At 69.2% G+C, this 57,547-nt stretch carries 57 protein-coding genes (1 of these 57 cut by a window edge); 16 read left to right on the forward strand and 41 right to left on the reverse strand.

What is annotated here, in order from left to right; translation table 11 throughout:
* Positions 1-164: 164 nt before the first annotated feature.
* Together ACT89H_RS27880 and ACT89H_RS27885 are read right to left on the reverse strand one after the other, a co-directional pair.
* On the reverse strand, positions 165-365 hold the full coding sequence (locus tag ACT89H_RS27880; protein ID WP_445111642.1) for a DUF6186 family protein: 201 nt from the start codon (positions 363-365) through the stop codon (positions 165-167).
* On the reverse strand, positions 362-775 hold the full coding sequence (locus ACT89H_RS27885) for a hypothetical protein (RefSeq protein WP_445111643.1): 414 nt from the start codon (positions 773-775) through the stop codon (positions 362-364). The genes ACT89H_RS27880 and ACT89H_RS27885 overlap by 4 nt, the downstream gene beginning before the upstream one ends.
* 336 nt (positions 776-1,111) lie before the next feature.
* On the opposite strand from ACT89H_RS27885, the gene ACT89H_RS27890 reads away from it, so the two are divergent.
* Together ACT89H_RS27890 and ACT89H_RS27895 are read left to right on the forward strand one after the other, a co-directional pair.
* The gene (locus ACT89H_RS27890) at positions 1,112-1,624 is read left to right on the forward strand and encodes a DUF3558 family protein (RefSeq protein WP_445111644.1); all 513 of its coding nucleotides are present in this window, start codon (positions 1,112-1,114) and stop codon (positions 1,622-1,624) included.
* Between the two features lie 5 nt (positions 1,625-1,629).
* Positions 1,630-2,148, forward strand: a complete 519-nt coding sequence (locus ACT89H_RS27895) for a DUF3558 family protein (protein ID WP_445111645.1) — start codon at positions 1,630-1,632, stop codon at positions 2,146-2,148.
* A gap of 97 nt (positions 2,149-2,245) precedes the next feature.
* Here ACT89H_RS27895 and era read toward each other — a convergent pair whose 3' ends face one another.
* From era to ACT89H_RS27945, 10 genes are all read right to left on the reverse strand, one after another.
* The gene (era, locus tag ACT89H_RS27900; RefSeq protein ID WP_445111646.1) at positions 2,246-3,163 is read right to left on the reverse strand and encodes a GTPase Era; all 918 of its coding nucleotides are present in this window, start codon (positions 3,161-3,163) and stop codon (positions 2,246-2,248) included.
* On the reverse strand, positions 3,156-3,542 hold the full coding sequence (locus tag ACT89H_RS27905; RefSeq protein WP_445111647.1) for a cytidine deaminase-like protein: 387 nt from the start codon (positions 3,540-3,542) through the stop codon (positions 3,156-3,158). Before ACT89H_RS27905 ends, era begins: the two co-directional genes overlap by 8 nt.
* Positions 3,539-4,903 carry a hemolysin family protein gene (locus ACT89H_RS27910; RefSeq protein WP_445111648.1) on the reverse strand — a complete coding sequence of 455 codons (1,365 nt, stop codon included), beginning with the start codon at positions 4,901-4,903 and terminating at the stop codon, positions 3,539-3,541. The genes ACT89H_RS27905 and ACT89H_RS27910 overlap by 4 nt, the downstream gene beginning before the upstream one ends.
* Positions 4,900-5,454 (reverse strand): rRNA maturation RNase YbeY, encoded by a 555-nt coding sequence (ybeY, locus tag ACT89H_RS27915; RefSeq protein ID WP_445111649.1) that lies wholly within the window; start codon positions 5,452-5,454, stop codon positions 4,900-4,902. Before ybeY ends, ACT89H_RS27910 begins: the two co-directional genes overlap by 4 nt.
* A 62-nt stretch (positions 5,455-5,516) precedes the next feature.
* Positions 5,517-6,578, reverse strand: a complete 1,062-nt coding sequence (locus ACT89H_RS27920; protein ID WP_445111701.1) for a PhoH family protein — start codon at positions 6,576-6,578, stop codon at positions 5,517-5,519.
* 334 nt (positions 6,579-6,912) lie between these two features.
* On the reverse strand, positions 6,913-7,653 hold the full coding sequence (locus tag ACT89H_RS27925) for a 16S rRNA (uracil(1498)-N(3))-methyltransferase (RefSeq protein ID WP_445111650.1): 741 nt from the start codon (positions 7,651-7,653) through the stop codon (positions 6,913-6,915).
* Positions 7,654-8,805 carry a molecular chaperone DnaJ gene (gene dnaJ, locus ACT89H_RS27930; protein WP_445111651.1) on the reverse strand — a complete coding sequence of 384 codons (1,152 nt, stop codon included), beginning with the start codon at positions 8,803-8,805 and terminating at the stop codon, positions 7,654-7,656.
* A gap of 138 nt (positions 8,806-8,943) precedes the next feature.
* Positions 8,944-9,975, reverse strand: a complete 1,032-nt coding sequence (hrcA, locus tag ACT89H_RS27935) for a heat-inducible transcriptional repressor HrcA (RefSeq protein WP_445111652.1) — start codon at positions 9,973-9,975, stop codon at positions 8,944-8,946.
* A gap of 173 nt (positions 9,976-10,148) precedes the next feature.
* The gene (locus ACT89H_RS27940) at positions 10,149-10,952 is read right to left on the reverse strand and encodes an alpha/beta fold hydrolase (RefSeq protein ID WP_445111653.1); all 804 of its coding nucleotides are present in this window, start codon (positions 10,950-10,952) and stop codon (positions 10,149-10,151) included.
* Between the two features lie 15 nt (positions 10,953-10,967).
* Positions 10,968-11,789 (reverse strand): alpha/beta fold hydrolase, encoded by an 822-nt coding sequence (locus tag ACT89H_RS27945; protein WP_445111654.1) that lies wholly within the window; start codon positions 11,787-11,789, stop codon positions 10,968-10,970.
* Positions 11,790-11,985: 196 nt separating this feature from the next.
* Here ACT89H_RS27945 and ACT89H_RS27950 point away from each other — a divergent pair, with 196 nt between their 5' ends.
* Complete coding sequence (locus ACT89H_RS27950; RefSeq protein WP_445111655.1) at positions 11,986-12,951, forward strand: helix-turn-helix domain-containing protein; 966 nt, start codon at positions 11,986-11,988, stop codon at positions 12,949-12,951.
* A 3-nt stretch (positions 12,952-12,954) separates the two neighbouring features.
* Here ACT89H_RS27950 and ACT89H_RS27955 read toward each other — a convergent pair whose 3' ends face one another.
* The 3 genes from ACT89H_RS27955 to ACT89H_RS27965 all read right to left on the reverse strand — a co-directional run bounded on the left by ACT89H_RS27955 (position 12,955) and on the right by ACT89H_RS27965 (position 14,938).
* A complete protein-coding gene (locus ACT89H_RS27955; RefSeq protein WP_445111656.1) occupies positions 12,955-13,170 on the reverse strand; it encodes a hypothetical protein in 216 nt (71 codons plus the stop codon).
* 104 nt (positions 13,171-13,274) lie between these two features.
* On the reverse strand, positions 13,275-14,483 hold the full coding sequence (gene hemW, locus ACT89H_RS27960) for a radical SAM family heme chaperone HemW (protein WP_445111657.1): 1,209 nt from the start codon (positions 14,481-14,483) through the stop codon (positions 13,275-13,277).
* Positions 14,480-14,938 carry an SgcJ/EcaC family oxidoreductase gene (locus ACT89H_RS27965; protein ID WP_445111658.1) on the reverse strand — a complete coding sequence of 153 codons (459 nt, stop codon included), beginning with the start codon at positions 14,936-14,938 and terminating at the stop codon, positions 14,480-14,482. Before ACT89H_RS27965 ends, hemW begins: the two co-directional genes overlap by 4 nt.
* A gap of 212 nt (positions 14,939-15,150) precedes the next feature.
* Here ACT89H_RS27965 and ACT89H_RS27970 point away from each other — a divergent pair, with 212 nt between their 5' ends.
* The 7 genes from ACT89H_RS27970 (at position 15,151) to ACT89H_RS28000 (ending at position 21,909) form a co-directional block, all read left to right on the forward strand.
* A complete protein-coding gene (locus tag ACT89H_RS27970) occupies positions 15,151-15,243 on the forward strand; it encodes an Ms4527A family Cys-rich leader peptide (RefSeq protein ID WP_350356343.1) in 93 nt (30 codons plus the stop codon).
* A gap of 125 nt (positions 15,244-15,368) precedes the next feature.
* Positions 15,369-17,183, forward strand: coding sequence for a nitrite/sulfite reductase (locus ACT89H_RS27975; RefSeq protein WP_445111659.1), 1,815 nt, complete (start codon positions 15,369-15,371; stop codon positions 17,181-17,183).
* A 20-nt stretch (positions 17,184-17,203) separates the two neighbouring features.
* A complete protein-coding gene (locus tag ACT89H_RS27980; RefSeq protein ID WP_445111660.1) occupies positions 17,204-17,920 on the forward strand; it encodes a phosphoadenylyl-sulfate reductase in 717 nt (238 codons plus the stop codon).
* Between the two features lie 151 nt (positions 17,921-18,071).
* On the forward strand, positions 18,072-19,004 hold the full coding sequence (gene cysD, locus ACT89H_RS27985; protein ID WP_445111661.1) for a sulfate adenylyltransferase subunit CysD: 933 nt from the start codon (positions 18,072-18,074) through the stop codon (positions 19,002-19,004).
* Position 19,005: 1 nt separating this feature from the next.
* Positions 19,006-20,301, forward strand: coding sequence for a sulfate adenylyltransferase subunit 1 (locus ACT89H_RS27990; RefSeq protein WP_445111662.1), 1,296 nt, complete (start codon positions 19,006-19,008; stop codon positions 20,299-20,301).
* A gap of 136 nt (positions 20,302-20,437) precedes the next feature.
* Positions 20,438-21,163, forward strand: coding sequence for a sirohydrochlorin chelatase (locus ACT89H_RS27995; protein ID WP_445111702.1), 726 nt, complete (start codon positions 20,438-20,440; stop codon positions 21,161-21,163).
* 59 nt (positions 21,164-21,222) lie between these two features.
* A complete protein-coding gene (locus ACT89H_RS28000; protein ID WP_445111663.1) occupies positions 21,223-21,909 on the forward strand; it encodes a hypothetical protein in 687 nt (228 codons plus the stop codon).
* 37 nt (positions 21,910-21,946) lie between these two features.
* On the opposite strand, the gene ACT89H_RS28005 is transcribed toward ACT89H_RS28000, so the two are convergent.
* The 10 genes from ACT89H_RS28005 to ACT89H_RS28050 all read right to left on the reverse strand — a co-directional run bounded on the left by ACT89H_RS28005 (position 21,947) and on the right by ACT89H_RS28050 (position 34,016).
* The gene (locus ACT89H_RS28005) at positions 21,947-22,741 is read right to left on the reverse strand and encodes an HAD family hydrolase (protein WP_445111664.1); all 795 of its coding nucleotides are present in this window, start codon (positions 22,739-22,741) and stop codon (positions 21,947-21,949) included.
* A gap of 98 nt (positions 22,742-22,839) precedes the next feature.
* A complete protein-coding gene (locus tag ACT89H_RS28010; RefSeq protein ID WP_445111665.1) occupies positions 22,840-24,948 on the reverse strand; it encodes an Hsp70 family protein in 2,109 nt (702 codons plus the stop codon).
* Between the two features lie 472 nt (positions 24,949-25,420).
* A complete protein-coding gene (locus ACT89H_RS28015; protein ID WP_445111666.1) occupies positions 25,421-27,007 on the reverse strand; it encodes an FAD-dependent oxidoreductase in 1,587 nt (528 codons plus the stop codon).
* A gap of 5 nt (positions 27,008-27,012) precedes the next feature.
* Positions 27,013-28,020, reverse strand: a complete 1,008-nt coding sequence (locus ACT89H_RS28020; RefSeq protein ID WP_445111703.1) for an AurF N-oxygenase family protein — start codon at positions 28,018-28,020, stop codon at positions 27,013-27,015.
* Positions 28,021-28,181: 161 nt separating this feature from the next.
* A complete protein-coding gene (locus tag ACT89H_RS28025; RefSeq protein WP_445111667.1) occupies positions 28,182-29,288 on the reverse strand; it encodes an Hsp70 family protein in 1,107 nt (368 codons plus the stop codon).
* A 590-nt stretch (positions 29,289-29,878) separates the two neighbouring features.
* Positions 29,879-30,874, reverse strand: coding sequence for a sulfate/molybdate ABC transporter ATP-binding protein (locus tag ACT89H_RS28030; protein ID WP_445111668.1), 996 nt, complete (start codon positions 30,872-30,874; stop codon positions 29,879-29,881).
* Positions 30,871-31,677, reverse strand: a complete 807-nt coding sequence (cysW, locus tag ACT89H_RS28035) for a sulfate ABC transporter permease subunit CysW (RefSeq protein ID WP_445111669.1) — start codon at positions 31,675-31,677, stop codon at positions 30,871-30,873. Before cysW ends, ACT89H_RS28030 begins: the two co-directional genes overlap by 4 nt.
* A gap of 67 nt (positions 31,678-31,744) precedes the next feature.
* Positions 31,745-32,545 (reverse strand): sulfate ABC transporter permease subunit CysT, encoded by an 801-nt coding sequence (gene cysT / locus ACT89H_RS28040; RefSeq protein WP_445111704.1) that lies wholly within the window; start codon positions 32,543-32,545, stop codon positions 31,745-31,747.
* A gap of 128 nt (positions 32,546-32,673) precedes the next feature.
* Complete coding sequence (locus ACT89H_RS28045; protein ID WP_445111670.1) at positions 32,674-33,720, reverse strand: sulfate ABC transporter substrate-binding protein; 1,047 nt, start codon at positions 33,718-33,720, stop codon at positions 32,674-32,676.
* 206 nt (positions 33,721-33,926) lie between these two features.
* On the reverse strand, positions 33,927-34,016 hold the full coding sequence (locus ACT89H_RS28050) for an Ms4533A family Cys-rich leader peptide (RefSeq protein WP_321210233.1): 90 nt from the start codon (positions 34,014-34,016) through the stop codon (positions 33,927-33,929).
* Positions 34,017-34,085: 69 nt separating this feature from the next.
* On the opposite strand from ACT89H_RS28050, the gene ACT89H_RS28055 reads away from it, so the two are divergent.
* Positions 34,086-35,141: a M48 family metallopeptidase gene (locus tag ACT89H_RS28055; protein WP_445111671.1), complete on the forward strand. Its 1,056-nt coding sequence runs from the start codon at positions 34,086-34,088 to the stop codon at positions 35,139-35,141.
* Positions 35,142-35,221: 80 nt separating this feature from the next.
* Here ACT89H_RS28055 and ACT89H_RS28060 read toward each other — a convergent pair whose 3' ends face one another.
* Positions 35,222-35,500 carry a hypothetical protein gene (locus ACT89H_RS28060; RefSeq protein ID WP_445111672.1) on the reverse strand — a complete coding sequence of 93 codons (279 nt, stop codon included), beginning with the start codon at positions 35,498-35,500 and terminating at the stop codon, positions 35,222-35,224.
* A gap of 136 nt (positions 35,501-35,636) precedes the next feature.
* Between ACT89H_RS28060 and ACT89H_RS28065 the strand changes: the two genes are divergently transcribed.
* Positions 35,637-37,619 (forward strand): glycoside hydrolase family 15 protein, encoded by a 1,983-nt coding sequence (locus ACT89H_RS28065; protein WP_445111673.1) that lies wholly within the window; start codon positions 35,637-35,639, stop codon positions 37,617-37,619.
* Positions 37,620-37,688: 69 nt separating this feature from the next.
* On the opposite strand, the gene ACT89H_RS28070 is transcribed toward ACT89H_RS28065, so the two are convergent.
* The 3 genes from ACT89H_RS28070 to lepA form a co-directional block, all read right to left on the reverse strand.
* The gene (locus tag ACT89H_RS28070) at positions 37,689-39,494 is read right to left on the reverse strand and encodes a dynamin family protein (protein ID WP_445111674.1); all 1,806 of its coding nucleotides are present in this window, start codon (positions 39,492-39,494) and stop codon (positions 37,689-37,691) included.
* Between the two features lie 80 nt (positions 39,495-39,574).
* Positions 39,575-41,767 carry a hypothetical protein gene (locus ACT89H_RS28075; RefSeq protein ID WP_445111675.1) on the reverse strand — a complete coding sequence of 731 codons (2,193 nt, stop codon included), beginning with the start codon at positions 41,765-41,767 and terminating at the stop codon, positions 39,575-39,577.
* Positions 41,768-42,037: 270 nt separating this feature from the next.
* A complete protein-coding gene (lepA, locus tag ACT89H_RS28080) occupies positions 42,038-43,915 on the reverse strand; it encodes a translation elongation factor 4 (protein WP_445111676.1) in 1,878 nt (625 codons plus the stop codon).
* An 868-nt stretch (positions 43,916-44,783) separates the two neighbouring features.
* Between lepA and ACT89H_RS28085 the strand changes: the two genes are divergently transcribed.
* Positions 44,784-45,338, forward strand: a complete 555-nt coding sequence (locus ACT89H_RS28085) for a type II toxin-antitoxin system PemK/MazF family toxin (protein ID WP_445111677.1) — start codon at positions 44,784-44,786, stop codon at positions 45,336-45,338.
* A gap of 117 nt (positions 45,339-45,455) precedes the next feature.
* Here ACT89H_RS28085 and ACT89H_RS28090 read toward each other — a convergent pair whose 3' ends face one another.
* Both ACT89H_RS28090 and ACT89H_RS28095 read right to left on the reverse strand, forming a co-directional pair.
* Positions 45,456-46,244 (reverse strand): aquaporin, encoded by a 789-nt coding sequence (locus tag ACT89H_RS28090; protein WP_445111678.1) that lies wholly within the window; start codon positions 46,242-46,244, stop codon positions 45,456-45,458.
* A 96-nt stretch (positions 46,245-46,340) separates the two neighbouring features.
* A complete protein-coding gene (locus ACT89H_RS28095; RefSeq protein ID WP_445111679.1) occupies positions 46,341-46,490 on the reverse strand; it encodes a hypothetical protein in 150 nt (49 codons plus the stop codon).
* A gap of 404 nt (positions 46,491-46,894) precedes the next feature.
* Between ACT89H_RS28095 and rpsT the strand changes: the two genes are divergently transcribed.
* Together rpsT and ACT89H_RS28105 are read left to right on the forward strand one after the other, a co-directional pair.
* Positions 46,895-47,155: a 30S ribosomal protein S20 gene (gene rpsT / locus ACT89H_RS28100; protein WP_445111680.1), complete on the forward strand. Its 261-nt coding sequence runs from the start codon at positions 46,895-46,897 to the stop codon at positions 47,153-47,155.
* 174 nt (positions 47,156-47,329) lie between these two features.
* Complete coding sequence (locus ACT89H_RS28105; protein ID WP_445111681.1) at positions 47,330-47,575, forward strand: hypothetical protein; 246 nt, start codon at positions 47,330-47,332, stop codon at positions 47,573-47,575.
* Between the two features lie 7 nt (positions 47,576-47,582).
* On the opposite strand, the gene ACT89H_RS28110 is transcribed toward ACT89H_RS28105, so the two are convergent.
* A complete protein-coding gene (locus ACT89H_RS28110; protein WP_445111682.1) occupies positions 47,583-47,765 on the reverse strand; it encodes an MmyB family transcriptional regulator in 183 nt (60 codons plus the stop codon).
* 3 nt (positions 47,766-47,768) lie between these two features.
* On the opposite strand from ACT89H_RS28110, the gene ACT89H_RS28115 reads away from it, so the two are divergent.
* Complete coding sequence (locus ACT89H_RS28115; RefSeq protein ID WP_445111683.1) at positions 47,769-48,269, forward strand: aldo/keto reductase; 501 nt, start codon at positions 47,769-47,771, stop codon at positions 48,267-48,269.
* 254 nt (positions 48,270-48,523) lie between these two features.
* On the opposite strand, the gene holA is transcribed toward ACT89H_RS28115, so the two are convergent.
* The 9 genes from holA to nadD form a co-directional block, all read right to left on the reverse strand.
* A complete protein-coding gene (gene holA / locus ACT89H_RS28120) occupies positions 48,524-49,495 on the reverse strand; it encodes a DNA polymerase III subunit delta (protein ID WP_445111684.1) in 972 nt (323 codons plus the stop codon).
* A 229-nt stretch (positions 49,496-49,724) separates the two neighbouring features.
* Positions 49,725-52,481 carry a ComEC/Rec2 family competence protein gene (locus ACT89H_RS28125; RefSeq protein ID WP_445111685.1) on the reverse strand — a complete coding sequence of 919 codons (2,757 nt, stop codon included), beginning with the start codon at positions 52,479-52,481 and terminating at the stop codon, positions 49,725-49,727.
* The gene (locus tag ACT89H_RS28130) at positions 52,478-53,596 is read right to left on the reverse strand and encodes a ComEA family DNA-binding protein (RefSeq protein ID WP_445111686.1); all 1,119 of its coding nucleotides are present in this window, start codon (positions 53,594-53,596) and stop codon (positions 52,478-52,480) included. Before ACT89H_RS28130 ends, ACT89H_RS28125 begins: the two co-directional genes overlap by 4 nt.
* A 159-nt stretch (positions 53,597-53,755) precedes the next feature.
* Positions 53,756-54,241 (reverse strand): GNAT family N-acetyltransferase, encoded by a 486-nt coding sequence (locus ACT89H_RS28135; RefSeq protein ID WP_445111687.1) that lies wholly within the window; start codon positions 54,239-54,241, stop codon positions 53,756-53,758.
* An 82-nt stretch (positions 54,242-54,323) separates the two neighbouring features.
* Positions 54,324-55,166 carry a DegV family protein gene (locus ACT89H_RS28140; RefSeq protein ID WP_445111688.1) on the reverse strand — a complete coding sequence of 281 codons (843 nt, stop codon included), beginning with the start codon at positions 55,164-55,166 and terminating at the stop codon, positions 54,324-54,326.
* 3 nt (positions 55,167-55,169) lie between these two features.
* Positions 55,170-55,883: a diglucosylglycerate octanoyltransferase gene (gene octT, locus ACT89H_RS28145; protein ID WP_445111705.1), complete on the reverse strand. Its 714-nt coding sequence runs from the start codon at positions 55,881-55,883 to the stop codon at positions 55,170-55,172.
* 361 nt (positions 55,884-56,244) lie between these two features.
* Positions 56,245-56,904 carry a histidine phosphatase family protein gene (locus tag ACT89H_RS28150; RefSeq protein ID WP_445111689.1) on the reverse strand — a complete coding sequence of 220 codons (660 nt, stop codon included), beginning with the start codon at positions 56,902-56,904 and terminating at the stop codon, positions 56,245-56,247.
* Entirely contained in the window at positions 56,901-57,314 is a 414-nt protein-coding gene (gene rsfS / locus ACT89H_RS28155) for a ribosome silencing factor (protein ID WP_445111690.1), read from the reverse strand. The genes ACT89H_RS28150 and rsfS overlap by 4 nt, the downstream gene beginning before the upstream one ends.
* Before the next feature lie 94 nt (positions 57,315-57,408).
* Positions 57,409-57,547, reverse strand: partial view of a nicotinate-nucleotide adenylyltransferase gene (nadD, locus tag ACT89H_RS28160; protein ID WP_063821026.1) — the 3' end only. Its footprint extends 503 nt past the window's final position; the window shows 139 of its 642 coding nt (coding positions 504-642); its start codon lies off the right edge, out of view — the gene reads right to left on this strand; its stop codon occupies positions 57,409-57,411.

The following is a 57,547-nucleotide window of genomic DNA, read 5'->3' on the forward strand; positions in this document are numbered from 1 at the left end:
AAGCTCACGGCCCGATGCACGCGGGTCATAGTGGCCGGCTGGCGGCTCGACCTGGCCGGCGGCCGGCTGCGGGTGCTCCTTCGTCGGCGTATGCGGCGGCCGCGTACTACACGTGAGCCGGGCCGATGTGGTCACGCATGAACGATTCGGCGCAGGCCCGCGCGTCACCGGGCCAGGAAGTGCCAGCCGAGCCACGCCCACACCAGCACGGCGGTGATTCTCATCGCCCGGGTGCCGGTCAGGTACCCGATCGTCTCGCCCAACGACGCGACCGGGTCCCGGCGCAGCCGCGTGACCGCTACCGCGACGAGCGCGGCCGCCAGGAGCAGGCCGAAGCCGAGCAGGATGACAGCTCGATCGCTCATCGGGACACCAGCAACCATCCGGCGGCCAGCCACACCAGCCATCCGGCGAACCGCAGCGGCCATTGTTCGAGCGCCGGGTCCAGCAGTGTGGACAGTGTCGGGTGTTCGTAACTCGGCCGGTTCAGGGCGGGCTGCCGCAGAAGTGCGTAGACCTCCCATAGCGACGCCGCGACCAGCAGCGCCGACCACACGGCCAGGCCGCGCGTGAGCCGGGCGGTGCGCGGGGGCCGCTCGATTCGTACCCGGAACGCCAGCACCGTCGCCGCAACAGCCGCTACCACGACCATCGCGGTCGCCTGCCAGGTGAACGGCCGGGTCGCGGCACCGCCCAGCGCCAGCAGGAGCCCCACGATCAGCGGCGCCACCCGCCGCCGGAGTCGATGTGCCGAGCGCGCCGGTTGCTTCGTCACATGCGCAGGATAAGACCCGAACGGGCCGAATCGGGGCAGGCAGCGTCGAACTCCGGTCGCGGGCCGTCAGGAGATGCCGACAGCTCTCGATCGCGTCGTACTCGCGGCGGTGTCGACGAGTTGCGGCGTAGGTGAAGGGGTGAGGTGCACGGCCTTGGAACACCTCGACCACACCGTTGACCTGGTGCTGCACGGAGCCGGAGCCGACGCATAAGTCCGGGCGGACGCCGTGGCGTCGACCTCGAGCAGGGTGTCACGGGCGAAAGGCAATCGACACCCGCACCACCGAATCCGCAACCCGGCCAATCGAGCCGCCGACCGTTACCATCGGCATCCGTGCGTATTCAGTCGTGGATCGGGATCGGGATGACCGTACTGGCCGCGACGACACTGCCCGGCTGTAGCCGTGCCGGTTCCGTCACCGCGGCCCCCGCCTCGACCGCGCAGACACAATCGGAGCCGATGTTCGTCGGGCAATGCGGCTCGGCCGGCGACGCCGAGATCACGGATATCTCGGGGTTGGGTCGGATGCGGCTGATGTCCACTGATCCGCTGTTGTGCCGGTGGGAGGCGGACTCAGCGGGATCGAGTATCACGTTCAAATGGTTCCGGGGCAGCCCGATCAACGAATATCGCACCGACAACCAGGGCGGAAACGCCACCCGTACCACGATCGACGTCGATGGACACGCCGGATTCGCCTGGCTCGGCGCGCGTTCGTGTGAGGTCGCGGTGTCCTCCGGTGCCGGTGACTTCATCGCCTGGACCGTCGAATCCACCGCCCGACCGGCCGCCGACGAGTGCACCGCCGCCACGAAGCTGGCCACGACATCGCTGACGAAGAGGTAACGCACATGGTGAGCAGGCGAATCCGGGCGCGAGTAGCGGCGCTGATCGCGCTCGGGCTGCTGGCCGGCTGCTCCAGCGGTGAAAAGGCCCAGACACCATACGAATCCGCCGAGGCCAGCGAGCTCGCCGGGTGCGGGCCGCTGTCGATCGCGACGATCGAGCACACCGCGGCAGTGACCGCGCTGCAGCCGGTGGATTCGCCGACGATCTGTTCCTGGGTCGGTATCTCCGCCTCCGCAGGCGGCGGAATCGTCGACATCAGTTACGCGTGGTTCCAGAAGAACTCACTGATGTTCGACCGGCAGACGGCAGCGTCTCTCGGTTACCAGACCGAGAACCTGGTGACCGAAAGTTTCGGCGGCTTCTACTGGCACGACCCCCGCGACCCGGGCTCGTGCGGGGCATCGGCCGCCGATTCGGGCACCGTCACCTGGTGGATCCGCGACCGCGACCAGCACACCCCACCCGATCCCTGCGCGGCCGCGTGGAAACTGATCCAGGAAACCGTGAAACTCGACGGCTGACACCGCCCCGCACCTACAGCTACGGTCCAGCCCTCGGTAGCCACACGAACCGACGCTTCCGGAGATCGATCGAGCAGGCCGCCGACGACCGAACCGGTCAGAAACCGAGCTTGCCCAGCTGTTTCGGGTCGCGCTGCCAGTCCTTGGCCACCTTCACATGCAGGTTCAGGTAGATCCGGGTGCCGAGAATATGTTCGATCTGCTTACGGGCATTGGTGCCGACCTCTTTCAGCCGGGAACCGCCCTTGCCGATGACGATCGCCTTCTGGCTGGGTCGCTCGACATAGAGCAAGGCGTGCACGTCGAGCATGTCCTCGCGGTCCTCATAGGGCAGGACTTCTTCGATGACGACGGCCAGCGAGTGCGGCAACTCGTCGCGCACACCTTCCAGCGCGGCCTCGCGGATGAGCTCGGCCATCAGTGTTTCCTCCGGCTCGTCGGTGAGCTCGCCGTCGGGGTAGAAAGCCGGGCCCTCCGGCATCTTCGACGCGATCACGTCGACGAGCACCTCGACCTGCTCGCCCTCGACCGCCGACACCGGCACCACATCGGCCTCGGGGCCGAGCAGTTGGGAGATGGCGAGCAATTGTCCGGCGATCTGCTCCCGGCTCACCTTGTCGATCTTGGTGACCACGCCGAGCAACGTGGTCTTCGGCGCCATCTGCTTGACCTGCTGCACGATCCAGCGGTCGCCCGGCCCGATCTTCTCGTCGGCCGGAATGCACAGCGCGATCACGTCGACTTCCGAATACGTATCGCGCACAAGGTCATTGAGGCGCTGGCCGAGCAGCGTGCGCGGGCGGTGCAAGCCGGGGGTGTCGACCAGGATCAACTGGGCGTGCTCGCGGTGCACGATGCCGCGAATCGTGTGCCTGGTGGTCTGCGGACGCGAGGAGGTGATCGCGATCTTCGCGCCGACCAACGCGTTGGTCAAAGTCGATTTGCCGGTGTTCGGACGACCGACGAAACAGACGAATCCGGAACGGAATTCGCCCTTCTCCCGCGCGTCAGCCACCGCGGACCTCACCGGAGTCGGCGCTCACCGCGTCGCCCGCGTCAGCGGAGTCGTCGACGATCTCGAACACCGCGCCGTCGCGATCGGTGAAGATGATCCGCGCCTCCGCCGAAACCTCCCGTACCGCGGTCACACCGAAGTCGGACAACCGACCGCCGACCACGACGGCCGCCTCGAACCCCTCCGCACCGCTGGACAATGCCGCGGCCACGGCGGCTTGCAGGGCCGTCAACCGCAACGCGGCCAACGTGACCTCGCCCGCCGCGTAGGTGCGGCCGTCGGTGTCGCGGATCGCGGCTCCACTCGCCCCGCCGGTGCGGCCGAGTGCCCCACGGGCCAGCACGACCAGCTTGTTGTCCTCGGCGTCCAGTTCGGTCATTCGCTGTCTCCGTCCTCGTCGCGATCGGCCGCGATCTCCCGCTCCGATCCGTTCGCCTTGCGCTTGCCATGGGGATTGTCCCCGTTGGTCTTCCCAGCTGGGACCTTCTCGCGCGCTTTGCGTACCACCACGGTGTTCACCCGCATCCGGCCCCGCGCGTCCGGGCCGCCTTCGCCGCGCAGCACCAACCCGTGCGCTTCGATCTTCGAACCGGGTAGCGGCACCCGGCCCAGTTCGTGCGCGAGCAGGCCGCCGACGGTGTCGACGTCCTCCTCCTCGATCTCCAGCCCGAACAGCTCGCCGAGATCCTCCACCGGCAGCCGGGCCGACACACGATAACGGCCGGCGCCGAGATCTTCGACGGGCGGAGTCTCGTCGACGTCGTACTCGTCGGCGATCTCTCCCACGATCTCCTCCAGCACGTCCTCGATGGTCACCAGACCCGCGATGCCGCCGTACTCGTCCACCAGCAACGCCATGTGATTGCGCCTGCGCTGCATCTCGTCGAGCAGCCTGTCCAGCGGTTTGGAGTCGGGCATGAACATCGCGGGACGCATCACCTCGCGCACCCGCACCTTGCGGCTGCGCTCGGCGAACGGCACGAGGTCTTTCAGATACACCACACCGCGAATATCGTCGACGTTCTCGCCGATCACCGGGATTCGCGAATGCCCGGAACGCACCGCCAGCGACATCGCCTGTGCCGCGGTCTTGTCCGCTTCGATCCAGACCATCTCGGTGCGCGGCACCATCACCGCACGCGCCGCCGTGTCGCCGAGTTCGAAGACCGACTGGATCATTCGTCGTTCGTCGTCGGCGACCACCCCCCGCTCGCCGGCCATCTCGACCACCTCGCGCAACTCGATCTCGGAAGCGAAAGGCCCGTTGCGAAAACCTTTACCGGGGGTGATCGCGTTACCGATGAGAATCAGCAGCCTGCTGATCGGACCGAGCAGCGCGCCGATGAACTGCAGGGGCAGGGCCGCGGCCAGCGCGATGGAGTACGCGTGCTGCCTGCCCAGTGTGCGCGGGCCGACACCGATCACCACGTAGGACACCAGCACCATCACCAGCGCGGTGATCAGCAGCGCCCAGTTCCGGCCCCACAGTGTCATCAGTCCCGCCGCCAACAGCACTGTCGCGCCGATCTCGCACAGGATGCGCAGCAGCACGATGAGATTCACGTAGCGGGCGCGGTCGTCGACGACCCGGCTCAGCCGCACGGCGCCGGACCGGTCGGCACGCACCAGGTCCTCGACGCGGGCGGGCGAGATCGTGTTCAGGGCGGAATCGACCCCGGCGAAGATCCCACCCACCAAGATGAGCAGGACCGCGAGCAGAACGAGGGGCAGGGAATTCACGCGGGACCCAGGGAGTCACCCGGTGTGGTGAAGCCCGCCTTACCCAGCAACCGCGCGTCGCGTTCGGCCAGTTCGGCGCGCCGCTGAGCCTCCCGCAGGCTCTCGTACCACTCCTCGAGCAGCCGGGCCTGCAACGCGAACATCTCCTTCTCCTCGTCCGGCTCGGCGTGGTCGTAGCCGAGCAGGTGCAGCACGCCGTGCACGGTCAGCAACGCGAGTTCGTGCTCGAGGGAGTGCCCGGCCTTACGCGCCTGGCCCGCGGCGAACTCCGGGCACAGCACGATGTCGCCGAGCATGGACGGACCGGGTTCGGGGCTGTCGGGCCGCCCGCCCGGCTCGAGTTCGTCCATCGGGAAGGACATGACATCGGTCGGGCCGGGCAGGTCCATCCAGCGCATGTGCAGGTCGGCCATGGTGTCGAGATCGACGAGCACCATCGACAGCTCCGCGGCGGGGTGCACGTCCATCCGGGCGATCACGAACCGCGCGACGCTGACCAGCTCTTCTTCGGGTACGTCGATACCCGACTCGTTGGCGATCTCGATGCTCACCCGAACAGCCTACGATCCCGTCGATCGTGTCGGCGGAGCGGAGCCCCGCCCGGCGAGACGAGTTATCGCCGGTCGGCCCGGCTCGCCGCGCGGCGCTGCGCCCGGTTGCCGCCGTAATGCGGGGCGACCTGCGGACGTGACTGGGCCTCGAAGCGGTCGTAGGCGTCGACGATATCCGAGACCAGGCGGTGGCGGACCACGTCGCTGCTGGTCAGCTCCGCGAAGTGGATGTCATCGATCTCGGTCAGGATTTCGCCGGCGGCACGCAGACCGGAACGGGCGCCGGTCGGCAGATCGACCTGCGTCACGTCACCGGTCACCACGATCTTCGAGCCGAAACCTAGGCGGGTGAGGAACATCTTCATCTGCTCGGCAGTGGTGTTCTGCGCCTCGTCGAGGATGATGAACGAGTCGTTCAGGGTCCGCCCGCGCATGTACGCCAGCGGCGCGACCTCGATGACGCCGGCTGCCATCAGCTTCGGAATGGCCTCCGGGTCCATCATGTCGTGCAGCGCGTCGTAGAGCGGGCGCAGGTACGGATCGATCTTCTCGTTCAGCGTGCCGGGCAGGAAGCCGAGCCGCTCCCCCGCCTCGACCGCCGGGCGGGTGAGGATGATCCGGTTGACCTGCTTGGTCTGCAGCGCCTGGACCGCCTTGGCCATCGCCAGATAGGTCTTGCCGGTGCCCGCGGGGCCGATGCCGAACACGATGGTGTTGGCGTCGATCGCGTCGACGTAGCGCTTCTGGTTCAGCGTCTTGGGCCGGATGGTCTTGCCCCGCCGGGACAGGATGTCCAGGCTGAGCACCTCGGCGGGGGACTCGCTGGAGCCCTCGGTGAGCATCGAGACGGTGTGCCGTACCGCCTCGGGAGTCACCACGCGGTTGCGGCCGGTCAGCGCGACCAACTGCTCGATGACCCGCTCGGCGAGCGCGACGTCGGCCGCCTTGCCGGTGAGGGTGACGGAATTCCCGCGGACGTGAATGTCCGCGTCGAGCAGCGTTTCCAGTTCGCGAAGATTCTGGTCGGCCGAACCGAGGAAGGGGAACACGGATTCGGGAGCGAGTTCGATGCTCGAGCGCACGGTGCGCGCTGCGGGACCCGAACCGTTGTCGCCGGCGCCGATGCCCGCCGCTGGGGTGGTCGGGTCGCCGATCTCGCCTTGTGTTCTCAAAAGTGGCTATAGCCTGCTTTCCGGTCTCGACTGGTGCTGTATGGAGAAAGTTTAACCCGCCCCACCGACACCGCCCAGTGAATAAGCCGGGAGCAAGATCGACCTCTCACCGCATGCCCCCACGTCGCCGCGCCCAATCCTCGGTGAAATCACGAAAACGTCGCACCGGCCGGAACGGTGGGGACGGCAGCGGAGGCGAGGTCGCGGCGGCCGACACATCGGCGCTCGGCGGAAGGCGCTCGCAATACGAGCCGGTACGGAAGACGGCCGCGGTCGGCGGAGACCGTCACCAGCGCGGCGTCAGCGCGCCGAGCGCGCCGAGCGCGACCGCTGCCGCGGTGGAGGTACGCAGCACGGTCGGGCCGAGCAAGGTGATGTCCGCGCCCGCTGCGGCCAAGGCCGTGAGCTCCGCGTCGTCCAGCCCGCCTTCCGGGCCCACCACCAGGACGATCTCGCCGGTGTCGGCGAACGGCAATGCGGTGAAGCGGGCGGTGCCGGATTCGTGCAGCGCCGCGACGATCGCGCCGCGCGCCTTCGCCGAGCGGACCAGCTCCAGCACATCCTGGGTGCGGTGCAGGTCGGTGACTTCCGGAATGTAGGCCCGGCGGGACTGCCGGGCGGCCGATCGGGCCGCAGCGCGCCACTTCTCGACGCCCTTGGCCGCCTTGCCCTCCCAGTTCGCGACGCAACGCGCGGCCTGCCAGGGGACGACGACGTCCGCGCCCGCCTCGGTCATCAGCTCGACCGCCAGTTCCGAGCGATCGGATTTCGGCAGCGCCTGCACGACGGTCACCGGCGGCGCCTGCGGGGCCGCCAGCACCCGGTCGCGCACCGCGAGTTCGAGCCGGTCCCGTTGCGCGGCAACGACTTCCGATGCGGCGAGCACCCCTCGTCCGTCGGAGAGGGTGATCGGCTCGCCGACCCGGATGCGGCGCACCGTGGCGGCGTGCCTGCCCTCCGGGCCGTCGAGCACCGCGACCGAGCCCGGCTCGGGCACCTCGTCGAGGTAGAAGACCGTCGCAGCCACCTAGCGCCCGCTGAAGGACGCGCGCAGCCGCGCGAACAGGCCGCTGTTGTGCTCGGACTGCGCCGACATCACCTCGGCGCGCTCCCGCTCGCGCAATCCCTTGTACTTGCGCAACAGCTCGGCCTGCTTGCTGTCCAGCTTGGCCGGGATCACGATGTCCAGATGCGCCAGCAGGTCGCCGCGCGCGCTCGAGCGCAGCCGCGGCATGCCGTGACCGCGCAGCACCGAGATCTCACCGGGCTGGGTGCCCGCCGGAATGGTCAGCTCGGTCGGGCCGTCCAGGATGGTGTCGATCACGACGGTGGTGCCCAGCGCCGCGTCCACCATCGGCACCCGGATGGTGCAGTGGAGATCGTCGCCGTCGCGGACGAACACGTCGTGCGGCTGCTCCACGATCTCGACGTACAGGTCGCCCGCGTGACCGCCGCCCGGGCCGACCTCGCCTTGCGCGGCCAGCCGCACCCGCATGCCGTTCGCGACGCCGGCCGGAATCGGGGCCGCGATCTCCCGGCGCGCCCGCACCCGGCCGTCGCCACCGCACTTGTGGCACGGGTCCGGGATGGTCTCGCCCGCGCCGCGGCAGGTCGGGCACGGGCGCGAGGTCAGCACCTGGCCGAGGAAGGACCGCTGCACGGACTGTACTTCGCCCGCCCCGCCACAGGTTTCGCAGCGCACCGGCGTGGACTTGCCGTTGGTACCGGAACCCTGGCAGATGTCGCAGAGGATCGCGGTGTCCACGGTCAGGTGCTTGGTCACGCCGACCGCGCATTCGGCCAGGCTGAGCCGGGTGCGGATCAGCGAATCGGCGCCGGGCTGGACGCGACCGCGCGGCTTGCGCGCGCCGGCCGATCCGCCCATGCCGCCGAAGAACGCCTCGAACACATCGCCGAGCCCACCGAAGCCCGCGCCGTTGAATCCGGCCCCGCCACCGCCGGATTCCAGCGGGTCGCCGCCCATGTCGACGATGCGCCGCTTCTCCGGATCCGACAGTACCTCGTAGGCGGTCGACACTTCCTTGAACTTGGCCTGCGCCGCCTCGTCGGGGTTCACGTCGGGGTGGAGCTCACGCGCCAGCTTGCGGTATGCCCGCTTGATCTCCTGGTCGGTCGCGTTCTTCGCGACGCCGAGCAGTCCGTAGTAGTCCCGTGCCACTTGAGTTCTCTAGTCCTTGGTCGTTCTCGACAGTGCCGCCGGTGCCCGCGCCGCGTGTGCAGCGCCGACAACAGCATTAGTCTTGTGCACTCAACTTTATCCGGCCGAAAGATCGAGCGTAGCAGTGGCGCCGCCGCGTCAACGCTCGGCGAGCACCTCACCGATGTATCGGGCGACGGCCGCCACCGAGGCGATCGTGCCCGGGTAGTCCATTCGGGTCGGGCCGAGCACGCCCATACCGCCGAGCACCGCCCCCGCCGCGCCGTAGCCGGTCGACACCACCGACGTGCCGCGCATCTGCTCGACCTGCGTCTCCTCGCCGATCCGCACCGTGACCGTCCCCGGTTGCTGGGCCGCGGCGAGCAGCTTGAGCACGATCACCTGCTCCTCGAGCGCCTCCAGGACCGCGCGCAGCGAGCCGGGGAAACCGAAGTCGGCGGCGTTGCGGGTGAGGTTGGCGGTGCCGCCGAGCACCAAGCGCTCTTCCGGGTGTTCCACCAGGGTCTCCACCAGCACCGTGGACACCCGCACCAGCACGTCGCGCAGCCGCAGCGGGGCGTGCTCGGGTAGCTCGGCGACCGCCGCGGAGGCCGCTGCCAGCCGTTTGCCGTCCATCGCGCCGCCGAGCATGCCGCGCAGCGCGGCCAGGTCCTCGTCGTCGATCACCGCGCCGAGATCCACCAGCCGCTGGTCGACGCGGCCGGTGTCGGTGATCACCACCAGCAGCAGGCGGGCGGGATTGAGCGCCACCACCTCGATGTGCCGCACCGTGGACGCCGAGACCGTCGGGTACTGCACGACCGCGACCTGCCTGGTCAGCTGGGCCAGCAAGCGGACGCCACGGCGCAGCACGTCGTCGAGGTCGACGCCGGACTCCAGGAACTCGAGGATCGCCCTGCGCTCCGCCGACGACAGCGGTTTCACTTCGGAGATCCGGTCCACGAACTGCCGGTAGCCCTTGTCCGTGGGGATCCGGCCGGAACTCGTGTGCGGCTGCGTGATGTAGCCCTCCGCCTCGAGCACCGCCATGTCGTTACGCACCGTCGCGCTGGAAACACCGAGATTGTGCCGCTCGACCAGCGTCTTCGACCCGATCGGCTCCTTGGTCGCGACATAGTCCGCGACGATGGCGCGCAGGACCTCGAAGCGTCGATCCTCGGTGCTCGACATCGGCCGCACCTCCTCGCTTTCGTCTCCCGTGCCGCCGTACCCGGCGCCGACGTCCCGTGTGGCCACAACACATCGCAGGCGAATCACGGTTCGCCTGTCGATCCAGTCTAATTGTCGGTAACCGGATCGCTCGCCGTGCGACACATCCCTCTCAACCGGGAGCGAGGCCGTGCTCAACGGGGAACGGCGGCGTCGATCACCGCGGCAACGGCGTCGGGCCGGGAGACCAGCGCGGCGTGTGAGGCGTCGATCTCGCCGGTTCGAGCCGCCATGCGCTGGGCCATGAAGCGCTGGGCGGACGGCGGAATCACCCGGTCGTCGCCGGAGACCAGATACCAGCTCGGGATCCCGGACCAGGCGGGCGGCCCGGACGGTTCGAGGTTGGCCTTCACGGCGATGGAGCGCTGATGGGCGATCATGTTCTCCGCCGTCGCCGGACCGACGTCCTGGGCGAAGACGGCGGTGAAGCTGTCGGGCGCGACATAGGCGTCCAGGTTCTTCCCGGCGATGCCCGTGGTGTCGTCGACGACCTTCACTTGCAGGGCGGGCGGCAGCAGCCGACTGCCCGGAAAGCGGATCGGGTCGAGCGCGGCCTGGGCCACTTCGCCCTGCGCCGGTGCGAAAGCCGCGATGTACACCAACGATTCGACCTTCGGATCGTGGATGTTGCTGATCACGAAGCCACCGTAGGAATGCCCGGCCAGCACGACCGGACCGCTGATCGTGTCCAGCGTGCGCTGCACGGCGGCGGCGTCGTAGGCAGGTCCGCGCAGCGGGTTCTCCGGCGTCAGCACGCGGTAGCCCCGCTCGCGCAGCACGGCGGCGACGCCGTCCCAGCTGGTGGTGTCGGCGAAGGCGCCGTGCACGAGCACGACGGTGGGCAGCGATTGCGCCTGGGCGGGCCCGGCCGACACCGTGGCGGCGAGCGCGAGGGCCAGCGCGGCGACGGCGCGGCGCGGGCAGCGTCTGTTCGTCATTCGGGTGTCGGCTCCTCAGCTCTTCAGGAAGTCCAGCAGATCGGCGTCGAACGCTTTCTCGTAGTCGCCGCACAGGCCGTGCGGAGCGCCGGGGTAGACCTTCAGTTGGCCTCGCGGTAGCAATTCCGCCGTCTTGGCGCCCGCGGCGGCGAGCGGCACGATCTGGTCGTCGTCACCGTGCGCCACGAGCACCGGGATCTCGATAGTCGGCAGCTCGGCGGTGAAATCGGTCTCCGAGAACGCCCTGACGCAGTCGAACGCGCCCCCGAGCCCCACCTGCATGCCCATCAGCCAGAAGTGATCGCGCAGCCCCTGCGAGACCGTCGACCCCGGGCGGTTGGCGCCGTAGAACGGGACCGACAGATCCTTCCAGAACTGCGAGCGGTCGGCCGCCACGCCCGCGCGGATGTCGTCGAACGCCTCGATCGGCGTCCCTTCCGGATTGCTCCCGGTTTTCAGCATCAAGGGCGGGACCGCGCCGAGCAGCACCGCCTTGGCGACCCGTGAGGTGCCGTGCCGGGACAGGTACCTGGTCACCTCGCCGCCGCCGGTGGAGTGCCCGACCAGAATCGCGTCCTTGATGTCCAGCTCGTTCAGCACTGCGGCGAGGTCGTCGGCGTAGTGGTCCATGTCGTGCCCGTCCCACACGTCGCTCGAGCGGCCGTGCGCACGCCGATCGTGCGCGATGGCGCGATAGCCGTTCCGCGCCACCAGGTTCATCTGGTTGTCCCAGGCGTCCCCGTTCAGCGGCCAGCCATGGCTGAACACCACGGGTCGCCCGGCACCCCAGTCCTTGTAGTAGATCTCGACGCCATCGATGGTGGTGATCGTCGGCATGACAGTTCCCTTCGATCCGAACAGACGGTCGGGCGAACCGGAATCGCTCTCGAGCGAGCGCCGTGGGACAGCGTATGCCGGGCAACCGCCGGAAAAACGACTCTGCGTGCACGATCTTCGGCTCAGAATGCACGGCTCGGCCGGCGGGTTCCGTGCGAGGATTGCCGAATCTGTCCCATTCGCGACGGAGGCTGTGATGACGGTCGTGTTCGACTCGGACACCATCGCGCCGCACGAACGAGCGGACGCGGTGGCCGCGGCGGTACAGGAGGCATCGGTCCCGTCCCATGTCGTACTGGACGGACCGCAGGAGCGGGTACACGCCACGTTCGACATGTGGCGGTTCGGCGCGGCCAGTGTCGTGCGCGCCCGCACCTCGGGCATCCAGCTGATCCGGACGCCGAAGCAGGTGCGGGCCTCCCCCGCGCCGGTGCTGGCGGTCGCGGTGCTGCAGGCGGGCGACGGACGCTACGAGCAGGGCGGCGTCCCGCGCGTCGTGCGGCCGGGCGATCTAGAGGTCATCGACCTGAACGCGCCGTACGACTTCAGCCGGCGCGGCGACGGTGCGTCGACCTGCCTGTACGTGCCGCTCGATCAACTCGGCCTGCCCGCCGATCTGATCGGTCAAGCCGCCGCGAGGGTGCGCGACAGCCCGCACTATCCGCTGGTGGCCAACCACATCGTCCAACTGACCGCCGCCGCCGACGCGCTCAGCGCCGACCCGGCGGCCGCGCTGTCGGGCTGCGCCAGCATCGAGCTGATCCGGGGACTGTTGTTGTCGGCGGGCGCCGACGACGGCAACGGCTCCGTCGTCCCGGACGACATCCTGCTGTCCCGGATTCGTGCCTACGTCCGGCGCAACCTCTCCGATCCCGATCTCGGGGCGGAACAGATCGCCAAGGCGCACAACATGTCGGTCCGGCAGCTCTACAAGATCTACGCGAACACCGACTACAGCCTCGAGCAGTGGATCATCGGCCAGCGGCTGGAGCAGGTGCGCGGCGATCTGACCCGGCCGGAGCTGAAGCACCGGACGATCGCGCTGATCGCGCGCCGCTGGGGCTTCCGCGATCCGTCGCATCTCGCCCGGCGCTTTCGCGCCGCCTACGGGCTCTCCCCGCGAGAATGGCGCAACACCGCGCTCTGCCGGGCAGAGCCGTAGCGGTCAGCCGCGATCGCCCGCTTTCGCCTGTTTGCCCGCGCGAGCGTCGAGACCGAGCATCGCCAGCAGCGACTCGCAGTCGGCGGCGTTCTCGGCGTAGCTGGCGACCGTGCGGGCGGCGACGGCGCACTGGAGCGCGTTCTGCGCTCGCTCCGCTGCTCGCGCCTCCGCGAATTCGCCGGGTTCGTGGATAAGGGTCATACGTGGTGCCGAGGCCATGAGTCTCCTTGGGGTTGGTCGCAGACTACGCGGCCGGTGGGCGACGTGTTACCGGAACGAGACATAAAGTGCACCGCGTTGACCGGATCGTGATCCCCCGGCGCTCAGTCGAGCAGTGCACGGACGACACCGTCGGCGAGCAGACGGCCGCGGTCGGTGAGGACGAGCCGGTCGTCCGGAGTGCGCACGGCGAGGCCGTCGGTGACCACGCGCTCGACGGCGGCGAGCGCGGAGGATGCCAGATCGGCCAGCGGCAGGCCGGTGCGCAGCCGGACGGCGAGCATGACCCGCTCGGTGTACCGCTCGTCCGCGCCGAGCGCCTCCCAGCCCGCGGCGGGCAGCCCGCCCGCGCCGACGCGATCGGCGTATCGGGCGGGATGCTTCACGTTCCACCAGCGCACGCCACCGAGATGACTGTGCGCGCCGGGTCCGGCGCCGAGCCAGTCGCCGCCGTCCCAGTAGCCGAGGTTGTGCCTGCAGACCGCGGCCTCGCCCGCGGCCCAGTTCGACACCTCGTACCAACCGAACCCCGCGGAGCGCAGCCGCGCGTCGATGCGCTCGTAGCGGGCGGCCAGCACGTCGTCGTCCGGCGCGGGCAACTCGCCGCGGCGCACCCGCCGGGCCAGCGCCGTGCCGTCCTCCACGATCAGCGAGTAGGCCGAGACGTGATCGACACCCGCGCCGAGCACCGCGTCCAGGCTCGCGTCCAGATCGGCAGCGCGCTCGCCCGGCGTTCCGTAGATCAGGTCGAGGTTGACGTGCTCGAATCCCGCGGCGCGTGCCTCCAGCGCGGCGGCCACCGCGCGGCCGGGGGTGTGCGTCCGGTCGAGCACCTTCAGCACGTGCGCCGCGGCGGACTGCATGCCCAGCGACACCCTGGTGAACCCGGCGGCCCGGATGCGCTCGAAGAATTCCGGCGAGGTGGATTCCGGATTGGACTCCGTGGTGACCTCGGCTCCGGCGGCGAGGGTGAACTCCGCGCGCACGGCGTCGAGCACTGCGGCGAGCCCGTCGCCGCCCAGCAGCGAGGGCGTCCCCCCGCCGACGAAAACGGTGGACACTTCCGGCGTCGCGGTGGGCAACGCCGCGAACTCCCCGGCGGCGGTCGCCAGCTCGCCGCGCAGGGCCGTCAGCCATGACTGCGGCGAGGCCGAGCTGCCGAGTTCCCCCGCGGTGTAGGTGTTGAAGTCGCAGTAGCCGCACCGCGTGGCGCAGAACGGTACGTGCACGTAGATCCCGAACGGCCCGTCGCCGAAGTCACGCAGCACCGGCGCGGGGGTGTCGGTGCTTGTGGTGGCGGCGGAAGAAGTCACCTGTCCAGTGTGAACGCCGCCGCGATCGCGGCGGCGTCCGGGACCGCGGTACGGGCCGTCAGTCCGCCACGACGGGAGTGTTCTGGTTCGCGGTGAGCAACCAGCGGCCGTCCTCCTTGGACATCACGTACATCGGGCTGCCTTCGCTGTCCAGGACGCCCGCGACGCTGGCGCACCTTCACCGCGGCCACGTCCGGCCGGATGAACAGCACGTGCTCCACCTCGTAGGTCGCCGTGCCGTGCGCGGTGGCGCCGGGCAGCACCTGTGCGGTGAACTCGGCGATGGCGGCCCGGCCGAAGAGGCGTTTGCCGTGCCCGGTGGTCCAGATCGCGTCCGCCCGGAACAGCGCGACGAACTCGTCGACGAGTTCGTTCTGCTGAGCGTGCTGGACGCTCGCCACCACCGCGCGGATGGCTTCGAGTTCGGCGGTGGTGCCGGCAGCTGTGGTACTCATGGCGCCGAGCGTCCTACCTCGAGCTCACTCGAGGTCAAGCGAGGTGCGCAGTGTCACAGACGGCGAGGAGCCGTATCCGGCGCCTGGTCGCACCCCTGAACTATGACTGCCGTCACAAACGGGGTCGAGCGTCCAGGGGATTTCCCGCAAAATCACGGAAAATACTGGACGCAGGGTCGGAAGGCCATCGCTGACGTGGCACAATAGGCCGCATGCGCGCTTTGGAGATTCGACTGGTGGCCCGTCGCCACGTCGATTACAAGCGCGTTTGCAGCGCCTGCTGTCTGCCCGGCTCTCTCCGGTAGTTCAGCGCGCCCGATCCCCGGGTCCCCGGCGATCCCGATCTCATCGGCCCGCTGACACCGCAGGCGTGAGTCAGCCCCTCGCGCCCCTCAGCAGGATGTACCACCCACCCCGCAGGAGCGACCCCATGACGTCGAACACCGACGCCGGTCCGACCGATCAGCCCACGCCCGAATCCCAGCCGGAGCGCCGTGCGCGCCCCGAACGCCCGGCCTCCGAACGCCGGGTGCGCCCGGATCGGCCGCGTCCCGAGGCGACCACGACCGGACCGCGCGTCCGCACCGGCAAGCCAGTGCGCCGCAAGGCAGAGGGTCAGTGGGCGCTGGGTTACCGCGAGCCGCTGAACCCGAACGAGCAGTCCAAGAAGGACGACAACCCGCTCAACGTCCGCGCCCGCATCGAGAACATCTACGCCAAGACGGGCTTCGACGGCATCGACAAGGGCGACCTGCGCGGCCGGTTCCGCTGGTGGGGTCTGTACACCCAGCGCGAGCAGGGCTACGACGGCAGCTGGACCGGTGACGAGAACATCGACCTGCTCGAGGCCAAGTACTTCATGATGCGCATCCGCTGCGACGGTGGCGCGCTGAACCTCGCGCAGCTGCGCACGCTCGGCGGGATCTCCACCGAGTTCGCCAGGGACACCGCGGATCTGTCCGACCGGGAGAACGTGCAGTACCACTGGATCGAGGTGGAGAACGTCCCGGAGATCTGGAAGCGGATCGAGGCGGTCGGCCTGAAGACCACCGAGGCGTGCGGCGACTGCCCGCGCGTGGTGCTCGGGTCCCCGCTGGCGGGCGAGTCGCTGAACGAGATCATCGACCCCACGCCCGCGATCGAGGAGATCGTGCGCCGCTACATCGGCAAGAAGGAGTACTCCAACCTGCCGCGCAAGTTCAAGACCGCGATCTCCGGCCAGCAGGACGTGGTGCACGAGATCAACGACGTGGCGTTCGTCGGTGTCGTGCACCCCGAGCACGGCCCCGGTCTCGACCTGTGGGTCGGCGGCGGACTGTCCACCAACCCGATGCTCGCCAAGCGGGTGGGCGTGTGGGTGCCGCTGGACGAGGTGCCGGACGTGTGGGAAGCCGTCGTGTCGGTGTTCCGCGACTACGGCTACCGCCGCCTGCGCACCAAGGCGCGCCTGAAGTTCCTGATCAAGGACTGGGGCATCGAGAAGTTCCGCCAGGTGCTGGAGGACGAGTACCTGAAGCGCAAGCTGATCGACGGCCCCGCGCCGGAGCAGCCGACCAAACCGATCGACCACGTCGGCGTGCAGCGGCTGCGCAACGGGCTCAACGCCGTCGGCTTCTCCCCCATCGCGGGCCGGGTGTCGGGCACCGTGCTGACCAAGGTCGCCGACGCGGTCGAGCGGATCGGCTCCGATCGCGTCCGGTTCACCCCGTACCAGAAACTGATCGTGCTCGACGTCCCCGACGACAAGGTCGACGCGCTGATCGACGAGCTGGAACCGCTCGGTCTGCAGGCGCGGCCCTCGCTGTGGCGGCGGAATCTGATGGCCTGCACCGGCATCGAGTTCTGCAAGCTCTCCTTCGCCGAGACGCGCAAGCGCTCCCAGGCGCTGGTGCCGGAGCTGGAGGAACGGCTGGCGGATATCAACGCGCAGCTGGATGTTCCGATCACCATCAACATCAACGGCTGCCCGAACTCCTGCGCCCGTTCGCAGATCGCCGATATCGGGTTCAAGGGTCAGCTGGTCGACGACGGCGCCGGGAATCAGGTGGAGGGCTTCCAGGTTCACCTCGGCGGCAGCCTCGGCTTCGACAGCGCGTTCGGGCGCAAGCTGCGCCAGCACAAGGTCACTACCGGCGAACTCGGCGACTACATCGATCGGGTGGTGCGCAACTTCGTCAAGCAGCGTTCGGACGGCGAACGGTTCGCCCAGTGGGCGGTCCGCGCCGACGAGGCCGACCTGAGATAACTGTCGACGGGAGATCAATTGTGACAACCGAACTCGCGGAAAAGCTGTCCGAGGACGAGCTCCGCGCCATCGCCGCGCGCGGTGCCGCCGAACTCGACGGCGCCTCGGCGACCGAACTCCTGCAATGGACCGAGGACACCTTCGGCGCGAACTACATCGTCGCCTCCAACATGCAGGACGGCGTGCTGGTGCACCTGGCCGCGGGCGTGCGCGCCGGCGTCGACGTGCTGTTCCTCGACACGGGCTACCACTTCGCCGAGACCATCGGCACCCGGGACGCGGTAGAGGCCGTGTACGGGGTGAACGTGGTCAACGTCCGGCCGGAACACTCCGTGGCCGAACAGGACCGACTGCTGGGCAAGGACCTGTTCGCCCGCGAGCCGAACGAATGCTGCCGGTTGCGCAAGGTCGTCCCGCTGAAGAAGTCGCTCGCGGGCTACAACGCCTGGGTCACCGGCATCCGCCGGGTGGAAGCGCCGACCCGCGCGAACGCACCGCTGATCTCGTTCGACGAGGGCTTCGGACTGGTGAAGATCAACCCGATCGCGCCGTGGTCCGACGACGAGATGCAGGACTACATCGAAAAGCACGGCATCCTCGTCAATCCCCTGGTGGAGGAGGGGTATCCGTCCATCGGCTGCGCTCCGTGCACACGGAAGCCGGAGCCGGGAGCCGATCCGCGAAGCGGCCGTTGGGCCGGCCTCGCCAAAACCGAATGCGGGTTGCACACCGCATGACCGAGTCAGGGCCCGGAGGAGGCAGCCTGCGTAACCACGTAGGGCCCCTCGGGCATGCCAAAAAAAGACACAGCATGACCGAGTCAGGGCCCGGAGGAGGCAGCCTGCGTAACCACGTAGGGCCCCTCGGGCATGCGCAGAAGGACACAGCATGACCGAGACCATTCACAACCAACGTTCGCTCGGGATCACCGATTTCGATACCCTCGCCGCGCTGGAATCCGAGGCGATCCACATCTTCCGCGAGGTGGCGGGCGAGTTCGAGCGGCCGGTGATCCTGTTCTCCGGCGGCAAGGACTCCACCGTGCTGCTGCATCTGGCGCTCGAGGCGTTCTGGCCCGCGCCGCTGCCGTTCGCGCTGCTGCATGTGGACACCGGGCACAATCTGCCCGAGGTGCTGGAGTTCCGGGACAGGGTGGTCGAGCGCTACGGCCTGCGCCTGCACGTGGCGAAGGTGGAGGACTACCTGGCCGACGGCAGGCTCACCGAGCGCCCGGACGGTATCCGCAACCCACTGCAGACCGTCCCCCTGCTGGACGCCATCAGCGAACACCGTTTCGATGCCGTCTTCGGCGGCGGCCGCCGCGATGAGGAGCGCTCGCGCGCCAAGGAGCGGATCTTCTCGCTGCGCAACGCCTTCGGCCAGTGGGACCCGAAGCGGCAGCGTCCCGAGTTGTGGAACCTGTACAACGGGCGCCACGCACCGGGCGAGCATGTGCGCGTGTTCCCACTGAGCAACTGGACCGAGCTGGACATCTGGCGCTACATCGCCCGCAAGGATATCGACCTGGCGAGCATCTACTACGCGCACGAGCGTCCGGTGTACCTGCGCGACGGCATGTGGATGACGCCCGGCGTGTGGGGCGGGCCGCGCGAGGGCGAGGTGCTGGAGACCAGATCGGTGCGCTACCGCACCGTGGGCGACGGGTCCTCCACCGGCGCCATTCTTTCCGACGCGGCCGACAACGAGGCGATCCTCGCCGAGGTCGCCGCGTCCCGACTGACCGAACGTGGCGCGACCCGCGGCGACGACCGCGTCTCCGAAGCCGCGATGGAAGACCGCAAACGAGAGGGTTATTTCTGACATGTCCGACCTATTGAGGCTGGCCACCGCCGGTTCTGTCGACGACGGCAAGTCCACTCTGGTCGGACGCCTGCTCTACGACACGAAATCCGTTCTGGCCGACCAGATCGACGCCGTCACCCGCGCGTCGGTGGACAAAGGTCTCGCCACTCCGGATCTCTCGCTGCTCGTGGACGGGTTGCGCGCGGAACGCGAGCAGGGCATCACCATCGATGTCGCCTACCGCTACTTCGCTACTCCGCGCCGCTCTTTCGTGCTCGCGGACACCCCCGGGCACGTGCAGTACACCCGCAACACCGTGTCCGGCGCGTCCACCGCGCAACTGGTGATCCTGCTCGTCGACGCCCGCAAGGGCGTCATCGAGCAGACCCGCAGGCACGCCGCCGTGCTCGCGCTGCTCGGTGTGCCGAAACTGGTGCTCGCGGTGAACAAGATCGATCTGGTGGACGACGCCGCGGCCGTGTTCGCCGCCATCTCCGCGGAGTTCAACGAGCTCACCGCGACGCTGGGCTGGTCGAGTGCGGACGTGCTCGAGATCCCGGTCTCGGCGCTGCACGGCGACAACATCGCCACCCGGTCGGACAACACCCCCTATTACGACGGTCCGTCGCTGATCGAGCACCTGGAATCGGTACCGGTCGACGCCGACAGCACCGGCGATCACCAACTGGGCCTGCGGTTCCCGGTGCAGTACGTGATCCGGCCGCGCACCGCCGAATACCCCGACTACCGTGGCTACGCGGGACAGATCGCCGCGGGCGCGGTCGCTCCCGGCGACGAGGTCGTGGTGCTGCCGTCGGGCATCCGCACCACCGTGGAGCGCATCGACACCCCCGATGGCGAACTCGCGGTGGCGCAGACCGGACGCAGTGTCACGCTCATCCTGGCCGACGACGTCGACATCTCGCGGGGCGACATCATCGCCTCGGTCGCCGACGCGCCCGAGCCGATCGACGCCTTCGACGCCACCGTGTGCTGGCTGGGCGACAAGCCGCTGCGTCCCGGCGCGCGACTGCTGCTCAAGCACGGCACCCGGACCACCCAGGCCATCGTCGGCACCCTGCTGGAGCGCTTCGACGAGCAGCGCCTCGCGGCCGACCCCGACCCCGCCTCGCTGGAGCTCAACGACATCGGGCGCATCTCGGTGCGGGTCGCCGAGCCCATCGCGGCCGACGACTACCGGCAGAACCGGCACACCGGCAGCTTCCTGCTGATCGACCCGGCGGGCGGCAACACGCTGGCGGCCGGTCTGGTCGGCGACGTGCTGACCGCCGTCGAAGTCGGTACCGGGGCCTGAGGTGGCGGTGTCGCGAGCCCTGTTCGGCGCCCCGCCGGTCCTGGGCGCCGTCGCCCCGGCGGGCCGTTCGGGGTCCGCGAGTTCCCGGGTCGGCCATCCGGCCGCACTCGGCGGGAGCGCGGCGCGCGCGACTGCGCTGATCGCGGTGGCCCACGGCAGCCGCGATCCGCGGTCGGCGGCCACCGTCGCGGAGGTGGTCGGCGCCGTCGCCGCCGCTCGGCCGGACCTGGACGTCCGGACAGCGTTTCTCGATCTCACCGCCCCCTCGGTCGAACAGGTCGTGGATGCCGTCGCCGCCGAGGGCCACACGCATGCGGTGGTGACACCCCTGCTGCTCGGCAGCGCCTTTCACGCCAGGGTCGATCTGCCCGGTCTGCTCGCCGCGGCCCGCGCCCGCCATCCCGGGTTGCGCCTGACCCAAGCCGACGTACTCGGTGTGGACGCCGGACTGGTCGGTGCGCTGCGCGACCGCGTCCTCGCCGCCGGTGCCGGGCACACCTTCGCGGATCGGCGCCTCGGCGTCGCGGTGGCGGCGGTCGGATCGTCGTCGGCGGCGGCCAACGCCCGGACCGCCGAGGTAGCCACCCGCCTGTCCGCCCGCACCGGCTGGCGAACCGAGATCTGCTTCGCGACCACCGAACCGTCGGTCACCGAGGCGATCGCGCGACTGCGCGCTCGCGGCGCGCACCATGTGCTGGTCGCTCCCTGGTTCCTCGCACCCGGATTGCTGACCGATCGCCTCGTCCACACGGCGCCGGAAGCCCTCCATGCCGATGTGCTCGGTGCGCATCCGGCGCTCACCGACGTCGTCCTGGATCGTTTCCACGCCGCGATCGCGGATACGCGCGCGCTCTCGGCCTGACCGGACGTTCTCCCGGGCGCGAGCGTCCGAGTGACGTTGCCGCATGCTAGGAATGTGACATGGCCGAGTCGTTCCGCACCACCTCCTGCGCCGGCCACGGACATCCCGAGTTCACCGTCCAGTTCACCGAGCCGCAACTGCCCGGCATGGAGAACTGGCTGCTGTCGTATCTGGAGTCCACCGTCGCGGCAGGCACGCGCTACCAGCCCGGCGAGACGATCCGGATCGGCTGGAATCTGGTCCGGGTGCGCGGCCGCGACGACGGCACATTGGGGCTCGCCGAACGCACCGATGCGCAGACCTGGACCGAGCAGGTCGACCGCACCCTGCGCGATGTGTGGTACCAGCGCGAAGTCGCCGCCGGTGTCGGTTTGGCGGATCGTCTGGACTTTCCCGGCGAAGACCAGCAGGCGGTCGTCTCGTCGTGCGGGCTCGAATCACCGGTGCTGGTGCTGGCCCGCGCCGCGACCGACGACCCGGACTTCTCCGGCTGGTCGGTCGAGTGCTTCGAAGACCACGCGCATCGCTCGTCGTACTACACCACGCTGCTCGAACTGGCCACCGCCATGCCCTTCGCGGTGCAGTTCCTCGCCCTTCCCGGCACGACAACAGTGCTGATCGAAAGCCCCGAGATCACCCCCACCGGTACCATCCGGCCGCACATCGTGGACGCCGAAGGCGTGGAACTGTGCCCGATTCCCGGCTCTTACCTGGACTACCTGATCAACGGCTCGCCGGCCGAGTAGCCGGGCGCGCCGGATGGCATCCCGCTCGATCGCAGCGTCAGGGACGAAACCATCGTTCCAGGACGGTGGCGACGCCGTCGTCGAGGACGTGGCCGGTGACTTCGTCCGCGAGGTCGCGAATGTCCGAGGGCGCGTTCGCCATCGCGACCGAATGCGCTGCCCAGCGCAGCATGTCCCGATCGTTGTAGCCGTCACCGATGGCCAGCGTCGCTTCCTCCGGGACGCCGAGGGCGGTGCGGAGTTGTTCCAGCGCCCAGCCTTTCGACACGCCCTGGCGGGAAACGGTGAGCCACGGCCCGAACTCGCCGTGCACCCAGCTCGCACCCGGTACGCGCAAGGAACGCAGCGCCAGCAGCATCTCCTCCAGCGAACCGTCCGGCAACCAGCCGTTCAGTCGCGGCGTCGGTTCGCTGCTCAACGCGTGGTGATCGACGAGCAGGTATTCGCCGAGTGAGAATTCGCCGGGACTCGCTCCCGTGGCCCAGGTGCCGATGCCGACCTTCTCCACGGCGAAGATCATCGCCGGGAACAGCGCGCGTAACGCGGTGATCGCCGGCGCGGGGTCGAACGACTGGATCGTCACCGGTTCACCCCTGGCCACGTCGATGTGCACGGCGCCGTTCGAGCACAGGGCATGCCCCTCGCGCAGACCGAGTTCGGTGAGCACCGGACGGGTGGCCAGCAGCGTGCGTCCGGTGGCTACTACGACATGCGCACCCGCCGACACGGCCGCGCGCACCGCCGCGGCCACTCGCTCGCTGATCGGTGTTCCCGTAACCAGCATCGTCCCGTCCACGTCCAGCGCGATCAGCTGGGGACCCCCGGCAGCCATCAATCCATTGTGCCCCCGCGCCGCCGTGCCCCGCCGCCGAATTCGGCGCGCCCAGATCCGCACCGGCACCTGACGATTCGCCGCCCGGACCGGCGCCGCTATCGACCTCGCCCTCCGCCTCCGCCCGCACCACCGGCGCCTCCTCTGGACGACCCGCTTCCCGACGCCCCGCCGATCGAGCCGGACCGGCCCGGCGAGCCGCTGGAGGACGAAGCGCCCGAGGAGTTCCCGCCCCGGTGGCCACCCGCCGACGCCGCGCCGCCCGGACGCCCGCTCGATGCCGAGCCGCCGGTCGACCAATCGCCGGCCGACGAGGACGAGCCATGGGGCGAGGGCTTTCTCGCCGGCCCGTCCGACGACGAGCTGCCCGCCGAACCGGCCGGGGACGCACCGTGTGCCGTGGAGTTCCCGGACGACCCTCCCGACGGCGATCCACCGGTCGACTCGCCCGGCGAGTCGTCGGACGGTCCGTGCGCGGTGGAATCATTCGGCGCACCACCGCTCGAAGCGCTTGCCCCGGGCGGCGTTTCGCCGGTGGATGTTCCGTCGGACGACGACCCGGCGGCGCTCGCTGTTCCGGACGAGGACGAACCCGATGCGGCGGGCTCGACATGCTCGCCCGATGCCGTACCGGCACCCGGCGAGTCGGACGTTCCGGGCGACGGACTTCCCGCGGAGTTCCCCGGCGTCCCACCGGGCTCCACCGGCTTCGACCCATTCCGCTGTGCCGGACCAGTGGGACCCGGCGCTCCCGCCGGCGTGCCCGGAGCGGATATTCGACCAGGCGCGGGCGGGTTCGGCCCCGACTCCGGTCCTGGCAGCGGTAGACCAGCAGCCGGCGCCTGCCCGGGAACGGGAGGCTGGGTGATGTCTGCCGGCACCGGCGGCAGGACCGGGCCGAACGGCAGTGGATTCACGAAATAGGCGGGATCGCCATATCCTCGATAGCGCAAGTTCCCAGGGACGCAGCGGTTTCGCGGATCACTGTGGGAGCCGATCCGCGACTCGGCCACCGACGGACCATAACCGGCGCCGCGCGGAACCGGCGTGATGAATCGGGTATAGCTGGAGGTCGACTCCGAGAGGAGCGAGGGGAGCGCCCGCCCCGAGGTCCAGGCGGCGGGCACGACCATCCCCGACCGGGCACCGGCGAGGCGCTCGCCGCCGAGGTCGCCCAGCACACCGTCGGCCGGCACGCTGATCTCCGGAAGACGCTCGAGCATCGGTGCCGGCTCGGGGACCGTGGGGCCGCCGAAGACCGTGACCGCCGACATGGCCACCGCGGAGACCACCGCGGCGCTGGAGAACACCGCGACGCGAGGCGCGTGGGATCGGCGGTCCGACGCGCCGAGCGCCGTGATGCGCGCCGCCATCAGGGCGGCGCCCGCGGCGATCGTCTGACCGGGATCGGCCGAGATCACTACGGGGCGGCCGAGTTCGGCGAGCGTCCGGGCCACCTCCGCGGGCCGGGACGCGCCGCCCACCAGCAGAACGCGGCCGATATCGGACAGCGTGATGTGCGCCTCACGCACACAATCGCGGACCAATTGGAGCGAGTCCTGCACATGGGCGGTGCGCAATCCGTCGATATCGACGATGGAGGTCATCGACAGTCCGGCCGATGACATGTCCGGGGCGTACCGCGCGATCATCGACCCCAGCGGTCGGCCACCGAAGTCGTGGGAACGCGCGGGCTTTCCGATCATCGGATGGTTGTCCCAGTCCGGGCCGACGCGCACGATGCTCACGTCGAGGCTGGTGCCGCCGAGGTCGTAGATCAAGACGAAATCGGTCTCCAGCGGGCCGTGTTCGTGCTCCAGCCACTCCGCCGCCGCGATGGGTTCGGGCACCAGCAGCACGTCTCCCGCCCCGGATAGGTCCAGTGCCTGGCGCAGCAACGCGACCTGCTTGCCGGAATAGACCGCCGGGTAAGTGGTGACGACGCCGGCGTCCGACGCGGCCGGCTCGAGGGCCCTGAGCTCGTTGACCACCGCGGCGACCAGATTCGCCGGCGACCAGATGCGACCGCCGATGATCACCGCTTCCGGATCACGGCTCAGATCGGCGAAATCCGTGACTGCCGTGCTGAATTGCGCGATCCCGCCCAGGCGCAGCCCACCCGCGCTGTCGAAGGTCACCGCGGTGCGCCGAGATCGCACCACCGGTCGTGGCCGATCCGCGCTGACCGAAGCCGTCACGGAATTCACTGCACCGATGCTGAAACCCAGACCTGTCGTCATTCGCTATCCCGTCAACGCACCGTGACCACGTCCAGCACATGGCGTTCCCCTGTGGCCGCGGTCGTCTTCCAAACAGCCACCACAGGTTAGCTGTTTCGCGTCCGCATGGATGCGCAATTGATATGGATTGTTCAACCCGGCCGCAATAGTCGTCCGAATTGCCAGGTAAATGCGAGTAAGTACGTGCGTTCAGCCCACTCGACACCACGAATCTCGCTGAGTCAACGACCTTCCCGCTACCGAACAGCGATCTCGATATCGGGTGAACAACCCGACCTTTCGCCGGTTTGCCACACTAAGAACGCACTGCGCGACTGGTAGATAACCAGATCCTTGCCAGCCCCGCACCTCTCGGGGCGCCGACACCGCACGGCGACCTCCGGACATGGGACCGCCTCGAGATATCGGCGCGGCCGGGCTACCTCGAGGCGGAGTCCGTTCAGGCGCGCGCCAGCAAGCGGCGGACCCAGCCGGGACGAGCTTCCACCGCTCCCCCGGCGCGAACCGCGGGCTGCCGCAGTCGCACCAGCCGATCCAATTCCGCTGCGGTGCCGATGGGTTCGGGCAGCCGGCCCGCGTTGAAGTCGGTGGCCAGCTGCCGCACCGTCTCCTGCGCACAGGACTTGTTGGTCCCGATGAAGCCGGTAGGCCCGCGCTTGATCCAGCCGGTCACGTAAGTACCGGTGACCACGGGGCCGCCCGCGCGCTCCAGCACCCGGCCGTCCTGGTTCGGGATCACCGCGGCCTGCTCGTCGAACGGCACGCCGGGCACCGCGACACCGCGGTAGCCGACCGAGGTGAGCACCAGCCCCGCGTCCAGTCGATCGGTCTGCCCGGTCGCGACGGCGCTGACGCGGCCGTCGGAATCGGCGACCAGCGCGGTGCGGCCGATTTCCAGACCGGTCACCCGCTCGGTGCCGAGTATCTCGGTGGGCGCGGCACGATACCGGAACACGATGCGCTTGCGCTCCCCCACCGGCCGGGTGCGCACGCTGTGCAGCAGCCGCAGCTTCTGCTCGACATGGAAGGGCAGTTCCGCGCCGCACTCCGGCAGCTCGCCCTCGATCACGATGTCCACGTCACACCCGAGCAGGCCGACGAATTCCGGCACGGTGAAGGCGGATTCGAGCGGACCGCGCCGCCCGAGCACGACCACCTCCTCGATCTTGCTCGCGCGCAACGCCCGCAGCGCGTACGGCGCGATGTCGGTGCCGGTCAGCGCCGCGGCGTCGCTGGTGAGCACGCGCGCGACATCGAGCGCGACATTGCCGTTGCCGACGATGACGGCACGTCGGCGGGACAGGCCGAAGGCACGGTCGGCGTAGTCCGGATGACCGTTGTACCAGGCGACGAAGTCGGTGGCCGACACGGTGCCCGCCAAGCCCACACCCGGGATGCCGAGCGTGCGATCCGACGACGCGCCGATCGCGTAGATCACGGCGTGGAAGTGGTCGAGCAGTTCGGTATGCGAAATGTGCCCACCCACCTCGACGCTCGAGTACGAACCGAACCCCGGCTGCGCCGCGATGACGTCGAACAGCTCGCCGACCCCGCGGGTCTTGTCATGGTCCGGCGCGACACCGTACCGGGCCAGCCCGTAGGGCAGCGGCAGCCGCTCGAACACCGTCACCGACACGTCCGGCTGGGTCAGCAGTTCGTCGGCGGCGTACATCGCCGACGGCCCCGAGCCGACTATGGCCACCCGCAGCGGCGTGCGTTCGGTGTGGATCCGTGCCGCTGGCACCGGTCGCGCCAGCAGGGGGCGCGGCCGCGCCTGCCGGTAGAAATCGGCGTTGATCTCGATGAACGGCTTCTGCTCAGCGGTCAGCTTGTGCGCTGACACGATGGCGTCGACCGGGCACGCGGTGGCACAGGCGCCGCAGTCCACGCACGCCTTGGGGTCGACGTACAGCATCTCCGCCGTCCGGAAGTCCGGTTCGTCGGGCGTGGGATGAATGCAGTTCACCGGGCAGGCGTACACGCAGGACGCGTCGCTGCAACAGGATTGGGTGACGACGTAGGGCATCCGACTCAGGCGGCGTCGCTCGCGGCGCGCAGCGGCTCCGACCGGTACCGGCTACCCGGGCCGTCTATGCCGAGCGCTTTCCAGACGGCCTTGGCGACCGGGTTCATCAACCCGATGTCCTCGGCCAGGGCGCGCACGTCGCAGAAGTAGGCGCTGAAGGCCTGCTTGGCCTCCTTCGAACCGTAGAACAGTTCCTTGCGAACCTTCTCCGGGATGTCGAACTCCGTGAAGAACGACCGCGGCGGGGTGACGATCGCGCGACCGAGGATCCACATGACGATCGGCATGGCCAGCGACAGGATGAACTTCTGCGCGGGTTTCGCCTGCGGCACATGGTTGTTCAGGAACGCGTGCGCGAACGAGATGTGCCGCGCCTCTTCGGCGACGTGGATCGCCATCACGCCGCGCATGATCGGGTGCACCTCGTCGCCCGAGCGCAGGATCTGCTTCTGGATGTGGTCGATCGGCTCCTCACCGGCCAGCACCGCCATGAAGAACAGGTTCGGGAACCGGGCCGCGACGGCCGCGCCCACGTACTCGAGCTTGCTGACCAGCGGGCCCATACCCGGCACGTCCAGCCCGATCCGGTTGACCATCTCCTGGAACATCAGAGTGTGGTTGTGCTCCTCGATCATCTCGTGGGAGCAGTACCGGAACTCCGGCGAGCCGTTGGGCAGGCCGGCGTTGTAAATGACCATGCCGCTGATCAGGATCGACTCGAATTGCAGGCCGACCTTGGCGATATTCGCCTGCCGGTACTTGCCTATCGCGATCTTCCGCTCGGTCGACAGCGCCTGGTACCAGGGGTGGCGGGCCATCGTGTCGGCGGACACGGGCAGGATCCAGCGCTCTTCCCCCGCGTCGGCGGCGAAGTCCGGATCGTCCCAGTCGATGTCCTCGAACGGATCGAAGTGCTTGTCGACCGATCCCTCGGAGAGCAGCAGCAGCTTCGCGGCGTACTCCTGCGCCTTCTTCAGATCGGGATCGACAGCTGGTGTCACGGCTGCGGACATCGTCGTCACCGCCTCTCCTCGATAGGACTATTTAACTGTATCCCATGGTTACACCAACGGAGAGTAACGTCAACCCAGCAGTTGCTAGGGCCGTCCGGCGATGGCGCCCTCATCACGCGCACCGCCGGACGGCCCTTGTTCATCGCGGCCGGCTCCGGGGCCTAACTCACCAGCACCCCGTCACCGACCGCAAGGATCGAGGTTCCGAAACCCCACGCTGCCGACATACTCGTGACGACAACCACCCGGCCCAATCGGCGCCTGGTCCGGCGCGACAACATCAGGGCCCGCGTAGCGGCACGACGACGAACCCGCCGACGACGAACCCGGCGCAATTCGGCCGCCGCCTCCGCCGCGGCCGCCGCCCTCCGCCCGAGGATCGCGGCGCCGTCCGCGGTGGTCCGCTCCGGATCCGCGGCGGCGATCACCGGCCGGGCCAGCTCCGCGGCCAGGACCTGGGCCACCTCGGCCGGTCGCGCCGCCCCGCCCACCACCAGGACGCGGTCGACGTCGGCCATGGTGACGTCCGCGACCCGCAAGCAGCGGTAGACGAGTTCGAGCGATTCCCGCACATGCCGGACGCGCAGTTCGCCTGCGATGGTGTCCGCGACGGATTCGGTGACCGACGAAGCGGGCAGCCCCGGTCGGGCGTGCGCGGCGATCAACGCGCCGAACGCGCGTCCACCGAATTCCGTCGACCGCAGCGAGACGCCGACGATCGGATTGCGCGGACATCCCGCCCCGACCCGGACCAACGTGACATCGAGCCCGGCGCCGCCGAGGTCGTAGACGAGGGTGAGACCGGGCACGAGCGGACCGCGGTCGGCCTCCAGCCACGCCGCCGCCGCCACGGGTTCGGCCACCAGCGCCACCTGCGTGAGATCCACGCCGTCCAGCGCGGCGCGCAACGCGTCCACCTGCTCGTCGGCGTAGCGGGCCGGATAGGTCACCGCGATGCCGAGCCCGCTTCCGCAGTCCGGATGATCCTGTCGCACCTCGTCGATCAGAGACTTCGCCACCGCCGCGACGAGATCCGCCGGGGCCAGCGCACGATTGCCCACCCGCGCCCACGTGCTGGAACGCTGCGTGAGGTCGGCGAATTCGGTGACCGCGCGGCCGTGCCGGGGAATCATGCCGACCCTGGCCACGCCGGTGCTGTCGAAGGTCAGCGTGGTGCGGCGCGTGATGGTCTGCGCCCGCTGCGTTTTGCGTCGCCCCGGCGGAGCCTTGGCCGAACCTTCCTCCGCGAGAACGGAAACCGTGTTCACCGTACCGATGCTCAACCCGAGACCAACCGCCATCGCAATCCACCCGATCGCCGTGCCGATTTGCTTCGAACGCCGTTTAGGCAACCACTCCGTGATCTTCGTGCCAAGTCCGGACAACCGATTGTCCGCACGCCGCCTGTGCCCCGCCGAACTCGTTCCCGCGAGCTTCGGCGCCCTCACCTGGCCGACCAGCGCTACACATGCCGTCCAGTCGGATTTCCTTGCGACACGCGAGGATAGATCGTGCCCGGTGGGAGTTTGCCGGATTCCGATCACCGGTCCGCACCTCAGCTGGCGATAGCGCTCCACATGGGGAGACTTTCCTTGACGGATCCAAACAGTGCGATGCCGACAATTAGCCAATTGTCCGGCGCAGCGGGACGGCGGCGATCGTGGACAGTTACGGGCACCGGTCCGAGTCGGTCTGATGTGGTTACAGCCGTCCTACCAGCGCGCGACCGACCGCGCCGCCGGCAACCGTTGCGCGGCGCGGCGGGACGGCAGTGGCCACGGCGATGCCGGGAGCGCAGCAACTTCTCGGCGCTACACTCCCGCGGGCCGACCGGGTATGCGATCGGCCACCGAATCGTTCAGTGGGCAGGCAATTCCGGGATGCGAGTGGCGCGGACGTAGACCGTCTCACCGCCCGACAGCCGCAGCGCTTCGGCGTCACCGCGGGTGACCTGCGCGGCGAACAGGTCGCCGGTTGCGGCGTTGCGCAACTCCACGCGCACCTCGAAGCCGAGACGCACCACGCGCTCGACCGTCGCCCTGGTGACGCCCGCGGAGTCGGCGGTGCCCTCGTGCTCGGCCAGCGCCATGCCGGGGTCCCGGCCGACGCGAATGTCATGTGGCCGCACCAGGTGTCCGTTGAGCCGGGCCACCGCGCCGAGGAACGACATGACGAACTCGTTGGCCGGCCGGTCGTACACGTCCTCCGGAGTGCCGATCTGTTCGATGCGGCCGGCGTTCATCACCGCGATCCGGTCGGCGACGTCGAGCGCTTCCTCCTGATCGTGGGTGACCAGCACGGTGGTCACGTGGACCTCCTCGTGCAGTCTGCGCAGCCAGGTCCGCAGGTCGGCGCGGACCTTTGCGTCCAGCGCGCCGAACGGCTCGTCGAGCAGCAGCACCTGCGGATCGACGGCGAGCGCTCGAGCCAGCGCCATACGCTGGCGCTGGCCGCCCGACAGCTGAGCCGGGTAGCGGTGCTGGAAGCCGTCCAGTCCCACGATGCCGAGCAATTCGTCGACGCGCTTGTCGATCTCGTTCTTCGGGCGCTTGCGGATCTTCAGGCCGAACGCCACATTGTCGCGTACGGTCATGTGCTTGAACGCCGCGTAGTGCTGGAACACGAAGCCGATGTCGCGCTTCTGCGGCGGCACCCGGGTGACATCGCGCCCTGCGATGCTGACCACGCCGGAGTCCAGCGACTCCAGTCCGGCGATCGAGCGCAGTAGCGTCGACTTTCCCGAGCCCGACGGACCCAGCAACGCGGTGAGCTCGCCGGAGGGTATCTCCAGGCTGACGTCGTCGAGGGCCGCGAACGTACCGTAGTTCTTGTTCGCGTTGGTCACGGTGATCACTTTGTGCCCCGCTTACGTTCGAGGAGGGTCATCAGCAGAAGGGTGACGAGCGCGATGCCCATCAGCAAGGTCGCGGCGGAGTAGGCGCCGAAGGTGTTGTGGTCGTTGATGTACCGGCCGTGCACGAGCAGCGTCAGCGTCTGCGACTTGCCGGGCAGCGCGGAGGACACCATGATCACGGCGCCGAACTCGCCGAGCGCGCGGGCCACCGTGAGCACCACGCCGTAGGTCAGGCCCCAGCGGATCGCGGGAAGCGTGATCCGCCAGAAGGTCTGCCACTTCGACGCGCCCAGGGTGGCCGCGGCCTGTTCCTGGTCGTCGCCGATCTCGTGCAGCACCGGCTCGACTTCGCGCACCACGAACGGCAGTGTGACGAAGATGGTGGCGATCACCATGCCCGGCAGGTTGAAGATGACCTTGAAGCCCACGTCTTCCAGGCCGCCGAACCAGCCGCCCGCGCCCCAGAGCAGGATCAGCGAGACGCCGACCACCACGGGCGAGACCGCGAACGGCAGGTCGACGATGCCCTGAACCAGATTGCGGCCCGGGAACTTTCCACGCACCAGTGCGAGCGCCGTCACGATGCCGAACACCACGTTCACCGGGACGGTGATCGCGACGATCAGCAGGGAGAGCTGGAACGCCGAGACCGCCGCAGGCGTGGTGATCGAGTCGATGAACGCGCCGATCCCCCGCTCGAACGTGCGCCACAGAATGATGATCAGCGGCAGGAGCAGCAGCACGAACAAGTAGCCGAGCGCCACCGTCCGCAACGAGATCCGAGTCAGCGGATGCAGTTTCATCTACCCCGCTCCGTCCCAGGTGAGTTCCCGCACCCCGGCGACGCGAGGCGCTGTGCGCGATCGTGTGTCATCGGGTCGCCTGCTCCTTGCGCGCGCTGCGTTCGGCGAGCAGTCGCAGGACCAGCAGCGTCGCGAACGAGATGGCCAGCAGCGCGACCGACACGGCCGCCGCGTTCACCGGCCGATCGATCTCGATCTGCTTCTGGATGTACTGGGAGGCCATCTCGGTCTTGCGCGGGATCGCGCCGCCGATCAGCACCACCGAACCGTACTCGCCGATCGCACGGGCGAAGGCCAGTCCGCCGCCGCTGATGATCGCGGGCGTCAGCGCGGGCAGCACGATCCTGCGGAACGTGGTCCAGTTGTTCGCGCCCAGCGAGAGCGCGGCCTGCTCCACCTCGCGGTCGGCCTCGATCAGCACCGGCTGCACCGAACGCACCACGAACGGCAGCGTGACGAACGCCAACGCGACCACCAAGCCCGGCTGGGTGGCGTTCAAATGCACGTCGATCGGACTCTGCGGACCGTACAGCGCGAGCAGCACGATACTGGCGACGATGGTCGGCAGCGCGAACGGCAAGTCGATCAGCGCGTTGACCACACCTTTGCCGGGAAACCGGTCGCGGACCAGCACCCAGGCGATCAGCGTGCCCATCACCACGTTGATCACCGCCACCACCACCGAGACCAGCACCGTGATGCGCAGCGAGTCCAGCGCGGCGGGCGCGGTGACGGCGTCCCAGAAACCGGACCACCCGTCCTCGAAGCTCGTCACGGTGAGCGCCGCCAGCGGCAACAGCACGATGATGCTCAGCCACAGCACCGCGGTGGCGATGCCGAGCGGGCCCACCGAGCCGGTCACGCGCAGCCACGACCAGTTCCAGCGGCGTTCCCGGCGCGCGGGTTCGGGGACGCCGGGACCGTCTGCCTGCGCGGTCCCGGCGTTACTGCTCGTAATCACAATCGTCCAGTATCGCGTGTAACGGGGGTCACCCGTTACTTGGTCGCCTGGTCGTAGATCACCGCGACCGAGCCGGTGTTCGGGGTGAACAGTTCCTTGTCCACGGTCTTCCAGCCGCCGAGGTCGGCGATCGTCCACAGCTTCTGCGGGGTCGGGAAGTCCTTGGCGTAGTCGGCGGCGACCTTCGGATCGACCGGGCGGAAACCGGCGGCGGCCCAGGCCTTCTGCCCCTCGGTGGTGAACAGGAAGTCGCGGAAGGCGACGGCCTTCTGCTGGTTCTTGCTGTTCTTCAGCACCGCGACCGGGTTCTCGATCTTGAACGTGACCGGCGGGACGAAGTGCTCGATCTGATCGCCGTTGCGCTCGGAGAAGATCGCCTCGTTCTCGTAGCTCAGCAGGACGTCACCGGTGCCCTGCAGGAAGGTCTCGGTCGCCTCGCGGCCGGACTTGGGCTGCACCTTCACGTGCTCCTTGGAGACCAGCTTGCTCAGGTAGTCCAGGCCCGCCTGCGGGTTCTTGCCGCCGTCGCTCTTCGCCGCGTACGGCGCGAGCAGATTCCACTTGGCCGAACCGGAGCTGAACGGGTTCGGCGTGACCACCTCGACGCCCGGCTTCAGCAGGTCGTCCCAATCCTTGATGCCCTTCGGGTTGCCCTTGCGCACGACGATCGCGACCACCGAGCCGAACGGGATGCCTTTGGTGGCGTCGGCGTTCCAGCTCGCGTCCACCAGCCCCGCGTCGACGAGGCGGGTGATGTCCGGCTCGACCGAGAAGTTCACCACGTCGGCCTCGGCGCCGTCCTTCACCTTGCGGGACTGGTCGCCGGAGGCGCCGTAGGACTGCTGGATCTGGACGCCCTTGCCCTGTTCGGTCTTGTTGAACGCCGGGATCACCTTGTCGAAGCCGGGCTTCGGCACGGCGTAGGCGTAGAGGTTCAGGGTGCCGCCGCTGCCGTCGGAAGCGCCTCCCCCGACCGTGTCGCTGGCTCCACCGCCGCACGCGGTCAGCGCGACCGCCGCGAGGGCGGCCAGAGCAACGGCGCTGTAGCGTCGACGCGGCGAAAGCCAGGATTTGCGAGCCATCGGGGTGGAACCTTTCGTGCGGACCGCCAGTTGTCCGGGAATTCATCGGTGGCGGCGACCATCTTTTTCGATTCGGCAGACCCGCCGATCGGGCGATACGGCAGCGGCGCGACTACGACCACAAGGGGCCGCTGGAAAGCGAAAGCACATCCGCGAGAAGCGCGCCGGTCTGCTGACAAACGAACGCGGATGTGCCGGGTCGCCGATCAGCGACAGTAGACGTCCGCGACCGCGAGGTCACCGACAGCGATCAACGCCAATTCATGGCGGACCTGCGGGACAGCGCTCGAAGACACGGGCAGACTGTAGCAGAGCCCAACGCGGAGTTCGAATCGAAGAGCCCAGGAAGAGGGGGGTTTCGTCCTATGACCACCAGCCCGGATCGCGTCCGCACGGCGTTCCCCGGCATCAGCACCCGCACGTGGGAGCACCCCGCCGACCGCACCGCCCTGGTCACCCTGCGGTCACTGACGGGGTTCGATGTGGTGCTGCGCACACTGTCGGGTTTGCTGCAGGAACGCCAGCACCGGCTGCTGTATCTGGCCACCGCGGTACGGGTCGACGAGCGGCAGTTCCGCACCCTGCACCACCTGCGCGAGGATTGCGTGCGGATCCTGGACGCCCCCACCACGCCGGAGCTGTTCGTGTTGCAGAGCCCGCAGGTGAACGCCCTCACCATCGGCATGGACCGCCCGTTCACCGTGCTGACCACCGGGTTGCTCGAGTTGATGGACACCGAGGAACTGCGCTTCGTGATCGGCCACGAACTCGGGCACGCGATGTCCGGCCACGCGGTGTATCGCACGATGCTGATGCACCTGCTGCGCGTCTCGGCGAGCGTCGGCTGGGTGCCCGTCGGCGGCTGGGCGCTGCGCGGCATCGTCGCGGCCCTGATGGAGTGGAGCCGCAAGTCCGAGCTGTCCGGCGACCGGGCCGGGCTGCTGTGCGGGCAGGATGTCGACGCTTCGGTCCGCGTGTACATGAAGACGGCCGGAGGCGCCTGGGTGAAGGAGATGAATCACGGGGCGTTCCTGGCCCAGGCCGACGACTACGAGCGGTCCGGCGATCTGCGCGACGGCGTGCTGAAGTTGCTCAACCTGGAGTTGCAGAGTCACCCGTTTTCCGTGCTGCGCGCGGCCGAACTACGCCGCTGGATCCAGAGCGGCGACTACGACCGCGTGCTCGCGGGCGACTATCCGCGCCGGGACCAGGATCGCGCCACCCGGATCACCGACGAGATGAAGTCCGCCGCCCGCACCTACCGCACGAACTTCGACCAGTCCGAGGATCCGCTCATCCGTACCGTGCGCACGCTGGGCCGGGATGTCGGCGCGGCGGCGAGCACGGTCGCCCACGAGGTAGGCGACACGGTCGCGAAGCTCGGCAAGCGGTTCGGCGACTGGCGCGGCGGCGGAAACTGACCGTCAGCGGGTGATCAACCAGGCGACGACGATCAGTACGAGCAGAGCGATGAGGGCGAGCTGAACCCGGGACCGAGGCATCAGTGCGCCCCGCTCTGCACGGGAGTGCGATCCGCGGCGACCTGTTGGGGTTCGAGCACCACCGCGGCGTCGGCCGGGGCGGGCCGTACCGGTGCGGGATGGACGCCGTACCGGCGATCCAGGATGCGCAGCACAGCACGCAGCACGCGATCGAGCCCGTAGGCGATGGCAAAGCTGATCGGGACCATGCCCAGGAGGACCACCAAGAACTGCGGGATGAACGGCAGTCCCGCCACCCACAGCTCGAAGCCGTCCCACCAACCTGCGATGCTATGCACGACTCCAGCCTAGTGGGTGCTGTCGGACGCAGTCCGCCCTCAACCCCGCGCATGGCCACAGCGAAGGTACGCCTTGTCGGTACGCCGCCAGAGCCGAGCGGTGGACGCCGGGCGCGCATGGGCCCGAAGATGGGGTATGGCGTCCTCCGATGACCTCACTCTCAACGACTCCGACGGCCTGCCGACCAACTTGGCCGAAACCCACCGCCGCGGCGCCTACCCGCCGATCGATGACTACGCCTTTCTATCCGACTGCGAGACGAGTGCCCTGGTCGCCAGCAATGGCGCGGTGGAATGGATGTGCGTGCCACGGCCGGACTCGCCCAGCATCTTCGGGGCGCTCCTGGACCGCAGCGCGGGGCACTTCCGCGTCGGGCCGTACGGCGTCAACGTGCCCGCCGCCCGCCGCTACCTGCCCGGCGGGATGATCCTGGAGACCACCTGGCAGACCGGCACCGGCTGGCTGATCGTGCGCGACGCGCTGGTGCTCGGACGCTGGCACAACAACGATCAGCGCAGCAAGACCCACCGGCGCACCCCGATGGACTGGGATGCCGAGCACCTGCTGCTGCGCACGGTGAAATGCGTGAACGGCACCGTGGAGCTGGAGGTGAGTTGCGAGCCCGCGTTCGACTACCACCGGGCCAGCGCCCGCTGGGAGTACACCGGCAAGGTGTACGAGGAGGCGACCGCCGTGCGCAGCGACGATCCCAGCGCCGGGCCGACCCTGGTGCTCACCACGGATCTGCGCCTCGGGCTCGAGGGCCGGGAGGCGCGCGCCCGCACCAGGATGAAGGAGGGAGACGAGGTCTTCGTCGCGCTCACCTGGTCGGAGCTGCCCGCGCCCCGCACCTTCGACGAGGCCGCCGGGAAGATGTGGCAGACCACCGAATGCTGGCGCCAGTGGATCACGCTCGGCAAGTTCCCCGATCACCCGTGGCGCAACTATTTGCAGCGTAGCGCGCTCACCCTCAAAGGCCTCACCTACGCCCCGACCGGCGCCCTGATGGCCGCCGCCACCACGTCTCTACCGGAATGCCCTGGCGGAGAACGCAATTGGGATTATCGTTACAGCTGGGTACGGGACGCCAGCTTCGCCCTGTGGGGTCTGTACACGCTCGGCCTGGATCGGGAGGCCGACGACTTCTTCGCGTTCCTCAACGACGCGACGACCGGCGAGGACGGGGAGCCCGTTCCGCTGCAGGTGCTCTACGGCATCGGAGGCGAGCGGCAGCTGGACGAGATCATCCTGGACCATCTCGGCGGCTACGACCAGTCCCGTCCGGTGCGCATCGGCAACAATGCCTACAACCAGGACCAGCACGACATCTGGGGCACCATGCTCGACGCGGTGTACCTGCATGTGAAATCGCGCCAGCAGGTGCCGGAGACGCTGTGGCCGCTGCTGGTCCGCCAGGTGCGCGCCGCCATCGAGCACTGGCAGGAGCCCGACCGGGGCATCTGGGAGGTGCGCGGCGAACCGCAGCACTTCACCTCGTCCAAGGTGATGTGCTGGGTGGCGCTGGATCGCGGCGCGAAGCTCGCCGAACTGCACGGTCAATACGACCACGCCGAGCAGTGGTACGCCATCGCGGAAGAGATCAAGGCCGATGTCCTGGCCAACGGTGTCACCTCCGAAGGCGTGTTCACCCAGGTCTACGGCGGCGACACGCTGGACGCCTCGCTGCTGCTGGTGGTGCTCACCCGCTTCCTGCCGCCCGAGGACGACCGTGTGCGCGCGACCGTGCTGGCCATCGCCGACCGGCTCACCGAGAACGGCTTGGTGCTGCGGTACCGGACCGAGACCACCGACGACGGGTTGAGCGGCACGGAAGGAGCGTTCACCATCTGCTCCTTCTGGCTGGTCTCCGCGCTGGTCGAGATCGGTGAGATCGAGCGGGCCAGGCACCTGTGTGAACGACTGCTCGGCTTCGCCAGCCCGCTGCGGTTGTACGCCGAGGAGATCGATCCGCGCAGTGGCCGCCACTTGGGCAACTTCCCCCAGGCGTTCACCCACCTCGCGCTGATCAACGCCGTGACCCACGTGATCCGTGCCGAGCATTCCAGGCACGCGGGCCGCTTCCAGCCCGCGCACACCCCGCAGGGTCATCCGGTCTGATACCGCCGGGCCCTTGCGGGCCTCGATCCGATACAGACGGGCATCCGTCCCACCCGCGCTGGGAGAGGGTTACGCGGGAACCAGTCCGTCGGCCTCCTCGCGCAGCGCGCGCAGATTGCCGAGCTGCGCCTCGAGGTCGGCGATCCGCTCCGTCCTGCGGTCGCCGTACTTCCCGTAGTTCTCCTCGGCCGAGCGCAGCGCGTCCTCCGCGGTGCGCGAGACCTCGGTCGCGATGTCGGTGAAGTGGTCGCGCAGCACCCGCTGCACGGCGCGCAAGCGGTTGCGCGACTCCTTGCCGACCTGGAAGATCACGTCGTCCATCAGGCGGGCCACCGCCACCTTGGCCTCGGCCCTGCGGCGCAGTTTGCGGTTCTTGCGGTCGTCCCACAGCGCGTTGACGCCCAGTAGCACACCCGCGCCCGCCGAGTACCAGTTCACCAGCGACATGCCCAGCAAGCTGGTAGCCAGACCGACCATCAGGATGCCGCCGTAGGAGCCGCGCAGACCGGTGAGGAATTGCTGGGTCACCCCCGCTTTCGCGCTCTCGAGGGGCTCCAGCGGCTGCACCGCTTCCAGCACCTCGCCGGGGTTTGCCAAGCGCAGGTCCGGTAGCGGAGGGGTCCGGTTGTCGGCCGGGAACTTGGCGGCCACCTGCTCGGACAACTCCAACGAGCGGTAGTGCGCCACGGCGAAGTTCTCCTCGACCGCCTCGCAGATACGCGCGTCCAGGTCGGCGCCGAAATCCTTCCACCGGCGCGCCGGGTCGCTCTGGGCGATCTCGGCCTCGGCGTCGCGGATCAGGCTGCGCAGGCGATGGCGCAGGTCGTGTTCGATGTCCGCCATCAGCTCCGTCGCGCCGTCGACCAGCGTCACCTGCCAATTCGCGGTGCGCCGGCGCAGCTGGTCGGCTTCGTCGCGCGCGCGGGCGAGCTGGTCGGTGATCTCGGCGCGGCGCCGCGGGTCGTGCAGCGCCTCGGCCTCGGTGCGCAGGGTCAGCGCGAGATGGTCGCAGACCACGCGGATGTCCCCGACCGCGGCTTCCAACGCCACCACGTCCGCGCGGGCGACCACGTAGTCGCGCAGATGATCGACCAGCTGGGGCACGCCGGATTCGATGTCGCGCTGGTAGTCACCGGTCAACCCGGCCCGCCGGTGCAGTTCCGCGGAGACCGGTGCCACCGCGAAGCCGAGCCCCGCCGAGTCCAGCAGTTCCCGGTTGCGCTGCTGGGTGCGCGACCAGTGCGGGAACACGTCGATCTTGTTCAGCACGCAGATCACGGTCGGGCAGATCTGCTGGATGCGCTGCAACTCGGCGATCTGCTCGAAGGTCAGCTCGGCGCCCGCGTCGCCGACATAGAGCACGGCATCGGCCGCTGCGATCATCGACCAAGTGGTGCGGTTGTCGCCCAGCGCACCCGGTGCGTCCATGACCACGACACCATCGGCGAGTAGCGGGCTCGGCTGGGTGAACTCGGCGCGGACAACGCCCTGGGTGGCCAGCGCGGGACCGGGATCGAGCGGATCGACCGACTGACGTTCGGTACGGCCGTACTCCGTCTGCCGCACCAGCGTCGCCGTCGGCTCCGGCCCGTACTCGACGATCACCGGGACGCTCAGATCGCTGTTCGTCGCGCTGACCGAGGCCCCGACCAGGCTGTTGACCAGCGTGCTCATGCCGTTCTTCGGATGACCGACGACCACGAGCCGGATCCGGGGATCGCTCACCCTGGCGCGGACCATGCTCAACCGGCTGCCGAGATCCTCGCGTCCCGCGGATCGGGCCGTCTCCCGCAGCTCGTCGAGGATCCGAATGAGCGGGGCCATCGCGTCCGGATGTTTCAGGGTCGCGGCCTTCAGCCCGGCAGCGGCAGACAACCCTCCTCCTTACTTCTCGGTGACTTTCGTTCTGGTACCCCCTGCGAACACCCCGCAGTCGTCGATCTCGCGCGGCCCTACTAGATCAGGGAGATGTCCGACGCGTCGGACACATAGTGGTGCGTTTCCACTATGCCCGGTTCTGGCAACAGGGCCCCCGAGAGGCCGCCGCCCGAGGACAACGCCAGTGCGGAGTGGTCGTAGGTGTAGTCGGCGACGGGGTAGACGGAGTCGGCCGGGTGGTCGAGCGCCAGCGGCGCCGAGATGCTGTGCGGACCGGGATCGACCACCGGCGGCTTGATCGGCGCCTGGGTGGTGTAGGTCGGAGCGTGCGGCTCGACGGTGGGTGCGTTCGCCGGGGCGGTGTAGGCCGGCTGGTCCGGCGCGGAGTACGGCGGCTTGCTCACGGTCGGTATCTCGCCGGTGGGCAGCTCGTGGGTCGGTACGTCGTTGGTGGGATGAGTGCTGTTCGACGTGCCGCCGGCGCTCGGCCGGCCGGTGCCGCCGCCCGGCGTGGTCACGTCACCGTCCGGGGTCGTCGGCGCGTGCGTGGGCGCCGGGGTCTGGGTGACCGACGGGACCTTGGTGGTCGGCACCTCCGGTGCGGTGGTGACGCCGCCGTGCGGCACCGTGGTGATGCCCGGAATCTTCGTGACGTCCTGATCCGGCGTCTTCGGCACGGACGGGGCGGTCACGTCACCGGGAACGCTCGGCGTCGGTGTGGTTTTGACGATCGTCGTCGGCGGTGTCACGGTCGAGGCGGGCGAGTGGGTGGGGTGGGGCGGCTGCGAGTCGGTCACCGGGGCGGGCTTCACCGCGGGCGTCGGCCGAACCGCGTCGAACAGCGCGGGGACGGCCGCAGCGGGAGCGGTCAGCACGGACGGTCCCTCCGGCGCGGCGAGCACATTCGCGATCGGGGTCGATGCGGCGTCGGGCTGGATCGTGGTCTGCAGCGGGGTGACCGCTACCACCGGTGCCGCGGCGAACGCCGCGGGTGCGGGTGCGGGCACCGTGGCGGCAGGGGCCACCGACGCGACCGTCACCGTGGGGGTGACCGACGCCGACGCGGCCGGCGGCTGCGCGATGCTCGATGCCGCGGGCGCGCCCGCGGACTGCGCGACGCCGGACGCCGCCGACGTCTGCGTGGCGGACGTCTGCGTGGCGGACGCACCCGATGATGTGAGCCCACCGAGCAATCCGGATTGGCCCTGGCTCAGCGCGTTGGGCTGGGCAGCAGCGATATCGGTGCCTTCGATGCCGTCGGCCAGCGAGTCGGTGAATTCGTCGAGCTCATCACCGACGTGCCCGGCGCCGACGCCGACCTTCATCTGGGAGGTGAAGTAGATCCCGTTCGGGCCGAGTCCGAAGTCGACCGACCACTGGGTACCGACGAACATTCCGAGATCGCCGCCCTGACCGACACCGTCGAACGGATCGCCCGCCGCGTGCGCCCCATCGGCGCCGCTGTGGCCGGGCAGGTCGAAGACGGTGGAGCCGGGCGCGACGAAACCGTTCGTGCCGGGCAGGCCGAAACCGTGCCCGGCCGGACCGAGTCCGTGACCGGGCAGGCCGAAACCGTGCCCGCCGGGCGCATCGAGATCGTTCGCGGCGTCGGACCGGGCGCCGGGCAGCGAGAAATCGTTGGACGCGTGGCTCTCGGTCCCCGGGATGGACAGTCCGTTCCCGGCGTCCCCGTCCACACCGGGGATGCCACCGAGCCCGGGGACGCCGCCTCCGGAGTGGCCGGACAGTTGCATACCGTCCGCGCCGGACTCATCGGACAGCGTCGGCAGTCGCATACCATGCGCGCCCGACTCGCCGGGCAGTGTCGGCAACGGCATGCCCGCGTCGGTACCGCTGTAGTCGCCGGGCGAGGGCGACGACGCGGCGGGGCCCGCACCGGTGCCGGGCAGGGCGAAACCGGGCGCTTGCTTGGCCGGTCCCGGTACCGGGTTTCCATGTGCCATCGGGACATTCGAGCCGTGCGAGGAGAACGGCGCGGGCCCGACGACCGGGTCCGGGAAGGTGATCACCGGGCTCGGCTGATCGGGATCGGGATCGGTGCTGTGCGCCCAACCGGTGTGCCAGCTGTCGAGACGGGATTCGCCGGGCTGTGCGGGGACGCCGCCGCCATTGGCGGCCACCAGTGCGCCACCGGTGACATAGGCACCCGCCCGCGCGACCCGCGCAACGCCGTTGGCCACACGGTAGGCGGTATCGCCCGCGCGCTCGGCTCCTTCGGTGTCGTCGTCGAAGGGCAGATCCCGCGTCATAGAAGCTCCACTCTCGGTTGTCCAGCATCCTCACTCACCACGCCGGTCCGACCAAGTGAAGATCACCCAACAGTATTTCGGGAATACTCGCCTGTCACATTCTCCAGGGATGCGGAGAATACGACTGTGGTGGGCGACACAACCCTGCCATCGGATCGGAAGCCCCACTCCCGGTGGCCTTCCGGCCGCACAGTCTGTGCTCGGCACCGCCACCCGGCCCGATCCAACGGTCGTGAACGCGGCGAAGCCGGAACCGCCACCGTCAGCCGGCTACTTCTTGTCCTTCGGCTTGTCCGAAGCGGCGTCGGAGGACAGGGCGGCCACGAAGGCTTCCTGCGGGACCTCGACGCGGCCGATCGTCTTCATCCGCTTCTTGCCTTCCTTCTGCTTCTCCAGCAGCTTGCGTTTACGGCTGATGTCACCGCCGTAGCATTTGGCCAGCACGTCCTTACGGATGGCGCGGATGTTCTCCCGAGCGATGATCTTCGATCCGATCGCGGCCTGAATGGGCACCTCGAACTGCTGGCGGGGAATCAGCTCGCGCAGCTTGGTGGTCATCTTGTGGCCGTAAGCCTGGGCGGCGTCGCGGTGCACGATCGCGCTGAACGCGTCCACCGCCTCGCCCTGCAACAGGATGTCCACCTTCACCAGCTGCGACTCCTGCTCGCCCGCCTCCTCGTAGTCGAGGCTCGCGTAACCGCGGGTGCGCGACTTCAGCGAATCGAAGAAGTCGAAGATGATCTCCGCCATCGGCATGGTGTAGCGCAGCTCGACGCGGGTCTCGGACAGGTAGTCCATGCCACCGAGCTCGCCGCGCCGGGACTGGCACAGCTCCATGATCGAGCCGATGAACTCGCTCGGCGCGATGATGGTGCACTTCACCACCGGCTCGTAGACGTTGCGGACCTTACCTTCCGGCCAGTACGAGGGATTGGTGACGACGTGCTCGGCGCCGTCCTCCATCTCCACCCGGTACACCACGTTCGGGGCGGTCGAGATCAGGTCCAGGTCGAACTCGCGCTGCAGGCGTTCCCGCGTGATCTCCATGTGCAGCAGGCCGAGGAAGCCGCAGCGGAAACCGAACCCGAGCGCCACCGAGGTCTCCGGCGTGTAGGTCAGGGCGGCGTCGTTGAGCTGCAATTTCTCCAACGCGTCGCGCAGGTCGGGATAGTCGGAGCCGTCCACCGGATACAGGCCGGAGTACACCATCGGACGCGGCTCGCGATATCCGGTGAGCGGTTCGCTCGCGCCGCCCCGCGCACCGGTCACCGTGTCGCCGACCTTGGACTGACGCACGTCCTTCACGCCGGTGATCAGGTAGCCGACCTCGCCGACACCGAGCCCCTGGGTCGGCTTCGGCTCCGGCGACACGATGCCGATCTCCAGCAGCTCGTGGGTGGCGCCGGTGGACATCATCTTGATCTTCTCGCGCGGGGTCAGCTTGCCGTCCACCACCCGGACGTAGGTGACCACGCCGCGGTAGGTGTCGTAGACCGAGTCGAAGATCATCGCCCGAGCGGGCGCGTCCGCCGCGCCCACCGGGGGCGGCACCTGAGCGATCACCTGGTCGAGCAGATCGGCCACGCCCTCGCCGGTCTTGCCGGAGACCCGCAGCACGTCCGACGGGTCGCAGCCGACGATGTGCGCCAACTCGGCGGCGTAGCGCTCCGGGTCCGCGGCGGGCAGGTCGATCTTGTTCAGCACCGGGATGACCGTCAGATCCTTGTCCAGCGCCAGGTACAGGTTGGCCAGTGTCTGCGCCTCGATGCCCTGCGCGGCGTCGACCAGCAGGATCGCGCCCTCGCACGCCTCCAGGGCTCGCGATACCTCGTAGGTGAAGTCGACGTGGCCGGGGGTGTCGATGAGGTGCAGCACGAAATCGGTGCCCGCCTGCTCCCCCGTCCGGGGCGTCCAGGGCAGCCGCACGTTCTGAGCCTTGATGGTGATGCCGCGCTCGCGCTCGATGTCCATCCGGTCCAGATACTGCGCACGCATCTGCCGCTCCTCGACCACACCGGTCAGTTGCAGCATCCGGTCGGCCAGCGTCGACTTGCCGTGGTCGATGTGCGCGATGATGCAGAAGTTCCGGATCCGGGCGGGATCGGTGAACGTCGTGTCGGCGAAGCTGGCGGGCACTCCACTCCTCATGGGTATCGGCAAACTGCCGTCTATCGTCCCATGATGCTGTGTTGGTTTTTGCAGCGCCTGCGGCGCTGCGTGTTCACGGCCCCCGGGAGTCTCGCACCCGAGCGACCGAGACTCGCGACTACGTCGCATACGCTTCGGTCACTCGGCCGCGAGACGGGCCGCGAACGGCGCTCGTAACACTCGCACCCCGACGGGTTGGGAATGTGATCGAGCTGCGGACCCTTCGTCCCAAGATGCCGTGTTGGTTTTTGCAGCGCCTGCGGCGCTGCGTGTTCACGGCCCCGAGAAGTCCCGCACCCGAGCAACCGAGACTCGCGACTACGTCGCATACGCTTCGGTCACTCGGCCGCGAGACGGGCCGCGAACGGCGCTCGTAACACTCGCACCCCGACGGGTTGGGAATGTGATCGAGCTGCGGACCCTTCGTCCCAAGATGCCGTGTTGGTTTTTGCAGCGCCTGCGGCGCTGCGTGTTCACGGCCCCGAGAAGTCCCGCACCCGAGCAACCGAGACTCGCGACTACGTCGCATACGCTTCGGTCACTCGGCCGCGAGACGGGCCGCGAACGGCGCTCGTAACACTCGCACCCAGGCGGGTTGGGAATGTGATCGAGCTGCGGACCCTTCGTCTACCGGTCCGTGCTAGCGCTCACACCGTCGAGGCGCCGGGCGCACCATGCCGTGGTCGGCGATCATCACACTCCGCCTACGGCGCTGATCATCTTGCCCGGCTGGCAGCGGGGGGCCGTTCGATCCCGCATCGACGGGCACGTGCGACTCCCTGGCCTCCTCCTCCCCGGCGAACGACCTCGGCGACACAACGGATCCCACACGGGTGAGAAGCGGCGGATGCGCCGTTATCCTCCTGAGATGGCCCGAAGTTGGAACTCCCTCGGCAAGCAGATCGGTCTCATCGCCAAGCAACAGGGGCCCAAGATCGTCAAGCAGCAGGGTCCCCGGCTGGTCGACCGGCTGATGGGGTCGCTGGCCCAACGGCGCACGGCCACCGGCGTCGCGGTGCGGCCCGCCGCCTCGACGCCGGTCGCGACCGCCGAGCGGGCGCGACAGATCGTCTACTCGCCGCAACTGGACGGGCGTGCCGACCCCGGGGAGATCGTCTGGACCTGGGTGCCGTTCGAAGAGGATCCGAGCAACGGCAAGGACCGGCCGGTGCTGGTGGTGGGTCGGGACCGCCGCACGCTACTGGGTCTGATGCTGTCGTCGAACCCGGAACGCGCGTACGACCGCAACTGGATCGGCATCGGCAGCGGGCCCTGGGACCACGACAACCGCCCCAGCTGGGTGCGGCTCGATCGGGTGCTCGATGTGCCCGAGGCGGGGATCCGCCGGGAAGGCGCGATCCTGCCCCGCAAAACCTTCGATCTGGTCGCCCACCGGCTCTGCGCCGAATACTCCTGGCACTGAGGCAGACCACGTCGCCCGTGCTCGGGCCGACTGACGTCACCATGCGCATCACCGACGTCGGTTCGTGCTCGGCGAGCCGACGCGGAATGCGCGTCGGCCGCGGCCCGGACGCTTACCTCAGGAGATCATCTCGCGGGAACGGCCGAACAGCAGGCCGTACAGCAGCGCGCCGAGTGCGCCGCCGATCAGCGGGAACACGATGAACGCCCAGAGCTGCCCCATCGCGCCGCCCTGGTAGGGCGCCACGGCGATGCTGCGGGCGGGGTTGACCGAGGTGTTGTCCACCGGAATCGACACCAGGTGGATCACCGCCAGCGTCACGCCGATGGACAGCCCGGCCAGCGGCACGTCGGAGAGCTGATCGGTGGAGGACAGCACCACGAAGACCAGCAGCGCCGTGAGCATCACCTCGACGATGATCATGGCGGCGATCCCGAACCCGTTCTGCACCACCACCTCACCTAGCGGCCCCCGGATCGCCGACGGACTGTGCTTGCCCCACCCGTTCGCACCGAGGCCGTCGACCGACCGGTCGTACGAGGGCAGGTTCTTGGCCAGCGCGAACAACACGAGCCCGGCGAGGAGCCCGCCGATCAGCTGCGAGATCACATATCCCGCCGCGGATACGCCGCTGAGCCGGCCGAGCAGCAGGTGCCCCACGGTCACCGCCGGATTGACGTGGCAGCCCGAGATCGGCCCGATCGAGTAGACCAGAAACATCAGCGACAGGCCGAAGCCCAGCGCGATGCCGAGTGGACCGACCTTGTCTCCCGCCAGCACCGCGGTGCCGACGCCGCCGATCACCAGGACGAAGGTGCCCAGCGCCTCGGCGCCCCATTTCTTGCTCTCGGGGACCGGTTTGTTCTCGACAGCTTCTTCGACTACTTCCTGGGCCGTTGGAGACATCTGTCCACCTTCCGCGTTCCAGACATGTACTCGGACGAGTCGTGGTACCGCTTCGACAACGCCAGCCGCTCGAAAACAACGGTTGCTAGGAGGACGCTACGCGAGTCGGGTGCGCTCTACAACGACTTCGCAGCCGGTCGAGCCGCCGCCCGAGAAGACGCCCTTCAGCGGCGGCACATCGGCGTAGCGACGGCCCACTTCGAAGAAATGACGACGATGTTGCCGGTCGGGCCGCAGGCCCGCCACGCGCCCGGTCCGCACCTCGACGCGGGCGTGCGCTCGCCCGGGCGAGCGTCGCGCCGATCCCGGCGACCGGACCGGGCGCGCGGCCGCCGGACCCGGCGCACACTCGCGACCGGCGCACACTCGCCAGACCCAGCGCACACTCGCCAGACCCAGCACGCAGTCGCCAGACACAGCACGCAGTCGCCAGACACAGCGCACAGTCGCCCGTCGCAGGGATGGCCCGGCGGCCGGGGCCGTGCCTGCCCGCGGCGCCGACCGGACGGCCCGGTGTCGGATTTCGCGTGCCGAACGGCGACTGGTACCCTCGACCTTCGGCGCTGCGTTACCCGTTCCCCTCGGGTATGTCGCGCGCTCGACGAACTTTCCCAGGACAGACCTACCAGACAGGAACACGAGGAACCGGCGTGGCCAACATCAAGTCCCAGCTGAAGCGGATCCGCACCAACGAGGAAGCGCGCAAGCGCAACCAGTCGGTCAAGTCCGCGCTGCGCACCGCGATCCGCAGCTTCCGCGAGGCCGCGGCCGCCGGTGACAAGGAAACCGCCGCCACGCGCCTGCAGTTCGCCAGCCGGAAGCTGGACAAGGCCGCCTCGAAGGGCGTCATCCACGCCAACCAGGCCGCCAACAAGAAGTCCGCCCTCGCGCTGGCTTACAACAAGCTCTGATTCACCCGGTACCGCGCGCCGGTACCGCGCTCGTGATGTGGACGCAGCCGTCGTGGCCTCGATGACCACGGCGGCTTTTGTCGTGCCCGGACAGCAACCGGATTACGAAGCCGTTCAGCTGGTGTTTCGAGATCAGCCCGCGCCGTGTCAGAGGTTCCAGCTACCATTCCGCGCATGGTAACCGTGTATGCCAATCAGACGGTGGTTCGCACCGAGGATCTGCCGGATGTGATCCGCGCGGCCGAGGTGCTCGGATTCGGACTGAAGATCGAGAATGTGCTCGTTCCCGACGACGACGGCGGTTACTCACTGGAGTGGATCGTCACGCGGGACGACGACGTGCCCGCCTACGAGGACTGGGACGGCCGCTACGAGGACGTGGACGACGACGGCGAACTCGTACTGAGCTCCGCGGAATAGCGTCCGGTCACGGTGTTTCCAGGTCGGCGGCAAGCCGGTCGAGCGCCGTCTGGGACTCCGCGTCCGCGGCGCGGTAGATGATGATCCGCTGGTCGGGATCCTGCACGGGCATGAGTACCTCGTAGCTGACGACCAGCGGACCCACCACCGGATGCCGCAGCGGCTTGTTCCCCCGGCCCTGGACCCGCACGTCGTGGCGGGCCAGCGGACCGTCGAGCGCGACCTCAATCCGATGGCGCGCGAACTGGGCCTCGGCGTGATCCCGTGGTCACCGCTGGCCAGCGGCGTGCTCACCGGCAAGTACAGCCGCGCCGACCTCGACCACCAGGCGGGCGGCTCGCCCGAAGGCAGCCGCAAGAACGTGGCCGCCGCCAACGGCTCGCTCACCGAGCGCGGCCTCGCCATCGCCGACGTCGTGACGCAGGTCGCGGCGGAAATCGGGAAAACCCCCTCGCAGGTCGCGCTGGCCTGGACACTGCGCGAGCCCGGGGTCACGTCGCCAATCATCGGCGCGCGCACAGCGGCGCAATTGGAGGACAACCTCGGCGCGCTCGACGTGGAGTTCGACGAGACTCAGCTCGCCCGGCTCGAGCAGGCCAGCGCCGTGGATCTCGGCTTCCCGCACGAGTTCCTGAACCGCCCGATGACCCAGAGCGTCACCTTCGGCGACCTGAAGATCGAAGGGCGCGCCTGAGCGTCGATTGCGGTGTGGCGGTGCGAGGCGGACTCGCACCGCCACACCGAATTCACGTGCAGCAGAACCCGAAGGTCCACGCGTGCGCGAGAAGAAGCCGAGTGTTCGGACCAACGCGCTGATCACTCGGTGTCGCTGATCGAGGGCGGTGCCTCTGATCTCTTGCCCTCGAGCGGCCACGACGGCGGGTCGGTCGGCGTTCGTTTCGCGCACAGCTGCGAGTGCTCGTGCGGCGCGGTGGAAACGGGCCTCGATCAGCCCGCGCCGTGCAGGTCGAGGATTCGGGTCAGGGCGTGTTCCAGTGCGTAGCCCGAGTCGGCGGCGCCGCCTTTCACGTCGGCGTTGAGGGTCGCGACGACCTGGAGGGCGGAGCCGATGGTCGCGGGGGTCCAGTTGCGGGCCTGGGCTTGCGCCTTCTTGACCTTCCACGGCGGCATTCCGAGTTGCTGGGCCAGCTTGAACGGATCACCTCGCCCGGCCGAGCCGACGCGCGCGATGGTGTGCACCGAGTCGGCGAGCGCGTCGGCGAGCAGGACGTGCGGCACGCCGCGGTCGTTGGCCCAGCGCAGCGCCTCCATCGCGCCGGGACGATCCCCCGCCACGGCGAGCTCGGCCACGTCGAACCCGGAGACCTCGGCCTTGCCCGAGTAGTAGCGGCGCACAGCCGCGACATCGATCTTCCCGCCGGTGTCCGCGGCCAGCTGCCCGCATGCCGCCGCCAGCTCACGCAGATCCGAGCCCACCGCCTCGAGCACCACTTGGACGACCTCGCCGGAGGCGCGCACTCCGGCGGCGCGGAACTCACCGCGGACGAACTCGACGCGCTCGGCGGCCTTGGTCAGTTTGGCGCAGTCGTGGGTCACGGCCCCGGCTTTCTGCAACGCGGGCGCGAGCGCCTTGGCGCGGCCGCCACCGGAGTGCAGCACCACGACGACCACGCCTTCGGTCGGGCTCTGCGCCGCCTCGGTGATCACCGCGACCGCCTCTTTACCCGCCTCGGCCGCCGCCTCGAGGACGATCACCCGGTCCTCGGCGAACAACGACGGGCTCAGCAGTTCGGCCAGCTCCGCGGTGCTCGCGTCCCCCGCGCGCAAGCGATCGACCGGCACCGAGTCCGGATCCGGGGCCAACGCGCGGACCTGCGCGATCAGCGTACTCAGTGCCCGCTCGATCAGCAGCTCCTCGTCCCCGAGCACCAAGTGCACGGGCGCGGGCCGCTCACTCACGACGGCGCCCCCTCATGGCCGGAGGGCATCGTGCTCGATTGCTCTGCCGACTTGCTCCATTCGCCACGCTCGTCCACAGGCCGATCCTACGGTCCATGACCGACACCTCAGCCCGCCCGGGTTGGAGTCCAGAGCGACCGACGACGGACTGCTGCCATCGAGCCGCCGGCGAGCGGTACCGGTGCAGTGCGAAACGTGAGCATCGCGTGCAGCCCGCGGTGTCCACCGGTCATCGTGAGGTCGTCACGTGCAGGTGGCCGCCGCTGCTGGAAACCACGATGTCACCCTGCTGGTCCGTTCGTGCCACCGTCGCGCCGAGGACGGACAGATCCCCGAGGACGGCGGGGGCGGGATGTCCGAACGTGTTGTCCGCACCGACGCTGATCAGCACCAGGCGCGGATGTACCGCATCGATGAATTCCCTTGTGGTGGTTCGTGATCCGTGGTGCGGAAGTTTGAGGATCTCCGCCTGGATGGGAATCCCGGCATGCATCAGCGTCCGCTGCGCGGATGCCTCGATGTCCCCGGTGAGCAGAATCCTGCCTGCCGGTGTGCGAGCGGTGACGACCACCGAACGGTCGTTGGCGTCGTCGGCTTCCGCGCCTCGCACTGGTCGCGGGCCGTTCCTCGCCGGCGCCAGCACCTCGAGTTCGATCGACCCGAAATTCAGAACGTGTCCGGCCGACAATTCCAGCAGCGGCACTCCCGCGCTCCTGGCGATGGACGCGACCTGCGACAGACCCGAGGCGGGGGCACGTGCGCCGCTCGGTGGACGCATGCTGCCGTAACCGGCTGGGCGACAATCATTTTGGGGAGGCTCCGACACGCCACCAGGGCGATCCACACCGTCCGGTGAACGGCCTCGGGCATCCCGCCACCCGGGTAGCGAAGCTCCGCTGTCTCCCGCATGGCCTTTCGCGATATCGGTGAACCCGTGCGTATGTACGGCGGGGGCGACGGTGGGCAGCGGAACACACCCCGCTTCGAGGCTCGACCCACCGTCTCCGGGTGGCGTAGGGGGCGCGAGCCCGTCGAGTTCGTGGATACCGACGGCGATCGCGTCGACAGCGCGTTCGTGCAGCGCGCCGGTGAGCCCGTCGATGTGGTCCGCGTGCGGATGGGTGAGGATCAGCAAGGGGATGCGCGAGACCCGCAACCGATCCAGGCAGGTACGGATCGGTCGCGGATCCGGCCCGACATCGATAACGACGGCGGCGCCCGGACCGACCGACAGAGCGAGGCCATCACCTTGGCCCACGTCGCATGCCGCGAGAACCCAGCCGGTCGGCGGCCAGCCGGGATGCCAGAGCCGCACCGGAACCAGCACCAGCGCGATGCCGACCACGACCGCGGCGGCGATCCGCCGCGCGGCGCGGGCGCGCAATGCCGCGATCATGCCCACCACGACGGCACTCGCGATCAATCCGCCTGCCAAGCCTCCCTGAACCGCGACGGAGGCGCCGGGCAGCGCGGCCGCGTGGCCGGCCACCCACAGCAACCACCACAGCGGCGGTGCCGCGCAGCGCAGCACCACCTCGGCCGGCGGTGACCACAGGTTCGCCAGCACCGCACCACCTGCGCCCGCAACAGTGATCGGCGCTATGACCGGGGCGACCAGCACGTTCGCGAGCACAGCGACCAGGCTGAGCTGCCCGGTGAGCGCGATCGTGATCGGCGTCGTGACCACGAATGCCCCGGCCGACACCGCCACTATCTCGGCGGGCACCCGCCACCATCCCCTCGCCCGCAACCAGTCGGCCCAGCTCGGCGCCAGCAGGATCAGACCACCCGTCGCGACAACCGACAGCGCGAACCCCGCGTCGACGGCGAGTCCGGGCCACAGGGCAAGCAGCGCGATGATCGCGGCGCACAGCGCCGGTAACGCCTGTTTACGACGGCCGGTAAGCACGGCCAGCAGGGTGATCGCGCCCATCGCAGCGGCGCGCAGCACGCTCGGATCCGGCCGCGCGACGACGACGAACATGAGCAGCGCCGCGGCGGCGACGGCCACCGCGCCGCGCGGGCCCAGCGTCAGCAGACGGACGACGAACAACACCACCGAGAGCAAGATGGTGAAATTCGCACCGCTGACGACTGTCAGATGTTGCAGCCCAGCGATGATGAAATCCTGGCGCACGTGTTCGGGCAATGCCGAGGTGTCACCGACGACCAGCGCGGGCAGCAGCCCCGCGGCGTCGGGCGGCAGCGCCCGCGTGGCCGACGCCGCGAAGCGGGCGCGCACCGAATCGGCGGCGCGCTGCCACCACGGCAGCGGCCCGGCGGCAGTGGGCGCGCCCTGCGCACGCAACGCGACGACGGTGAGGTCCGACCGGCGCGGCTGCTCCACCCGGGCGCGGAACTCGATCGGCCCGCCCGGAGACAACTCGCCCCACTCCGGACCGGACGCCAGGACGACCACCGCACCACCGGCACGTATCGTAACCCCACCCCGCCGGTACTCTCGCAGATCCGCCCGGACCATCCACTGGCGATCCCCACCGGCCCCTTTGCTGCGCAACGGCTTCGGATCGTCTGTGGGAGTGATCACCACACGCAGTGATTGCCCGGCCGCCGCCCGCAGCGGATGCGTCGCCACGCGATGCTCCCGCCATGCCGCCGCGGCCGCGAACCCCGCACCGAGCACCACGGCCGCCAGCGCCACCACCGCCACCGCCCGCCGGCGTTCGCCGCGATGCGCGACCGCCCACAGCAGCAGCACCCACAACCCGATGGCCAGAATCGTCAACGCGACCGCCAGCAGCATCCCGGCCCGCCACCCCGCCGTCACCGCCACGATGGTTGCGGCCCAACAGCACAACGCGGCCGGCAACAGGCGCGCGTCGAGTGTCTGAACGGTGCCGGGCTCCTCGGGCGCCGCGCCGTCCTTCGGACCTCGAACGGCTCCGGCGCCCGGGCCGACCTTCATCGTTTCCGTACCGGCGCCCAGCTTCCGGCGAATCAATTCGAGCAACCGGGCGGCGCTCATACCCGTACCAGATCACGCAGCCGGGCCAGGCGGGCCGGACCGATGCCGTCGACCTCGCCGAGCTGCTCGACGGAGGTGAAGCGACCGTTGGTCGTACGCCAGCTGACGATGGCGCGTGCGGTGACCGGCCCGACGCCGGGGAGCGCATCCAGTTCGGCCTCGGACGCCGTATTGAGATCGATCCGTCCCGCCGCACCTGCCGGGCGGCTCGGCGCAGCGGCGGACCCGCTGGACGGCCGACCGCCCGCGCCGATCGTGCCGCTGCCCTGCTGCGGCGCGCCCGGATTCGGTACGACCGGCCCGACCAGCACTTGATCACCGTCCGACAAGCGCTGCGCCAAGTTCAGTCCGGTGGTGTCCGCACCTTCGCTCGGACCGCCCGCGGCGGCGAGCGCATCGGCGACACGCGAACCCTCGGGGAGCCGAACCAGACCGGTGCGCTGCACCAAGCCGACCACACTGACAACCAATTCCGTGCTCGGCGCGCCGGGATCGACTCGCCTCGAGTGCGCCCCGGCCGCGCTCGTCGTGGCCGCGGCACTGGTTATCGGCAAGGCGACGCTCTGCCCGATCGGCAACGGCGGCACCGTGTGCGCGATCGGGCGCTCACGGAACACGACCACCCCGGCGACGACCATCGCGGCAAGGCCCACGAACGCGAGCGTGCGGACGCCGCGACGACCCGGATCGAGCCGGACGCCCCGGAATCGTTCGGGCACGAGTCGGTGCAGCCGATTCCCTCCGGGCACCGACTCTTCCAGCCAGCCGGGTGACCGGACGCGACCGACATCGTCTTCGGCATCCCGGTCGGGCGCGGAATGGCCGGACAGCCGCATGTGATCCCATTTGCCCGCCGCTCCCGAAATAGTCTCGGGCCCTGGCTCACCCGCTGGTGGGAGTGCCACTGCATGAGCGGTGCAGCTCGGGCGATCTGGCTGCCCGGTCGCTCCGACGGAGCCGACACGCGGCGACCGCGCCGCCCATCCGGCCGGGCCGTGTTCCGGTTCCGGCCCGGCCGTCGCGGTGCCCGCACCGGCCGTCATGCTCACGCCGACTCGGGCGGTCAGCTCGCCCAATCGCCGTCGTACCCGCTCCCGTTCGTCCTGTCGTGACATGGCCGCGACGGTAGTGCCTGCACGCACCGGCAGAATCCGTGCGACCAGCTGATTCGACGAAGCTGTTGACAACCACCGCCCTGTGCACAACTCGCTGTCGAACGGGGCGTCTTCGCCCGGACACGCCGTATTCTCGGCGTGTCTTCTCAGCTGTTGATATCAGCCCAGATCTTTGGCGAAGCAGTTCGACAAAGGCAGCACCTCGTAGGGCGCGAAGATCGGGATTCGGTGGTAGCCGCTGCGTTCGTAGAAGCGAACGGCCTCCGGTTGCAGGTGACCGGTTTGCAGGATCAGTCGAGGGCGTCCGATCGCGCGAGCGGCATCCTCGGCGGCGGTGAGCAACAGTGCCGCGGCGCCCGAACCGCGGTGCGCGGGGCGGACGAACATCCGTTTGACCTCGAGTTCTTCCCCGTTCCACCGCAGGGCGGCGTGGCCGGCCGGACCGTCCGAGTACGCTACGAAAGTACGGTGTACTGTGGCCGGATCCACTGCGTTCGGGTTCGTGGGCAGTTGCCTGGCCAGATGCGCGTAGCGCGGCCCGACCTCGGCGGCCATCTCCGCGCGCAACATCGCCGCGTCCGGATGGTCCCAGTCCACCGCGGTCACGGTGAGCGGCGGACGGACCGGCGGATTCGCGGAGCTCATGCCCCGACGCTAGCCGTACGCCGGGCGACACGCCCGCATTCGGATCACCGAGATCGTTGTCCGCCTGGCGAATCGCGCATGCTCAGTGACACCCGCCGGGGACGACGAGCACGCCGAGCGCTCCCACCCCGAGGTGCACCGCCAACGCGGGCCCGAACTCGGCGACGATGAGTTCTTCGAGACCTGGCACGAGTTCGCGTAACTGGCCTGCGATGGCCTGTGCGGTGTCCTCCGCGCCCAGATGCTGCACCGCCACCGCGGCGCCGTCCGCACCGGCCGCGTCGACTGCCGCGGTGACGAGTTTCGCGTACGCCTTGGACCGGGTCCGGACTTTCTCCCGCAGCTCCAGCCGTCCCTCGACGATGTGCAGCAGCGGCTTGGTGACCAGTTCGCTGCCGAAGAACGTCGCCGCCGACGACAGCCTGCCGCCGCGCCGCAGCTGTTCGGTGCGATTGACCAGGATGAACGTGCGGGCGCGCGCGGCGGCCGCGACCGCCGCGTCGTACACCACCTCCAGCGGCGCTCCGGCCTTGGCCCGCCGCGCGGCGGCCAGCGTGGGCAGCCCGGTGGCCAGCCCGGCCCCGAGCGAGTCGACCAGCCGGACGCGCTCGGTGGCATCCATGTCGCGCACGGCCTGCCGACCGGCCTCCCAGGTACCCGACAGCAGGCGGGAAAGGTGCACCGCGACAACGCCGTCGCCGCCGCTGCGCTCCCAGGCCCGCTCGTACACCTGCCGGAGTTCGCCGGGCGAGGCGGCCGAAGTGGTCACGGCGTCGGAGGCATAGTCGATCTCGACCGGGTCGACGCCTTCCCGCATCGCCCGGTCACCGACCAGGACGTGCAGCGGCACCACGGCGATATCCAGCTCGTCGAGGTGTTCGGCGGGGAGGCTGGCGGACGAATCGGTGACGACCACGACTGCCACGGACTACCGGACCTCCTGCAGGGTCTTGACCATCGCGTTGGCCACCGCCGTGTGACCGTCCCAGCCCCAGTGGATGCCGTCCGGGTTCGCCTCGCCGGAGAAGATGTTGTCGCGCACCGCCGCACCGAGGTCGACCAGCGGCACCGAGGTCCGGCTCGACCAGGCGCGCAGCGCATCGACCGCCCGTGGCCGCCCGGAATGCACGCGACCGTAGGCCGCGCAGTCGTGCACCGAGGGCAGCACCGCGACGACCGGCAGGTCCGGGCGCAACTGCGCCAGAGCCGTGCGGCACTGTTCGAGATAGTCGACGCTCACCTTGGGCGGAAGCGCCACGGGCCTGCCGAGTTTCGACAACGTGGGTTGCAGCCGCTGGTAGGTGGCGCGGACGACGCGGCGCAGAGCGGGCGGGCGCACATAGCGGATCAGTTCGCGCAGCGCGGTGGGTAGCGGGGAGGGCAGCGTGTCCATGCCGCCGACGGCGAAGACGACCGCACCCGCGCGCGGCACCGCCGCCCACACCCGGGGATCGCCGATCAGGGCCCAGTAGGCGTCGCGGCAGGTCCAGCCGATCCGGGCGACCAATTCGACGTCCCAATCCAGTTCGGCGGCAACGAGGTTCGGCCAGATCCGCGGATGGTCGGCGGGCAGCCCGCCCTGGGGCCCGAAGTAGGACAGCGAATCGGCGATCACCAACAGCACCGGACGAACGGCTTCGATCCGGTCGGCAGCGTAGTCTGGTTCGGAGGCGACAGCGCTCGACGCAGCCGGACCGAGTTCGGCTTCCCCGGACACAGCCGGACCGAGTTCGGCTTCCCCGGACACAGCCGGCCCGGGCCGCACTGCGGCGGACTCCGCCCCGACGACGATGTCGCCGGATCCGTCGTCCTCCGCGTCGGATTCCTCCGCGGACTCGGACCCGCCACCGGATTCGCCTGCCGCGCCGGAAGCTCCGTCGGACGTAGCCTCGGGTTTGCCAGAAGCCGGTGGCAGACTGCCGAACAACGCGTCGGGCAACTGCCGTTCGGCCCTCGCCGACACCTTACGGAACAGTTCGTCCGGGACCGATCTGATCGGCTCTTCAGAGGACATCCGGTGCTACCTTCGCCGCCGCGTTCCACACATCCAGACGCCAGCCGGGCTGTTCGATGCTCGGGCCGTGACTGCTGAGCTGCACCCAGCTGGTATTGGCCAGTCCTCCGAGGATCGGCCAGTTCTGCGGCGGCAGGTCGAGCAGCGCGGCCGTGAGAGCGGCGATCAGCCCGCCGTGCGCCACCAGGATGATAGTCCGGCCCGGCCAGTCCCGCCGCTCGACGAGCAACTCCCGCACAACCGGCAGCGACCGCGCCCCGACCTCGAGTTTGCTCTCGCCGTTGGGCGGGGTGTAGCGCGCGTCCAGCCGCCATGCCATGCGCGCGCCCGGATAGTCGGCGTCGACCTCCAGGTGGGTCAGCCCCTCCCAATCGCCGAGGTTGGTCTCGCGCAATCTGACGTCGGGCACGACGGTGAGTCCGGTGTGCTCGGCCAGAGCCGCGGCGGTATCGAAGGCCCGGCGCAGATCCGAGGAGTGGATCGCGATGGCGTTGCGCGAAACCAATTCACGCGCGGCCTCTTTGGCCTGTCTACGACCGAGCTCGGTGAGATCGGTGTCGATCTGGCCTTGCATGCGGTCGGTGGCGTTCCATTCGGTTTGCCCGTGGCGCAACAGGATGAGGGTGCGCACGCCGGCATGTCTGCTCACGATCGCGCCTCGTCCTCCGTCGCCGCGGCGCGCGAATCCGGCGCGGCCCCGGTGAGGCCGGCGACCGGCACCACGGGGCAGTCCTTCCACAGACGCTCCAGCGCATAGAAATTGCGCTCGTCGTTGTGCTGGATGTGCACGACGACGTCCACATAGTCCAGCAGCGCCCAGCGACCTTCGCGGGTACCCTCCCGCCGGACCGGCTTGTGCCCGGCCGCGCGGAGCTTCTCCTCCACGTTGTCGACGATCGCGTTCACCTGACGCTCGTTGGGCGCGGACGCGATCACGAAGCAATCGGTGATCACCAATTGCTCCGATACATCGAGCACCACCACATCGGACGCCAGCTTCTCGTCGGCGGCCAGCGCCGCGACCTGGGCGATCTCCACCGACTCGGACGACGCGGTCATGCCGGCACCGCCCATACGCTCGGCGCGCCTGCACTCGCGGCCGGGTCGATCGCTCGCTCGTTCATGCCCGCACCTTCGCTGCGCTCGCTCACGCTCAGCTACCTTCCGCTGCTCCGGGCACATACAGGTGCCGCTTCGATATGTACTGCACCACGCCGTCCGGGACGAGGTACCACACCGGCCGGTTCTCGGCGGCGCGGCGACGGCATTCGCTCGACGAGATCGCCAAAGCG

Source organism: Nocardia aegles (genome assembly GCF_052545135.1).

Bases quoted from the DNA above. Each gene is read 5' to 3' on its own strand.
- ACT89H_RS27880 (WP_445111642.1), bottom strand. From the start codon at position 365: ATGAGCGATCGAGCTGTCATCCTGCTCGGCTTCGGCCTGCTCCTGGCG.
- ACT89H_RS27895 (WP_445111645.1), top strand. From the start codon at position 1,630: ATGGTGAGCAGGCGAATCCGGGCGCGAGTAGCGGCGCTGATCGCGCTC.
- ACT89H_RS27905 (WP_445111647.1), bottom strand. From the start codon at position 3,542: ATGACCGAACTGGACGCCGAGGACAACAAGCTGGTCGTGCTGGCCCGT.
- hrcA (WP_445111652.1), bottom strand. From the start codon at position 9,975: ATGTCGAGCACCGAGGATCGACGCTTCGAGGTCCTGCGCGCCATCGTC.
- ACT89H_RS27940 (WP_445111653.1), bottom strand. From the start codon at position 10,952: ATGACGAACAGACGCTGCCCGCGCCGCGCCGTCGCCGCGCTGGCCCTC.
- ACT89H_RS27945 (WP_445111654.1), bottom strand. From the start codon at position 11,789: ATGCCGACGATCACCACCATCGATGGCGTCGAGATCTACTACAAGGAC.
- ACT89H_RS27950 (WP_445111655.1), top strand. From the start codon at position 11,986: ATGACGGTCGTGTTCGACTCGGACACCATCGCGCCGCACGAACGAGCG.
- ACT89H_RS27955 (WP_445111656.1), bottom strand. From the start codon at position 13,170: ATGGCCTCGGCACCACGTATGACCCTTATCCACGAACCCGGCGAATTC.
- ACT89H_RS27965 (WP_445111658.1), bottom strand. From the start codon at position 14,938: ATGAGTACCACAGCTGCCGGCACCACCGCCGAACTCGAAGCCATCCGC.
- ACT89H_RS27970 (WP_350356343.1), top strand. From the start codon at position 15,151: ATGCGCGCTTTGGAGATTCGACTGGTGGCCCGTCGCCACGTCGATTAC.
- ACT89H_RS27975 (WP_445111659.1), top strand. From the start codon at position 15,369: ATGACGTCGAACACCGACGCCGGTCCGACCGATCAGCCCACGCCCGAA.
- cysD (WP_445111661.1), top strand. From the start codon at position 18,072: ATGACCGAGACCATTCACAACCAACGTTCGCTCGGGATCACCGATTTC.
- ACT89H_RS27990 (WP_445111662.1), top strand. From the start codon at position 19,006: ATGTCCGACCTATTGAGGCTGGCCACCGCCGGTTCTGTCGACGACGGC.
- ACT89H_RS28000 (WP_445111663.1), top strand. From the start codon at position 21,223: ATGGCCGAGTCGTTCCGCACCACCTCCTGCGCCGGCCACGGACATCCC.
- ACT89H_RS28005 (WP_445111664.1), bottom strand. From the start codon at position 22,741: ATGGCTGCCGGGGGTCCCCAGCTGATCGCGCTGGACGTGGACGGGACG.
- ACT89H_RS28015 (WP_445111666.1), bottom strand. From the start codon at position 27,007: ATGCCCTACGTCGTCACCCAATCCTGTTGCAGCGACGCGTCCTGCGTG.
- ACT89H_RS28020 (WP_445111703.1), bottom strand. From the start codon at position 28,020: ATGTCCGCAGCCGTGACACCAGCTGTCGATCCCGATCTGAAGAAGGCG.
- cysW (WP_445111669.1), bottom strand. From the start codon at position 31,677: ATGAAACTGCATCCGCTGACTCGGATCTCGTTGCGGACGGTGGCGCTC.
- ACT89H_RS28045 (WP_445111670.1), bottom strand. From the start codon at position 33,720: ATGGCTCGCAAATCCTGGCTTTCGCCGCGTCGACGCTACAGCGCCGTT.
- ACT89H_RS28055 (WP_445111671.1), top strand. From the start codon at position 34,086: ATGACCACCAGCCCGGATCGCGTCCGCACGGCGTTCCCCGGCATCAGC.
- ACT89H_RS28065 (WP_445111673.1), top strand. From the start codon at position 35,637: ATGGCGTCCTCCGATGACCTCACTCTCAACGACTCCGACGGCCTGCCG.
- ACT89H_RS28075 (WP_445111675.1), bottom strand. From the start codon at position 41,767: ATGACGCGGGATCTGCCCTTCGACGACGACACCGAAGGAGCCGAGCGC.
- lepA (WP_445111676.1), bottom strand. From the start codon at position 43,915: ATGAGGAGTGGAGTGCCCGCCAGCTTCGCCGACACGACGTTCACCGAT.
- ACT89H_RS28085 (WP_445111677.1), top strand. From the start codon at position 44,784: ATGGCCCGAAGTTGGAACTCCCTCGGCAAGCAGATCGGTCTCATCGCC.
- ACT89H_RS28090 (WP_445111678.1), bottom strand. From the start codon at position 46,244: ATGTCTCCAACGGCCCAGGAAGTAGTCGAAGAAGCTGTCGAGAACAAA.
- ACT89H_RS28105 (WP_445111681.1), top strand. From the start codon at position 47,330: ATGGTAACCGTGTATGCCAATCAGACGGTGGTTCGCACCGAGGATCTG.
- ACT89H_RS28125 (WP_445111685.1), bottom strand. From the start codon at position 52,481: ATGAGCGCCGCCCGGTTGCTCGAATTGATTCGCCGGAAGCTGGGCGCC.
- ACT89H_RS28130 (WP_445111686.1), bottom strand. From the start codon at position 53,596: ATGTCACGACAGGACGAACGGGAGCGGGTACGACGGCGATTGGGCGAG.
- ACT89H_RS28135 (WP_445111687.1), bottom strand. From the start codon at position 54,241: ATGAGCTCCGCGAATCCGCCGGTCCGTCCGCCGCTCACCGTGACCGCG.
- rsfS (WP_445111690.1), bottom strand. From the start codon at position 57,314: ATGACCGCGTCGTCCGAGTCGGTGGAGATCGCCCAGGTCGCGGCGCTG.